The organism is Azohydromonas lata NBRC 102462, from assembly GCF_001571085.1.
Classification (GTDB): Bacteria; Pseudomonadota; Gammaproteobacteria; order Burkholderiales; family Burkholderiaceae_C; genus Azohydromonas; species Azohydromonas lata.
In genome coordinates, this window is record NZ_BCTC01000051.1 from 1 (window position 1) to 45,826 (window position 45,826).

Annotated in this window: 46 protein-coding genes and 2 pseudogenes; 32 read left to right on the forward strand and 16 right to left on the reverse strand. The window is 65.9% G+C overall.

Annotated features, from left to right (window positions below; genetic code table 11):
- The 5 genes from ALA01S_RS17675 to can all read left to right on the forward strand — a co-directional run.
- Positions 1–202 (forward strand): NAD(P)(+) transhydrogenase (Re/Si-specific) subunit beta (locus ALA01S_RS17675; RefSeq protein ID WP_174548633.1); only part of this gene is annotated, 202 nt, incomplete at its 5' end.
- A 154-nt stretch (positions 203–356) separates the two neighbouring features.
- Positions 357–1,541, forward strand: coding sequence for an acetyl-CoA C-acyltransferase family protein (locus ALA01S_RS17680; protein WP_066338879.1), 1,185 nt, complete (start codon positions 357–359; stop codon positions 1,539–1,541).
- 415 nt (positions 1,542–1,956) lie between these two features.
- Positions 1,957–2,649, forward strand: a complete 693-nt coding sequence (folE, locus tag ALA01S_RS17685) for a GTP cyclohydrolase I (RefSeq protein WP_066338882.1) — start codon at positions 1,957–1,959, stop codon at positions 2,647–2,649.
- Between the two features lie 1,724 nt (positions 2,650–4,373).
- Positions 4,374–7,910 carry an indolepyruvate ferredoxin oxidoreductase family protein gene (locus ALA01S_RS17690; protein WP_066338885.1) on the forward strand — a complete coding sequence of 1,179 codons (3,537 nt, stop codon included), beginning with the start codon at positions 4,374–4,376 and terminating at the stop codon, positions 7,908–7,910.
- Between the two features lie 33 nt (positions 7,911–7,943).
- The gene (gene can, locus ALA01S_RS17695; RefSeq protein ID WP_066338887.1) at positions 7,944–8,642 is read left to right on the forward strand and encodes a carbonate dehydratase; all 699 of its coding nucleotides are present in this window, start codon (positions 7,944–7,946) and stop codon (positions 8,640–8,642) included.
- Positions 8,643–8,665: 23 nt separating this feature from the next.
- Here the strand turns inward: can and ALA01S_RS17700 are convergent, their stop codons facing one another.
- The 3 genes from ALA01S_RS17700 to ALA01S_RS17710 form a co-directional block, all read right to left on the reverse strand.
- Complete coding sequence (locus ALA01S_RS17700; protein ID WP_066338889.1) at positions 8,666–9,628, reverse strand: porin; 963 nt, start codon at positions 9,626–9,628, stop codon at positions 8,666–8,668.
- Positions 9,629–9,821: 193 nt separating this feature from the next.
- A complete protein-coding gene (locus tag ALA01S_RS17705; protein ID WP_169517114.1) occupies positions 9,822–10,775 on the reverse strand; it encodes a Bug family tripartite tricarboxylate transporter substrate binding protein in 954 nt (317 codons plus the stop codon).
- A gap of 191 nt (positions 10,776–10,966) precedes the next feature.
- A complete protein-coding gene (locus tag ALA01S_RS17710; protein ID WP_066338895.1) occupies positions 10,967–12,190 on the reverse strand; it encodes an MFS transporter in 1,224 nt (407 codons plus the stop codon).
- A gap of 1,035 nt (positions 12,191–13,225) precedes the next feature.
- On the opposite strand from ALA01S_RS17710, the gene ALA01S_RS17715 reads away from it, so the two are divergent.
- Entirely contained in the window at positions 13,226–14,077 is an 852-nt protein-coding gene (locus tag ALA01S_RS17715) for a 3-hydroxybutyryl-CoA dehydrogenase (protein WP_066338897.1), read from the forward strand.
- Positions 14,078–14,752: 675 nt separating this feature from the next.
- Here ALA01S_RS17715 and ALA01S_RS17720 read toward each other — a convergent pair.
- Together ALA01S_RS17720 and ALA01S_RS33170 are read right to left on the reverse strand one after the other, a co-directional pair.
- Positions 14,753–15,028, reverse strand: coding sequence for a ferredoxin family protein (locus ALA01S_RS17720; RefSeq protein WP_066338900.1), 276 nt, complete (start codon positions 15,026–15,028; stop codon positions 14,753–14,755).
- A complete protein-coding gene (locus ALA01S_RS33170; RefSeq protein WP_157119093.1) occupies positions 15,025–15,357 on the reverse strand; it encodes a hypothetical protein in 333 nt (110 codons plus the stop codon). The genes ALA01S_RS17720 and ALA01S_RS33170 overlap by 4 nt, the downstream gene beginning before the upstream one ends.
- Positions 15,358–15,533: 176 nt before the next feature.
- Between ALA01S_RS33170 and ALA01S_RS17725 the strand changes: the two genes are divergently transcribed.
- Positions 15,534–15,980 carry a hypothetical protein gene (locus tag ALA01S_RS17725; RefSeq protein ID WP_066338902.1) on the forward strand — a complete coding sequence of 149 codons (447 nt, stop codon included), beginning with the start codon at positions 15,534–15,536 and terminating at the stop codon, positions 15,978–15,980.
- An 82-nt stretch (positions 15,981–16,062) separates the two neighbouring features.
- On the opposite strand, the gene ALA01S_RS17730 is transcribed toward ALA01S_RS17725, so the two are convergent.
- A complete protein-coding gene (locus ALA01S_RS17730) occupies positions 16,063–16,464 on the reverse strand; it encodes a 2Fe-2S iron-sulfur cluster-binding protein (protein WP_307189679.1) in 402 nt (133 codons plus the stop codon).
- Positions 16,433–17,104: a hypothetical protein gene (locus tag ALA01S_RS17735; RefSeq protein WP_066338903.1), complete on the reverse strand. Its 672-nt coding sequence runs from the start codon at positions 17,102–17,104 to the stop codon at positions 16,433–16,435. The genes ALA01S_RS17730 and ALA01S_RS17735 overlap by 32 nt, the downstream gene beginning before the upstream one ends.
- 476 nt (positions 17,105–17,580) lie before the next feature.
- On the opposite strand from ALA01S_RS17735, the pseudogene corA reads away from it, so the two are divergent.
- A pseudogene (gene corA, locus ALA01S_RS17740) lies at positions 17,581–18,548 on the forward strand (magnesium/cobalt transporter CorA).
- Between the two features lie 157 nt (positions 18,549–18,705).
- On the opposite strand, the gene ALA01S_RS35235 reads toward corA, so the two are convergent.
- Positions 18,706–18,906 (reverse strand): 3-hydroxybutyrate oligomer hydrolase family protein, encoded by a 201-nt coding sequence (locus ALA01S_RS35235; RefSeq protein ID WP_169805951.1) that lies wholly within the window; start codon positions 18,904–18,906, stop codon positions 18,706–18,708.
- A 435-nt stretch (positions 18,907–19,341) separates the two neighbouring features.
- Positions 19,342–19,992: a helix-turn-helix domain-containing protein gene (locus ALA01S_RS17750; RefSeq protein WP_084267682.1), complete on the reverse strand. Its 651-nt coding sequence runs from the start codon at positions 19,990–19,992 to the stop codon at positions 19,342–19,344.
- Positions 19,993–20,299: 307 nt separating this feature from the next.
- Here ALA01S_RS17750 and ALA01S_RS17755 point away from each other — a divergent pair, with 307 nt between their 5' ends.
- The 21 genes from ALA01S_RS17755 to ALA01S_RS17850 all read left to right on the forward strand — a co-directional run bounded on the left by ALA01S_RS17755 (position 20,300) and on the right by ALA01S_RS17850 (position 39,551).
- Positions 20,300–20,677 carry a hypothetical protein gene (locus tag ALA01S_RS17755; protein ID WP_157119095.1) on the forward strand — a complete coding sequence of 126 codons (378 nt, stop codon included), beginning with the start codon at positions 20,300–20,302 and terminating at the stop codon, positions 20,675–20,677.
- 18 nt (positions 20,678–20,695) lie between these two features.
- Positions 20,696–21,172 (forward strand): lytic transglycosylase domain-containing protein, encoded by a 477-nt coding sequence (locus ALA01S_RS17760; protein WP_066338910.1) that lies wholly within the window; start codon positions 20,696–20,698, stop codon positions 21,170–21,172.
- On the forward strand, positions 21,172–21,477 hold the full coding sequence (locus tag ALA01S_RS17765; RefSeq protein WP_066338914.1) for a TrbC/VirB2 family protein: 306 nt from the start codon (positions 21,172–21,174) through the stop codon (positions 21,475–21,477). The genes ALA01S_RS17760 and ALA01S_RS17765 overlap by 1 nt, the downstream gene beginning before the upstream one ends.
- A 15-nt stretch (positions 21,478–21,492) precedes the next feature.
- Positions 21,493–21,828, forward strand: a complete 336-nt coding sequence (locus ALA01S_RS17770) for a VirB3 family type IV secretion system protein (protein ID WP_066338915.1) — start codon at positions 21,493–21,495, stop codon at positions 21,826–21,828.
- 198 nt (positions 21,829–22,026) lie between these two features.
- Entirely contained in the window at positions 22,027–24,510 is a 2,484-nt protein-coding gene (locus ALA01S_RS17775) for a VirB4 family type IV secretion/conjugal transfer ATPase (RefSeq protein WP_066338919.1), read from the forward strand.
- Between the two features lie 360 nt (positions 24,511–24,870).
- Positions 24,871–25,908: a TrbL/VirB6 family protein gene (locus ALA01S_RS31975; RefSeq protein WP_084267683.1), complete on the forward strand. Its 1,038-nt coding sequence runs from the start codon at positions 24,871–24,873 to the stop codon at positions 25,906–25,908.
- Between the two features lie 17 nt (positions 25,909–25,925).
- Positions 25,926–26,645: a type IV secretion system protein gene (locus ALA01S_RS17785; RefSeq protein ID WP_157119096.1), complete on the forward strand. Its 720-nt coding sequence runs from the start codon at positions 25,926–25,928 to the stop codon at positions 26,643–26,645.
- 1 nt (position 26,646) lies between these two features.
- Entirely contained in the window at positions 26,647–27,402 is a 756-nt protein-coding gene (locus ALA01S_RS17790) for a VirB8 family type IV secretion system protein (RefSeq protein WP_066338923.1), read from the forward strand.
- A complete protein-coding gene (locus ALA01S_RS17795) occupies positions 27,399–28,322 on the forward strand; it encodes a TrbG/VirB9 family P-type conjugative transfer protein (protein WP_066338925.1) in 924 nt (307 codons plus the stop codon). Before ALA01S_RS17790 ends, ALA01S_RS17795 begins: the two co-directional genes overlap by 4 nt.
- The gene (locus ALA01S_RS17800; protein ID WP_066338932.1) at positions 28,319–29,758 is read left to right on the forward strand and encodes a TraB/TrbI/VirB10 family type IV secretion system protein; all 1,440 of its coding nucleotides are present in this window, start codon (positions 28,319–28,321) and stop codon (positions 29,756–29,758) included. Before ALA01S_RS17795 ends, ALA01S_RS17800 begins: the two co-directional genes overlap by 4 nt.
- 15 nt (positions 29,759–29,773) lie before the next feature.
- Entirely contained in the window at positions 29,774–30,829 is a 1,056-nt protein-coding gene (gene virB11 / locus ALA01S_RS17805) for a P-type DNA transfer ATPase VirB11 (protein WP_066338934.1), read from the forward strand.
- Positions 30,826–33,162: a type IV secretory system conjugative DNA transfer family protein gene (locus ALA01S_RS17810; RefSeq protein ID WP_066338937.1), complete on the forward strand. Its 2,337-nt coding sequence runs from the start codon at positions 30,826–30,828 to the stop codon at positions 33,160–33,162. Before virB11 ends, ALA01S_RS17810 begins: the two co-directional genes overlap by 4 nt.
- Positions 33,119–33,613: an OmpA family protein gene (locus ALA01S_RS17815; RefSeq protein ID WP_066338939.1), complete on the forward strand. Its 495-nt coding sequence runs from the start codon at positions 33,119–33,121 to the stop codon at positions 33,611–33,613. The genes ALA01S_RS17810 and ALA01S_RS17815 overlap by 44 nt, the downstream gene beginning before the upstream one ends.
- Positions 33,614–33,620: 7 nt before the next feature.
- On the forward strand, positions 33,621–33,797 hold the full coding sequence (locus tag ALA01S_RS33185; protein WP_157119097.1) for a hypothetical protein: 177 nt from the start codon (positions 33,621–33,623) through the stop codon (positions 33,795–33,797).
- Positions 33,787–36,807, forward strand: a complete 3,021-nt coding sequence (locus ALA01S_RS17820; RefSeq protein WP_066338941.1) for an LPD7 domain-containing protein — start codon at positions 33,787–33,789, stop codon at positions 36,805–36,807. The genes ALA01S_RS33185 and ALA01S_RS17820 overlap by 11 nt, the downstream gene beginning before the upstream one ends.
- Before the next feature lie 8 nt (positions 36,808–36,815).
- Entirely contained in the window at positions 36,816–37,115 is a 300-nt protein-coding gene (locus tag ALA01S_RS17825) for a hypothetical protein (RefSeq protein WP_157119098.1), read from the forward strand.
- A 2-nt stretch (positions 37,116–37,117) separates the two neighbouring features.
- On the forward strand, positions 37,118–37,945 hold the full coding sequence (locus tag ALA01S_RS17830; RefSeq protein WP_066338947.1) for a hypothetical protein: 828 nt from the start codon (positions 37,118–37,120) through the stop codon (positions 37,943–37,945).
- Positions 37,946–38,037: 92 nt separating this feature from the next.
- On the forward strand, positions 38,038–38,271 hold the full coding sequence (locus tag ALA01S_RS17835) for a hypothetical protein (protein WP_157119099.1): 234 nt from the start codon (positions 38,038–38,040) through the stop codon (positions 38,269–38,271).
- A gap of 20 nt (positions 38,272–38,291) precedes the next feature.
- On the forward strand, positions 38,292–38,606 hold the full coding sequence (locus ALA01S_RS17840) for a hypothetical protein (protein ID WP_066338955.1): 315 nt from the start codon (positions 38,292–38,294) through the stop codon (positions 38,604–38,606).
- A 197-nt stretch (positions 38,607–38,803) separates the two neighbouring features.
- Complete coding sequence (locus tag ALA01S_RS17845; RefSeq protein ID WP_066338963.1) at positions 38,804–39,217, forward strand: hypothetical protein; 414 nt, start codon at positions 38,804–38,806, stop codon at positions 39,215–39,217.
- A gap of 70 nt (positions 39,218–39,287) precedes the next feature.
- Entirely contained in the window at positions 39,288–39,551 is a 264-nt protein-coding gene (locus ALA01S_RS17850) for a hypothetical protein (RefSeq protein WP_157119100.1), read from the forward strand.
- 6 nt (positions 39,552–39,557) lie between these two features.
- Here ALA01S_RS17850 and ALA01S_RS33190 read toward each other — a convergent pair whose 3' ends face one another.
- Positions 39,558–39,737, reverse strand: a complete 180-nt coding sequence (locus ALA01S_RS33190; protein ID WP_157119101.1) for a hypothetical protein — start codon at positions 39,735–39,737, stop codon at positions 39,558–39,560.
- Positions 39,738–39,751: 14 nt separating this feature from the next.
- A pseudogene (locus tag ALA01S_RS31980) lies at positions 39,752–40,114 on the reverse strand (integrase core domain-containing protein); the annotation flags it as partial.
- 53 nt (positions 40,115–40,167) lie between these two features.
- Between ALA01S_RS31980 and ALA01S_RS31985 the strand changes: the two are divergent.
- Both ALA01S_RS31985 and ALA01S_RS17860 read left to right on the forward strand, forming a co-directional pair.
- Positions 40,168–40,407: a DUF5372 family protein gene (locus ALA01S_RS31985; protein ID WP_084267686.1), complete on the forward strand. Its 240-nt coding sequence runs from the start codon at positions 40,168–40,170 to the stop codon at positions 40,405–40,407.
- Between the two features lie 203 nt (positions 40,408–40,610).
- A complete protein-coding gene (locus tag ALA01S_RS17860; RefSeq protein ID WP_066338971.1) occupies positions 40,611–41,081 on the forward strand; it encodes a helix-turn-helix domain-containing protein in 471 nt (156 codons plus the stop codon).
- A gap of 15 nt (positions 41,082–41,096) precedes the next feature.
- On the opposite strand, the gene ALA01S_RS17865 is transcribed toward ALA01S_RS17860, so the two are convergent.
- The 5 genes from ALA01S_RS17865 to ALA01S_RS33195 form a co-directional block, all read right to left on the reverse strand.
- Positions 41,097–41,303: a hypothetical protein gene (locus tag ALA01S_RS17865; RefSeq protein WP_066338974.1), complete on the reverse strand. Its 207-nt coding sequence runs from the start codon at positions 41,301–41,303 to the stop codon at positions 41,097–41,099.
- Complete coding sequence (locus ALA01S_RS17870) at positions 41,300–42,097, reverse strand: ExeA family protein (protein ID WP_066338980.1); 798 nt, start codon at positions 42,095–42,097, stop codon at positions 41,300–41,302. The genes ALA01S_RS17865 and ALA01S_RS17870 overlap by 4 nt, the downstream gene beginning before the upstream one ends.
- Positions 42,097–43,443, reverse strand: a complete 1,347-nt coding sequence (locus ALA01S_RS17875) for a DDE-type integrase/transposase/recombinase (protein WP_066338981.1) — start codon at positions 43,441–43,443, stop codon at positions 42,097–42,099. The genes ALA01S_RS17870 and ALA01S_RS17875 overlap by 1 nt, the downstream gene beginning before the upstream one ends.
- Before the next feature lie 32 nt (positions 43,444–43,475).
- Positions 43,476–44,099 (reverse strand): hypothetical protein, encoded by a 624-nt coding sequence (locus ALA01S_RS17880; RefSeq protein WP_169805952.1) that lies wholly within the window; start codon positions 44,097–44,099, stop codon positions 43,476–43,478.
- 246 nt (positions 44,100–44,345) lie between these two features.
- Positions 44,346–44,552, reverse strand: a complete 207-nt coding sequence (locus ALA01S_RS33195) for a hypothetical protein (RefSeq protein WP_157119102.1) — start codon at positions 44,550–44,552, stop codon at positions 44,346–44,348.
- Positions 44,553–44,883: 331 nt separating this feature from the next.
- Between ALA01S_RS33195 and ALA01S_RS17890 the strand changes: the two genes are divergently transcribed.
- On the forward strand, positions 44,884–45,826 hold a 943-nt coding region (locus ALA01S_RS17890), incomplete at its 3' end, for a recombinase family protein (RefSeq protein WP_169805953.1).

Sequence of the window (45,826 nt, forward strand, 5' to 3'; positions counted from 1 at the left end):
GGCGGCACTCCAGAAGGGCAGCCCCATCCACGGCATGCCGATCCTGGAGGCCTACAAGGCCAAGACCGTGATCGTGAACAAGCGCTCGATGGCCGCGGGCTACGCCGGCCTGGACAACGAGCTGTTCTACATGGACAAGACCATGATGGTGTTCGGCGACGCCAAGAAGGTCGTGGAGGACATGGTCAAGGCCGTGGAGTGACCGGAAAGCGGTTCCGCTCAGACGCAAATCCTGCTCCCCCGGACGTACACCGGGTATCCCGGCGCCTGCCGCTTGACGGCGTCGACGACGATTCGCCCGCAAGCTGCAGGCAACCCAAGCAGTTCACAACAGCCACTTCAGCACAGGGAATCTCATGATGAACAAGGAAATCTTCGTTGTCGGCGCGGCTCGTACCGCGATCGGCACATTTGGCGGCTCGCTCAAGGACGTGCCGCTGAGCCAACTGGCCACCACGGTCGTGCGTGAAGCCTTGCGGCGCAGCGGTGTCGAGCCAGACCGCGTGGGGCATGTCGCCATGGGCAACGTGATCCCGACCGAGCCGCGCGACGCCTACCTCTCCCGGGTCGCCGCTCTCGATGCTGGACTTCCTCAGGAAGTGCCTGCCTTCAATGTCAACCGCCTGTGCGGCTCCGGCCTGCAGGCCATCGTGTCGGCGGCGCAAACCCTCCTGCTGGGCGATGCGCAGGTTGCCATCGGTGCTGGCGCGGAGTCGATGAGCCGGGGAGCGTATCTGTTGCCCGCCGCCCGCTGGGGCGCCCGCATGGGTGACACCCAGATCCAGGATTACATGCTGGGCGTGCTGCAGGACCCCTTCCACAAGATTCACATGGGCATCACGGCCGAAAACGTTGCCGTGCGTGAAGGCATCTCGCGCGAGGCTCAGGACACCCTGGCCGTGCAGAGCCATCAGCGGGCCGCTCAGGCGCTTGCAGAGGGGCGCTTCAAGGAGCAGATCGTTCCGGTGGAGGTCGCCACGCGCAAGGGCACCGTGGTGTTCGACACTGACGAGCACGTGCGTGCCGACACGTCGCTCGAACAGCTGGCCAAGATGAAACCGGCTTTCGCCAAGGACGGCACGGTGACCGCCGGCAATGCCTCAGGCTTGAACGACGGTGCTGCCGCCGTGGTGCTCGCCACGGAGGACGCCGTGAAGTCCGGCGGTCTGCAGCCGATGGCGCGACTGGTGTCCTATGCACATGCGGGTGTCGACCCCAAGCTGATGGGCTTGGGGCCCGTTCCAGCAACCCGTCTGGCGCTGGAGCGAGCAGGCTTGGCCCTCCAGGATATGGACGTTGTCGAAGCCAACGAGGCCTTTGCGGCGCAGGCCTGTGCCGTGGCACAGGCCCTCGGCTTCGATCCGGCCAAGGTCAACCCAAACGGTTCGGGTATCTCGCTGGGTCACCCCATCGGAGCCACCGGGGCCATCATCACCATCAAGGCCCTTCATGAACTGCAACGCCGCGGCGGGCGTTACGCGCTGGTGACGATGTGCATCGGTGGCGGCCAGGGCATTGCGGCCATTTTTGAAAGAGTCTGACATGCAGCCGCAGCCGTCTTTCTTTGCCCAGGGCACGGCCCTTGAACCGCAGTGAGGCGGCCACGGGTCCATGAACTGAGGCACGTCGCACTGTTGCTTCAATGCGCTGCCGGCCGCCTTGTGGACATGTCCCACACGCTGCACGCCGGAGTTGCAGAGCAGTTCACAAGCGTGGTCGGTAACCCGCCGGTATCGTGGCAAGAGAGGGGCCGATCACGCGCATGACAGACGTGTGCTGGCGCAACTGGCACACCACACCAGAAAATTCCTGGCGGACACCATGATTTCTTTGACCACAGCAGCTGATGAAGTCGACCGCCTGGCAGGAAACGGCGGCCAAACGCGTGAGAAGGCGCCCGGGCCCTGCCATACTGACGAGGCCGTCGCAAAGCTCACCGGGCATCAAGGGCGCCAAATGCCTTTCGATGAGGGCATCCCGGTGTCGGTCAGGATCCGAGAGCGGATCCGGGCCGCGGGTAAGCGTTATCACGCCAACGACAACATTGCGGCGTTCATCGAACCTGGCGAGCTCGAGCAGTTGCTCGACGAAGTCCAGGAAAAGATGAGTGGTGTGCTTGAAAGCCTCGTCATCGATACCGAGAGCGATCACAACACCAGGGAGACGGCACGGCGGGTCGCCAAGATGTACGTGCACGAGATTTTCCGGGGCCGCTATGCCGCGCAACCGCCGGTCACCGAGTTCCCGAACGCGGAGGGACTCAATGAATTGATGATCGTCGGGCCCATCACGGTGCGCAGCGCGTGCTCGCACCACCTGTGCCCGATCATCGGCAAGCTGTGGATCGGGCTGATGCCGAACCAGGACTCGAACCTGATTGGCCTGTCCAAGTATGTTCGATTAGCCGACTGGATCATGAGCCGGCCCCAGATCCAGGAGGAAGCCGTTACCCAGGTGGCCAACCTGCTACAGGAGAAGACCCGTCCAGACGGGCTTGCCATCGTCATGGAGGCGGATCATTTCTGCATGCATTGGCGTGGCGTGAAGGATATGGACTCCACCATGATCAACAGCGTCATGCGCGGCGCTTTTCTGACCGATCCGACATTGCGGCGTGAATTCCTGTCCCTGCTTGAAAAAAGACGTTGACCGAACAACCTATACGACCAATTGGTGGTCCAAGCCCGAAAATGAAGCGACCGTATCTCGCACTGCAGGCGGTGCCTACCATAGAGCTGCGACGCAGGAACTTGGTAGCCGCTTCTAACGCGCTTCCCGGTCCTTGACGTTGGCCGCGTGACCGCCTGTTGCCCAATCGATGCGCGACTGCAGCAGGAAGTTCGACAGCCGCTCCAGCAGCGAGCGACGCAGCGGCACGGCCGCTCGGTCTCCTGCTGGGCGAGAGACCTTGAGCCAGGACAACTTGCTACGCCGGCCAAAACTCTGAGACGGCAGGGACGGGGGCAAGGCGATCGAAGACATGAGGTTCTCCCGAGACACGACCTCCTGTACGGCATCGCGTCAGTAGTGGAAACCCCATGATAGGGTTTTCACCTATCGAATGCAATGCCGTCCTGTCCGTGTTGTCGGACCAGTGCCTGAGGGCACCGACTTCATCCCGTGGGCGCAATTACTTTGCCTACACCTGACGGATGTCGCCACAAAACAAGTCCATGTTTCAGAAGGCGGGCAAAGCCGATCCGAGACGCATGCGGCGTGGGCTGCAACGCTGCCAGGGAAGCGTTGACCGATGTCCTGAGGATGTAGGGACCGTTGCGGGCGGGCAGTGCATTCGGGGAGTGCGCAAGCAGCCGACTGCTCATCGCGTACGCCGGTCCCCCGCTCAAACTTGTGCACGCTCCGCGATAGATGTAGGCCTACAGATAGCCCCACCCATTCGAAGACATGCAAGGAAAGGCTGGGCGTCGAGCAAAGCGGTCTGAACGCCTTGCCGGACCATGGGTGATGTCCTGGCGCCGAGCCGGGGCAAGCTGTGCACGACCCGCCATGGCTTAGGCCGCACGACGACTCGGTTGCGCGCTGGCATTGGCCCCGTGGCATAGGGCTTTTGCGTCCTCTTTCTCCTGGCGCGAGAGGACGATTGTGCGTTGACACCGACCGTGTGCGGTGTAGTTCCCGGTCTGCCTGGGCATCCCGGGCACCGAGACACAACGACCGATGTGCGACCGCTGCAAGTCCGGCATAGCGACATCGCTGACGTGTGTCGCACGAGCAGCCGTCCGGCGTTGGCGTCATACCCCACAGCGGCCGACTGCTTGCAGCTTGCAACTCGACGGGCACGGCGTCTGGTTGCCGCCGAGGCGCACTTGCTGCCTATGACACCCACGCTATCTCTGGCAGTCACTCGCGGACGCACCGATGTGGCAGCGATGCAGAACGGCGTGAAACAAGGTGATGTGACCCGGCAGCCAACCATGAGCAAAACCAATGTGACGCCACAGGAATCTACTGATGACTATGGCTGTTGAATTGAACACAATCGACGCAAATGTCACGAAACCACGGTACACCAGTTGACATGCGGAAGGGCCTGCCGCATCGACTGCGGCAGGAGACATGACTCACAGCCTCCATGGAGCAGCGACATGGCCTCTCGGCGCCAGTGCCTTCAATTGGCATACAGGTACTGCGGCAGACGCCGCTGTGACTTCATCGAATCGATGCTGTCGAGAGTCGACATCCATGGAGCCGCGCACATGCGCAGGCTGGCACTGCGTTGAATTCCCTGCCTGTCGTGCCGTGTCCGATTGCCATGCCAGGCACCGCTGTGCAGGCCAGTGGATTTACTGCGGACGCGGCCGAACCAGGTCCTCTCCGATGCCCCAGGCATCGACAACGATCGACAAAAATTGATGGACAAGCCCGAGCTCCTAGCCCCTGTCACGCTCGAAGACAAGTACACCCTGCCCAGGGGCCGCGTCTACATGACCGGCACCCAGGCCCTGGTGCGGCTGCTGATGGCGCAAAAAGCCCGCGATGCCGCAGCCGGCCTGACTACCGCTGGCTTCGTCTCGGGCTATCGTGGCTCACCGCTGGGTGCGGTGGACCAGGAGCTGTGGAAGGCCAAGAAACACCTTGCCCAGCACGACATCAAGTTCGTCCCCGGCCTCAACGAGGAACTGGCTGCCACTGCCGTGTGGGGCACGCAGATGGTCAACCTCGACCCCAACGCCAAGGTCGATGGCGTGTTCTCGCTGTGGTACGGCAAGGGCCCCGGGGTGGACCGCAGCGGCGACGTCTTCAAGCACGGCAACATCGCCGGCTGCTCCCAACACGGCGGCGTGCTGCTCGTTGCGGGTGACGACCATTCCTGCAAGTCGTCGAGCCTGCCGCACCAGAGCGAGCACGCCTTCATTGCCGCCATGATCCCTGTGCTCAACCCGTCGGGCGTGCGCGAGTTCATCGAGTTCGGCCTGCACGGCTGGGCCATGTCGCGCTACTCGGGCTGCTGGGTGGGCTTCAAGTCCATCAGCGACACCATCGAGTCGTCCTCCTCCTTTGAGATCGATCCGATGGCCGTGGAGATCAAGGTTCCCGACACCTACCCGATCCCCAGCGACGGCTTCCACATCCGCTGGCCCGATCCGCCTCTGGAGCAGGAGAACCGGCTGCAGCGCGAGCGCCTCTATGCGCTGCTGGAGTACGTGCGCCTGAACCGGCTCAACCGCCAGGACTGGGCGGCGCCCAACGCGAAGCTGGGCATCGTCACCACCGGCAAGAGCTACCTCGACGTGCGCGAGGCGCTGGCCATGATGGGCATCGACGAAGGCAGCGCGCAGCGGCTTGGCATCCGGCTGCTCAAGATCGGCGTGTCCTGGCCGCTGGAGCCCGAGTGCATCCGCGAGTTCGCCGAAGGGCTGGACGAGATCCTGGTGGTCGAGGAGAAGCGCCAGATCATCGAGTACCAGCTCAAGGAGCAGCTCTACAACGCCCCGATCGCCTCGCGTCCCCGCGTGGTCGGCAAGTACGACGAGACGGGCGAATGGGTCAAGGTGCCGCACGACGGCATCCTGCTGTCCCCCAACGGCGAACTCACGCCGGCGGCAATCGCCAACGTGATCGCCGCGCGCATCGCCAAGGTATTCGGCAGCGACTCGCTGTCCGGGAAGGCGCGTGGCTACCTGGTTCCCTGTCTGGCTGCAGACGGATTTACCCGCCCGGAGCCAGGGTCGCAGCAGCGTCTGCCGTACTTCTGCTCGGGCTGTCCGCACAACACCAGTACCAAGGTGCCGGAAGGTTCGCGCGCCGTGGCCGGCATCGGCTGCCACTACATGGCGCAATGGATGGACCGCCGCACCGAAACCTTCACGCAGATGGGCGGCGAGGGCGTGAGCTGGATCGGCCAGGCGCCGTTCACCTCTACGCCCCACATCTTCGCCAACCTGGGTGATGGCACCTACATGCACTCGGGGTCGCTCGCGATCCGCGCGGCCAAGGCCGCGGGCGTGAACATCACCTACAAGATCCTGGTCAACGACGCGGTGGCCATGACCGGCGGCCAGCCCGTGGAGGGCTCGCCCACCGTGCCGCAGATCCTGCAGCAGCTCGCCGCCGAGGGCGTGGAGCACCTGCACCTCGTCTCCGACGAGCCCGAGCTCTACCAGCGCATGGGCGGACTGCCCGCGGGCGTGGCCGTCAGCCACCGCGACGGCATGGACGAGCTGCAGCGAGACTTGCGCGAGAAGCAGGGCGTCTCCGTGATCGTCTACGCCCAGACCTGCGCCGCCGAGAAGCGGCGCCGGCGCAAGAAGAAGCAGCTGGTCGATCCGCCCAAGCGCGTCGTCATCAACGAGGAGGTGTGCGAGGGCTGCGGCGACTGCGGCGTGCAGTCCAACTGCGTCTCCATCCTGCCGCTGGAAACTCCGCTGGGCCGCAAGCGTCAGATCGACCAGAGCTCTTGCAACAAGGACTACTCTTGCGTGAAGGGTTTTTGCCCGAGCTTCGTCACGGTCGAGGGCGGCGCACTGCGCAAGCCTGCGAAGTCCAAGGCATCGCCGCCGGAGAACCTGACGGCACCCGTGCTGCCCGCGCTCGATGCGCCGTGCAACGTGGTGGTGACAGGCGTGGGCGGGACGGGCGTGGTGACCGTCGGCGCGCTCATGGGCATGGCCGCGCACCTGGAAGGCAAGGGCGTGCTGGTGCTGGACATGGCAGGCCTGGCACAAAAAGGGGGTGCCGTGATGTCCCATGTGCGTCTGGCCGCCACGCCTGCCGGGCTGCATGCCGCGCGGGTCGCCGCGAAGCAGGCCGACGTGGTGCTGGGCTGCGACCTGATGGTGGGCGCAGGCAAGGATGCGATCAGCACCATGGATGCCACGCGCACGCGTGCCGTGATGAATACCGACGTGGCGCCCACCGGTGCCTTCACGCAGGATCCGGACTGGCAAACCTCGCCCGACGCGATGCTGCAGCGCGTGCGTGATGCAGCACAGTCGGTCGAAGCCCTCAACGCCACGGCGATGGCCACCGCGCTGATGGGCGACGCCGTGGCGACCAACGTGTTCGTTCTGGGCTATGCCTGGCAGAAGGGCTGGATTCCGCTGCAGGAGTCGTCCCTCATGCGTGCCATCGAGCTCAACGGCGCTGCGGTGCCGATGAACAAGGCAGCGTTCGCTTGGGGCAGGCAGGCTGCACTGGATTTGGGACTCGTGCAGCAGGCCGCCGGGCTGGACAGGCCCACCGCGGTGGTGACGATGCCCACGCGCACCCCCGGGCTGGAAGCACTGATCGAGGACCGCACGAGGCGCCTTGTCGCCTACCAGAGCGCAGCCTATGCCAGGCGCTATGAGAGCTTCGTGCGCCAGATCGCGGCGGCCGAGAAACAGCGCACCGGCACGGACCGCCTGGCGCGCGAGGTGGCGGTGAGCCTGTACAAGCTCATGGCGTACAAGGACGAGTACGAGGTAGCGCGGCTGTACGTCGAGACCGGGTTCTTCGATCGTGTCGCTTCCCAGTTCGAGGGGAATTACAAGCTGCGCTTTCACCTGGCACCGCCGCTGTTCTCCAAGCGTGATGCGCAGGGCCACCTGATCAAGCAAGCCTATGGGCCGTGGATCGCCACCGCCTACAAGGTCCTTGCCAAGGCCAAGCGCCTGCGTGGCACGCCGCTGGACGTCTTCGGCTACACCGCCGAGCGCCGTGGCGAGCGCGCAGCCATCGGCAAGTTCGAGCTGCTGATGTGCCAGGTCGTCGGCCTGCTCACGAAGGAACGCTTGCCTACGGCGCTGGCATTGGCTCGTCTGCCCCAAGGGGTTCGCGGCTATGGCCATGTGAAGGAGCACAACGCCGAGGCAGCCCATGCACGGCAGCGCCAGCTGCTGGCCGAGTTCTACGCCACTGTTCCGGCGCCCACATCGTCCCCTGCGCAGGCAGCGCGCGCGGCAGCTTGACCGCAATGCGCACAACTTTCACAAGGCTTTCCCATGACGCATCTTTCCACCCTTGGCCCAGGCGTCACGCAACCGTGTGAGGCACCGATATGCAGCCTCGACGCCATCTTTGCCAACAACCGGGCCTGGGCGCGCCAGTGCGTGCAGGCCGACCCGGACTTCTTCACGCGGCTGGCTCGCCAGCAAACACCACGCTACCTGTGGATCGGCTGTTCTGACAGCCGGGTACCGGCCAACGAAATCGTGGGTCTTGCACCCGGCGAGGTTTTCGTGCACCGCAACATTGCCAACGTGGTGGTGCATTCGGACCTGAACTGCCTATCGGTACTGCAGTACGCGGTGGAAACCCTCAAGGTCGAACACGTCATGGTGGTAGGCCATTACGGTTGCGGTGGCGTGCAGGCCGTGGCCGAGAAGCGCTCCGCGGGCTTGGCCGACAACTGGCTGCGCCATATCGAGGACGTCGCCTTCAAGCACGAGTTGCGCCTGGGAGCGGCGTTGGATGACGAGACACGCAGCAAGCGCCTGGTCGAGCTCAACGTCATCGAGCAAGTGGCCAACGTGTGCCGCACCACCATCTTGCGCCGGGCTTGGTACCGCGGTCAGCGCATCGAGGTCCACGGCCTCGTCTATGGCCTGGCCGACGGGCTGCTGCGTCGCGTGGGTGTCAGCGTCGGCAGTGGACAAGCATGGGACGAGTGCTATCACGCATCACTGCAGAGCCTGGGCTGAAAGGGGCAAGGCACCAGGCCGCTTCAGAAGTTGTGCTGCACCCCTACGTCAAATCCGTTGCGGTCTGCCGTAGCATCGCGGTCCCGCGCGATGTTCAGGTAGACGAAGGTGCGCTTGGAGAAGTTGTAGTTGTAGCCCAGGGCCATCTTGCGGCTGATCGGGAGGCTGGCGCTGGTGTTTCTCAGGTCACCGTAAACGACCTTCAGGCGTCCCCCACCGACGGGCATGTGAGCACCCACAACCCAGCTGCGGCGCTCTTCCTGGGTGTTCGTCTCACCCTGACCGTAACCGGCGGACAGCGTCACCGGACCGAGCACCGCGCGCATTGCAGCGAAGTGCCAAACGTCATGCACGCCGCCCGGGTTCTCGTAGCTGTAGCCCAGGAAAAGCGGTCCTGCTTGGTACCAGGCGCTGGCACCCACGGGATGCTCGGCGGTTAGCGGCCCTGGCAGGGTAGCCGAGTTCGGATTCGTGTCGCGTGCCCATTGCGCCACGAAGCCCAACGGTCCGGACTCGACCTTGTAGCTGATGGCGCCATCGTTGCGCACCGTGCCGATGTTGCCATTGCCAAACGCAACCATTGACGAAACGCCAGTGTGGATGAACGGGTCGGGTGCCATCTGCACCTCGACGTAGCCAGCGATGTAGTCGCGCCCCATCGTTACGGTACCCCAGGGGCCCTTCAACCCGAGAATCGATTGTCCTTGGAAGAACCGCGCCGTGGTCAGCTCGCCAGTGTCGGACTTGAAGCGATTCTCCAGCCAGTAGAACGCGCTCAGGCCATTGCCCAGGTTCTCCGAGCCCCGCAGTCCGAAGCGGCTTTGTGCGCCTTCGCCAAGCCCCTTGTCGCCCTTGGCCGTCTTCGTGCCGATCTTGTCGACATAGCCGGAATCGATCTTTCCGAACAGGACCAAGGACGACTGCGCGGACGCCAGGCCCGTGCCTGCGGCCAACATGACAGTGGACAGGACGTGTTTGATAGGCATGCAACTCCCCGAAAAAATGAAGGTCTTCTCATCGGATGGCGCCGGCGATGCTGAACAGCCGCGGCATTGCGGATGGGACCGCAGTGCAGGTCAACGCGAATGGCAACGGCGTAGGCGCATGCGGCCTCAATGCCCGACCCGAAGACGGCGGGCACTGCGGAGCCGGCTGGCCGTCAGCGGCCGCGAGCGCGCGTCACTCGGGCTGGATGCCCGCGTCGCGGACGATCTGGCCCCACGAGGCGCTTTCGTCAGCTTGAAACTTCGCGAATCGGCCGGGCGGCAAGAAAAAAGGAACGGTGCCCAGCTTGGCGTAGGCAGCCGTAGCCTCGGCGCTGCGCGAGGCCTTTTCCAGGAGCTCGCCGAGTCGTCGCACCACGTCGGCCGGTGCCTTCGCTGGCAGGTACGCCCCCAGCCAGAAGCTGATGTCCATGCGCTTGACGCCAGCTTCTTCGAAGGTCGGCAGGTCTGGAGCGAACGGGCTGCGTGCCGTATCGGTCACGCCGATGGCCACCAGCTTGCCTGAACGCACGTGTGGCATCCCGGACAGGTCCGTGAATGCCATGTCGACCTGGCCGCTGATCAGGTCCGGCATCGCCGCGTTGCCGCTGCGGTACGGGATGCCGACGATGTCCAGGCCGGCCGACTTGCGCAACACCTCTGCCGGCAGTCGGCTGGTGATGCTCGTGTAGGCAAACGTGTACTTGCCCGGCTGTTTGCGCAGCAGTTCGATGAAATCGCTGATGCGGCGCACCGGCAGCTTTTCCGGGTTGACGTACAGGATCATCGGGCCCTTGGCAACGGTATTGACCGGCGTGAAGTCCGCCACCGGGTCGTAGCTCAGTTTCTTGAATACATGCGGGTTGCCGGTGAAGGCAACGTTGCCCGTGACCAGGATCGTGTACCCGTCCGCGGACGCTTTCGCTACGGTCTGCGCTGCCAGCATCGAGCTGGCCCCAGGCTTGTTCTCCACGATTGCCTGGACACCTGAGGTCCTGGCAACCTCGGCGGCCAGTGCGCGCACCAACACATCAGGTGCTGCACCTGCAGTGAAGGGCGTGACGAACGTCAGCATCCGGTCAGGGTAGCCCGCAGCTGCCACGGACGTCGAGAGCGCTGCAGATGCCAGCCCTGCAACAAGCAGGGCCACGGGACGCAACTTTCTAAACATTTTCATTGTTGTTTTCTCAACTTTGTGGCGCTTTTATGATGAAAGCGTGTGGGAAAGGTCGAACTCGTGAAAACCCTCATGGCGATAGCTGTGCGCGTTTCATCGATACGTCGGGTGGCCTTGCAACACGAGCCTGGCTAACACGGCCTTTGGTCGCATGAGCATTCAAGTCACGCAGCGGGCCGGTTGGCTGTCTGCGCTGGTGGGAGGCTTCGTTCGTGCAGATGCCTGCGGTGCATCCGAAGCACGCAGATCAGGCCAAGCGATGACAACATGGCTGCAACCAGGAACACCGATGGAAAGCCAAGGCCGGTAGCTACCAATCCCATCAGTGGGCCTGCCATCCCGACTGCAAGATCGAAGAACAGGGAAAGCGTACTCAGCGCTGAAGTTCGACTGGCTTCCGGAGTGCGTGCCAATGTCTCTACGCCCAGTCCCGGATAGACCCAGGAGACACCAAGACCGGTCAGCATGGCTCCCAGAACCGCTACCGCGGGCACAGGAGCCAGCCAGATCAGCAGCAGGCCGACGGTCTGGATGGCCATGCAGGCAGACACCACCCGATAGCCTCCGAAGCGCGGGACCACGTTGGGCGTCGAGAGTCGGGCCACGATGAAAGCGATGCCGAAACCCGTAAGGCAGTAGGCTGCATTGGCCCAACCCAGGCGGTCGAAGTACAGGGCGACGAACGCCGTGAGACTGCCGAATCCCACTGAACTGCACGCCAAGGCAAGGCCGTTCGGAAGGACGGAGAAAAAGATATTGCCAAACGGCAGCCGCTTTCCCGGTACCAGCGGAGCAGCCTGCTTGGTCAGCGCGTAGCCCAGTGCGGTGAGGCCCAGCACGGCCAAGGAAAGGCCAATCCCCGCCATACCGAAGTGCTGGTGCACGAGCACACCGACGGGCGCACCGACGGCCGTACCTCCATAGGAGGCAATTCCGTTCCAGGACATTACACGCGTGGCCTGCGAGGTGCCATGCAGGCCGATGGCCCATGTGCAGCACGGCGTGGAAATCAGAGCTGCGGACGCACCCTGGACCGCCCGCGCAGCAAGCAGCAGGCAAAGGCTCAGTGCCGGAGCATTGCTCAGCAACACCGCCAAGCCGGTAAGCCCTCCGGTCACGACCAGCCCCGTCAGGCCGCACAGCACTGCAGTCTTGGCCCCGAACCGGTCCGCAACGTTTCCAGCCAGTGGCCTGGACAGCAACGACACGATGTACTGTGTGCCGATCACAACGCCGACAAGCACGGAGCTGAAGCCCAACTCCCTGAGCACGTAGCCCGGCAGCACGGCAAGCGGGAGTCCGTTGCATACGTACGATGCAAAGTTGAAGCAGACCAGCGCAACGATGGCCACAGCGATCGGACGAGACGTACGCGGTGATTCGCTCATGCACTCTTCAAGGATGCTGGAAATAAGAGCGGACCGAATCCTGCCGCGCTTTGCCATTGGTGATCGTCAGTGTCAGTGGAGGGCCGGCCAATGGCGGCGGTGTGCGCATTGCTGCCGGGCACAAGTTGACTTCGCGCCCACGGTAGATGAGCCTGCGCCCAACATGTCCATGCATGCCGAGACACATGCCGCGCAGCATGCCAAGCCCGCCTGCTCACCAGGAACGTTGGCAGCGTCCATGATAATATAAGACAGTATTGGAAAAAGTGTCTATTAAAGCAAGCCTCTTTCTCGCGTTCTCCATGGCTGAGTGGCCCGCCTTCCATCACGGGCAGCCAACCTGTAGCAGGCGGTCAGATGGCTTGGCGCCCGTCGTTTCCAGCATGTATTGCCCGCTGGAGTGGGCGGCCCCAAGAGGGCCCGCGTTCGCTGCCCACGATCGAGCTTGGTAGCCATGTCGCTTGGCTTGCAGGCGGAGCCTGTACTGCAGTTGTTCCCAGGGCCATCGGCATCATCCACGTCCGTGAAGCATCGCAGCGGTCAGTCCGGACACCGCGCGCGCAGGCCCTGTGGTCCCAAGCGGCTGCTTGCCGGTTCGGCCTGTACTGCTCGGGCGAGTCCGCATCGGCCTTCTCGACCAGCCGGGGTAACGCTCGCGAGCCCGTTTTCAAGCCTCTTCGTCGATGGCCCCACGCACAGGCCATCGCACTGGGCGGAGGGAACTCGCGGCTTGTCGGCCGCGCGACGTGGCTGCCAGATCGATGGCAGTACGTTGGGTCAAGTGGTGCCGACGCTGGCTTGCTGCCATGATGAGGTAGCGCTGATTACCGCGTACGGGAACTGCCATAACCTGCACACCGACGCCTGCAACGAGTGGTTTATCGAGATCGGTCGATAGCGGCTGTGAGCAAGCCATGGCAAGGCGGGGAGCTTGAGCCAGGGCATCTTCGTGACCGTGGCGCACTGTTCACCTTACGCATGAAGTGCCGCCAATACATGCAGTTCTCAATTTTTAAAGTAGACGAAAGGAACAACATGAAGCTCGAACGCATCGGTGTCATTGGCGCGGGCACCATGGGCAACGGCATCGCGCAGGTGTGCGCCGTGGCCGGGCTGCAGGTGGTGATGGTGGACATTTCGGACGAGGCGGTGCAGCGCGGCGTGAAGACGCTCGCCGGCAGCCTGGACCGCCTGGTGAAGAAGGAAAAGCTCACGGCCGCGCAGAAGGATGAGGCGCTGGCCCGCGTGCAGGGCAGCACCGACTACGCCGCGCTCAAGGACGCGCAGATCGTCATCGAGGCCGCCACCGAGAACCCCGACCTGAAGCTGCGCATCCTGCGCCAGGTCGAGGCCATCGTCGGCGCCGACGCCGTGATCGCTTCCAACACCTCGTCGATCTCGATCACGCAGCTGGCCGCGGTGCTGGACAAGCCCGAGCGCTGCATCGGCATGCACTTCTTCAACCCGGTGCCGCTGATGGGGCTGCTGGAGCTGATCCGCGGCCTGCAGACCTCCGACGAGACGCACGCGCTGGCCGCGGCCTTCGCGCAGGCGGTGGGCAAGACGCCGGTGACGGTGAAGAACAGCCCCGGTTTCGTGGTCAACCGCATCCTGTGCCCGATGATCAACGAGGCCATCTTCGTGCTGCAGGAGGGCTTGGCCACGGCCGAGGACATCGACGCGGGCATGAAGCTGGGCTGCAACCACCCCATCGGCCCGCTGGCGCTGGCCGACCTGATCGGGCTGGACACCATGCTCAGCATCATGGAGGTGTTCCACGAGGGCTTCGGCGACCCGAAGTACCGTCCCGCGCTGCTGCTGCGCGAGATGGTCCAGGCCGGCCGCTTGGGTCGAAAGAGCGGACGCGGCTTCTATAGCTACGACTGAAGGCGTAGCCCGACCGCGCACGGGTGAAGCGCGTGGTCATGCCATTTCCATGGCACTGCCGAGACACGATGCCCGCGAGTGGTGCTCTACAGGCTCCGCCGTGCCTCGCTCCACGCCGTCCGCCGCTGCCCGCAGCCGCCGTTGAAGCTGCTGCGGTACACACTGTCAGTCAGGGAACGGAAATGACAATGCATGCTGAAGGAAACTGATCACGACAAGGTTCGCTTACGTCAAATTAAAAAGTTGCTAAATCAACTTAAGTTGACATAACAGCCATTGACGCAGGACGAATCCATTGAGCCATTCGCACCGCGGCGCCGATGCTTGACTGATCGGAGTACCGAGAATCTGGCCTCAAGCTGACAGCTGGATGGCAGCCCTTACGATCCGGCCGGGACAGGATTTCCCCAGGCCGTGCGACAGCGCATCGGATCCAATCCGCAGCAACGTCGCACAGCGCTCGACTGCTGATCCGAACACAAGCACGCTGAGCCCGAACTGCAGCTCGAGCCGGCCACGGCTTGCGCCGTCAAACAGAGACAGTGCACTGCGCAGCCATCGCGGGCGAGACTACGGTCGCCAGTGCGCACACCTGCTGCGGCCCGTGGCCTGCGCCGAGCGCTGCCGCCTGCAGCATCAACAGCTGCCTGGAGTGCTGGCTTCCTTGGGCGCTCATCACGTTCTGGCCAGTGGCCGAGTGGGCCGAGGCCAGCCGGCCCTGTGAGCCCGCTGCAGGGTTTGCGCAACGAAGTCCTGTTGCGGCGCATCGAGCTCGACGTCGGCGCGAATGGCATCCACCGGGCACTCCGGCACGCACATGGCGCAGTCGATGCATTCGCTGGGCTCGATGGCCAGCACGTCGGGCCCCTCTAGGAAGCAGCCCATGGGGCACGGCGCCACGCAGGCGGTGTCCTTGCAGCCTACACAGGCCTCGGTGACGGCGAAAGTCATGGCAGCCAGTGCGCGAGAAGCGCCAGCAGTACCAGCACCGGCGCCATGCCCACGGCGAACAGTAGTAGAAATCGTCCAGCCCAGCAGTAGGCGAACCCCGCCGCAAGTATTGCCATCCCGAGCGTGCGCAGGTCCGCGAGCGTGTTGCTGAAACCGCCCATCCACCGCCAGGACACCGTTGTCACGAGCGCCGCTATGGCCAGTGCCAGGGCAACCCGGAAACCTGGAGAACACGCGGTCTGGGCATCCGGTTGGCCTTGCACGACGGCTGCTTTCGGTAGCACTGGGAAGGTTCGGATTATTTCAGAAAGGCGCTGCAGTGCGTCCATCCTGCGCATGCATCCCCTGCCGCAGCTGCAGTGCTGGCACGGCCGTACAAGCTGGCGCAGTTTGGCCACTCACCTGTCATGCCGGCGGGTTCAGGGCGCAAGGCGGCATCTTGTGCGCGCGTCCTGACGAACGGACCAGCTGAAATGCCTGCGGGTCCTGTGACACGCTCAAAAGCATGCCAGACACTTTCGATCCCCGGCCGCCGCAGGAGTTGCGTGCCTTCTATGACTGGTTTGCGGCACGGTATTGCGCGCCCGGCGTGCGTTTGTCGGGTTTTCGACTGAGGTGGATCGCCTACCGCAGCGAGGAGCTGGATCGGGGCATCGGGCGCGCAGTGCTGGACCTGGCCTGGGGCGAGGAGAACGTTACCAGGCAGGTCCAGTTCGTCGCGCGGGCCCTTGAGGAGGTTCAAGGGGCGTGCGCGCTGACGTTTGTGGAGGTCGGGCTCGGGAGGGTGATGCGGGGCAGCGCCGATGGGCCGCTGGCACCGGTGGTGCTGAAAATCTCGATGTGGCACTCGAACCACCCGTGCGGGCTCCTGGGCCGCATCGAGCTTGATGCCCAAGGCCGGCCCACGGGCTCGGCACACGCGCCGCTGCCGCTGCTGTGCATGGCCGGCTGAGCTCGCGGGTTGACGCCGCCTCTGGGAGCTTCACGTTGGACGCCAGGCCGCGGCGGTGTGGCCGCGCCTGTACGCACGAGATTCAGCCCCTGAGGTCCATCCATGGCTGCACCAGCACCACGTCGGTCTCCGCCTGCGCCACGCAGGGCAAGGTGAAGCCCGCGGCCTGTTCTTCGGGCGAAAGCTTGGGCCACTCGATGCGGTAGCGCACCCGACCCTCAACAACCCGGGCGACGCACTCGCGGCGGTTGCCGATGCGGCAACCGCTGCGCAGCCGGATGCCCTGCGCCAGCGCTGCCTCCAGCAGCGTCTGGCCTTCTCCACGACGATGCTGCTGCCAAGCGGTTCGATGCGCAGCGCCCTGCCCATGTTGCGGCCCGTTCGGGTACCGGCGTACAGCCCGGCATTGGGTCCCAGGTGCGAGGGCTGTTGGCCCGGCTTGTGCCGGGGACTCAGTGCGCCGGCGCGCTGTCGATGATCTCAACGAGGTCCCAGGCCGGGACGGCTTCAGGCGGGGGCTGGTCCGTCACCGCGACGCCGATGCTGTGCACGCGCGTCATCAAGCGCAGCTCGCCGATGCCCATGTCCAGGATGAACCGGGTCACCAAGGCACCGGGGATGTCTTTCGGATCGAACTCGCACACGGCCGAGCTCGGCACGAAGCTGGTCAGGTCGAAGGTGCCAGGCACTGCTGTGCTGGGCTCGGCCATGAAGCATACCTTCTGAGCCTGGACTTTCGTGCCGATGACGTTCACCCAGGTCAGATTGCGTGCCATCTCCTTGGGCAGCGGCGGCTCGAAGGCGCAGATCTGGATGCGCGGCGGCATCGCCGGCGCTGCGGCCACGAGCTCCCGCACTGCCTCGATGCCTTCGGGATCGTTGTCGCAACCGATGACGATGCGCAGGACGGCGCTGTCGCTGGCCGGCACCGGATCCGCCTCGACTATCAGCAGCGGATCAATGTCGGTGGCGGCGTCGCGCAGCGTCTGCAGGAGCTGCTCGGCTTCCTCACACCCATCATCGGTGGTCGACGCGTCCAGCAACGCGCACAGCGCAGCTTGGCCGTCCAGTACCGTTTTCCAAAAGTCGCGAGCCCTGTCCTGGTTCATGGCCTGTTGCCGCATGGGAATGAGTCGGGGCAGCCGGTTGCCTGCCTACAGACGACATGATGCCTGCTGTGGCGTGGCTCTCAAGGCATACCCATGGCATTCGATCCCCGGCCGCTGCCAAGGGCATGGCGTGGCATCTTGCGACCGGTTCTCGGCGCGGTTTCACGCGCCCGACGGCGGCCTCCAGGCAGGTACGGTGCATTTCCCGGGGAGTTGCAACAGGGCGTGCGGGGCCCGGGCCATGGCGAGGACACGTAGTAGCTGCGCGTGTACATGGTGCAGCTGCGCAAGAAGAGCGGGCACGATCCGGCCCGGGTCACATCACCCGGTGACGGAAACCGGCATCGGCTAAGGGTTCGAGCCCTGAGCCGCGGACATCGTCCGGGTACCGGGAAGGACCTCGTGCCGCGACAGCGGGCGCGGGAGGACCATGCCTGCACGGGGTTCCAGCGGTATGGAGCCCCACAGGTCCATTTGTCCCCTGCCCTGCCCTGCTCATCAACTGCGTCGCCTACCAGGAAGGCAAGAAGCTCTCCGACATACCGGTCCAGGACATCAGCCAATACGTCAAGAAGCCCGACTGTTTCGTCTGGGTGGCGCTGCGCGATGCCAGCGACGCCGAGCTCGCCACGATGCAACAGGAATTTGCACTGCACGATCTGGCCGTGGAGGATGCCAGCCGCGGCCACCAGCGTCCCAAGGTTGAGGAGTACGGCGACACGCTGTTCGTCGTCGTGCACATGCTGGAGCTCGATGCGCAAGACCAGCTCCATGTGGGCGAGGTGGACGTCTTTGTCGGGCCCAACTTCGTGCTCACGGTGCGCAACCGCAGCCACCACAGCCTCCTGGGCGTGCGGGCGCGAGCAGAGCGCGAACCGCACCTGCTGCGCCATGGCGCGGGTTTCGTGCTCTACGCCGTGATGGACGCGGTCGTGGATCGCTACTTCCCCGTCATCGAGTCGCTGGAGACGGAGCTTGAGGCCATCGAGGCCGCCATCTTCGAGGCCGGTGCAGGACGCCGCAACGTGCAGCAGCTCTACGCGCTCAAGCAGCGCATCACGACCGTCAAGCACGCCGTCACGCCACTGCTGGAGTCCACCGCCAAGCTCTGGAGCGGACGCGTGCCGGCGGTGTGCGAGGGCAACCGCGAGTACTTCCGCGACATCTACGACCACCTGCAGCGCATCAACGCCAGCCTGGAGTCCCTGCGCGAGACCATCGGCACGGCCATCCAGGTGAACCTGTCCATGGTCACCATCGAGGAGTCGGAAATCACCAAGCGCCTGGCCGCCTGGGCCGGCATCTTTGCCGCCGCCACGGCCTTCGCCGGCGTCTGGGGCATGAACTTCGAGCACATGCCGACCTGAGGTGGACATACGGCTATCCGGTGGCGCTGGGCGCCATCGTGCTCACCTGCGTGCTGCTGTACCGCCGTTTCAGGCGTGTGGGCTGGCTGTGAAAGGCACCGCGTGGCCCGCACCACCTGCGACGGCGGCAGCGAGGCACCCGTCGTGACGTGCGCCTGCATCAGGTCCAGCGCGCGCAGGCTGTAGACGTGCAGCGGACCGGCATGTGCAGATACAGGACCACGGGCGTGTCGAAGCGGGTGCCATCCATCACATCGAAATGGCGCATGCGGCTGACCGGCTCGCGCGCGGCGCTGAAGGCGTGTACGGACGCGAGATTTGATTCACCGGCAGCAGCGCATCAGTGTCAGCGTGCAGGATCACGGTGGGCTTGCCGCGCAGGTCGCCGGCCATATGCAGCTCGCCCATGCCCGCCAGCGCGCGCCGGCCCAGCGCCATCCCGGTGGCCACGGGTGTGGCCGTGCCGACAGCGGTGCGCGGCCCCGCCGTCCGGGCCGGCGGTGAGCAGCGTGAGGGTTGAAAGCTGGCACGCTGCGGACGTGGCTGGTCAACAGGCCGCGAATCTGTCTCCATCGACGGGCTGGTACCCTTAAGGAGCTCAGGCCTGCGACTTCCTCAATCGCGCAAATGCACTATCCGCCGCTGCATTGCGACGGGCAAGACGCGGCTGACGCAGTCCGTCAGGCAGGGCAATACGGGATAGTCCTAGCAAGGCCGAAACCACGGCCTGGCGGGAAAAACCCATTGCTACCGAATGGCCCAAGGTCCACGATCAATGGCATCAGACGGCACAGCATCGCCGGCTTCTTTCCCCAGGGGAAGATATCTGGTCAACAGCCGACTGCGGTCCGCACGCCCGCTTTCAGCCGATGCGGGCGCCTATACCTAACGGTTTTTGTCGTCGAGAGGCTCCTGCGTTGACGTTGGCTCGGAGGCAGGAGTAGAAGAGCTGAAAACAATCTTGCGCACTTCCCGAGCCGGCAGAGCAATGTCAGCGCTGGGCAGGATCAGCCAGGTGTCAAACCCGCCAATGGCAACCAGTTGATCCGTGAACGGCGGGGCCAGTTGCTTTCCGAGCACGGCCGTGCACTTCACTTTCAAGCTGCCTACCATCAGCACAGCCGGCTCCGCCGGCTGTGCCAGCAATGGCTCGAGCACTTGCGCTGCCGTCTCTCCGAAGTGGCTGGCGATCTTCTCGATCTCGTCCAGTCGCCACGGATGCTTGCCCCATGCCCGGCGATAGCCAGCCATGTATTCCATGCCAAGGACCTCGCCGACGAGGCGGCCGAACTTGCGGCTGCTCACGTCGTGGCGCTGCATCAGCTCGCGGACACAACGCGCCCAGGATTCGGTTGAGTCCTCAACAAAACAAGGCTGCTCCTTCTTTTTTGTAATCATTGATGGTGCAACTGTTACCGAGTGCTTGTTCTGTGCATTGAAGACGGCTCCTCTTGCTTCGGGACGATTCACTTTGCGCTCCCCGGGCGGCAGCCTGCAGCGCGCAGTGGTGCGAATGGTAGTGGTGCGCTTGTGCATGCAGTCCGCTTTTTTTGCTGTCAGAATATTTCGTTACACAGGCTGTATGCCGGCGTCTTGCTAGTCGGTGAGCGCTGGCACTAATATCTCCAACAAAGAAGTTCTGAGGGAAATAAAGCCTGTTTCCTGACTTTCGGGGACAGTGCTCACGCGTAAAGACAGCTTGTTGTAGGAGCTGGCAATGGCGCTATCCCTCAAGTGGATTGCCGCGGCTGCAGTTGGGGTCCTCGTGCTCCCAGTCGCAGCAGCAGATGGATGCAAAGTCATCCTCTGCTTGGCGGGGCCGTGGCGTTCGATCCCCGAATGCGTGCCTGATGTGCGCCGAGCGTTGCGCCACGGCATCCCGCACTGCGACCAAGCCACCGACGGCAACAACACCACGTATCACAGCTGGGCATCTGCCACGGACTGCCCGCCACAGTACACGGTCTGGGAGTACGACCCCTACGGCAACCGCACAGCCGTGGGCTGCAATGCCGCAGGCGTGGTCAACGTCATCCAAGCCGGCGTGCCGTACGTGCGCGTGTGGTGGTTCCCCGACGGCGAGACAACCAGTACCTGGTACAGCGCCGCGGCCCGACTGCAGTACGGCTCGTTCATGGACGCCCGCTACGACTCGGACTACTTCGCCTGGCAGGCGACACAGCCGCCGCCGGGCACCGTTCCTTCCGGCAGCGATCAGTAGCAACCCGTCGGGGCGTCCATGGACCTGCTCGCATACATCGAGCGCTGCGCGCCGGATGTCGATCGGCTGACCATGCAAGCCATCGTGCGAGTCGAGTCCGGCGGCCACCCCTGGGTCATCAATATCAACCGCGGCTACCAACTTGTGCGCCAGCCGCGCAGCCAAGCCGAGGCCGCCGTCACGGCCCGCCACCTCGTGAGACTGGGCTACGACATCGACGCCGGCCACGGCCAGATCAACTCGTCGAACTGGTCCAGGCTGGGTCTCAGTGCCGACAACGTCTTTGACCGCTGCACCAACCTGCGTGCGGCCCAGGCGGTCCTGGTGGACTGCTTCAAGCGGGCACCGTCAAGGAATCCTCAAATGGCGCTCAGGGAAGCCCTCTCGTGTTTCAACACCGGCAGTTTCACTGGCGGTTTTCACAATGGCTATGTCACTCGAGTTTTGCGGGCTGCCGCAGCCATTCGGTCTTCAACCTCCCCAAGGAGTGAATGATGAAAGTTGCGGACAAAACCGGAAGCGTGTCCCTGCGGCAAATCATCACATGGGTGCAGCTTGCCGTTTTGATAGGTGCACCGGCACTGGCCTGTGCCCAGGGCATCACGCTCCCGGACGAGCCAAAGAACCTGCTGGCGCAGATCGCCGGCTACGTCATCGCGTGCGCCGGCGCGTTCGTCACCATCTGCTTCGGCCTGTTTGGCGGCAAGTTCGCTTCTGGTCGGGCTCACTGGACCGAGGGCATTCCAGCGGCCGTGGGCGGCGCAATCATGGTTGCCGCCGGCTTGTTCATCGCGGCCTGAGCCTGGCGCAACAGCATGCTGGAACCAATCTACAAGGCCGCTACGAGGCCGGCCCTGAAGTTCGGTGTCCCGCTCAAGGCGGGATTCTGGACCATCTTCGCTGCCATCCAGGTAGGCATGTGGGGCGCGCTTGTGCTGCACAACGGCTGGATCGCGTTCTTCGCCATCCTGGGAGGGTCGGCGTTGCTGGGATGGATGCGATTCGCGACCCACAAAGATGACCAACGCATCGACCAGATGCTTGCCGCTTTCTGGCTGGGATGGCTGCACTTGCGCAGCTCGCGGATCTTCAAGTGCCGCAGCTACGGCCCCCTTGTCAATGCTGGACAGTCTGATGACTACGTCAACTGAGCCGCCTGCATTGCAGGCCAGCAATCGCGGTCCGCGTCCGAGAATTCTGTTGTGGGATGCGGACCGCAGCAACGAGGTCTTCGCACGCGCTGGAGGGCGTTACCGGCGCCTTGTCACAGGAGAGCCCGTCGGCGCCGGCTCCGCGTCTGCGCTGCAAGCCGGCACGCCCGGACCACGGTCACAGCGGAGAGACGAGTAATGTGGTTCAAGTTCCCCTGGCTGTCGCCGTGGCTCACACGGTTTGTGCCGCCGGCGTCCGTCGCCGCGGCCCGCATGCTGCCCCTGGGGCACATCCTGAGGGCCGACACCATCAAGACCCGAAGAGGCACGTACCTGCGGGCCTGGCGGCTGGAAGGCGTGTCTTGGGAATCAATCAGCCCCGACAAGATTGCCGAGTATCACGAAGCCATCTGCGCGTTCCTCTCCAGCCTGGCTGGTGGCCACTGGTGCGTGAGCCGCTACCTTGATCAGCGGTACACCTGCGGACGGCTCACGCCGATCCCGGGAAACTCGTTCGGGGCCAAGATCGACAAGTCACTGGCCAAGCTGGAACAGACGAAGCCGTATCTGGAAACCTGCCTCATCACCGTGCTGGAGTACATCCCGCAGCGCGTGCTCGACGGGCTGGGCGACCCGCGAACGCTGGAGCAGGTCGGACAAGACGACGCCCAGGGAACGAGCGCGCTCGACGAGCACGGCCTGGTGCTTGAACGCGCGCTGCGCCAGTTCCTGCCCGCTGTGCTCGGCGAGTACGAGATCAAGGGCCGGCGCTATTCTCATTTTGCGGAAGCCCTGGCGTACTTCGCCACTGGCTTGCGCGTGCGTGTTCGCGCCGACGCCGGGCCGCTGTTTCTCGCGCTGTCTGGCGCCGGCCGCATTTCCTGCAAGCGCGGTGCAGTCGAGATTGCTGGTCCGCTTGGCAAGCGCTGGGCAGTGATGCTCAGTATCAATGAATTCAAGGATGCGTACCCAGGCATCCTGAACTCCCTGATGTTCGAGCGCGTGGAGTTCTTGCAGACGCAGGTCTGGTGGCCGATGCTGCGCCGCGACAGCATCGAAGCGCTGCAGCGGCAGCAAAACTACCTCCGGGCCACTGAAGATGTGAGCGTCGAACAGGGCCGCGCGCTGCTGCAGGCCATGGAAGCCGTGCAGGACGGCATCATCAACATGGGCCACTACGGCTATGTGATCTCTGTGTTCGGCGCGACGCTGGAAGACGCCGAAGCCAACGCCAGCCGCATCGCCGCAGCGGTGATGCAGACCAGCGGCATCCAGCTGGCCCGCGTCGACCTGCTGGCCGACAACGCGTGGTACTTCCAGGTGCCGGGCAATTTCAGCAAGCGCCCGCGTATTGCCGAGCTGTCGTCCCGCGCGGTGGCCGCGCTCTCGCCCGACCACGACACGCTGCACGGCAAGCGCTGGGGACACGCCTGGGGGGAAGCGTGGATGCAGAACCGCACCACGAGCAACCGCAAGTATCCCTGGAGCCCGCACGCCTCGCATCCCAGGCGCAACGTGTCAGGCCGGCCAGTGACCGGCAACATCAGCATCACGGGCATGACCGGCGGCGGCAAGTCGCTGCTGCTGAACCTGATCGATGCGCAGTCCGAGCGCTACGACCCGCGGCCGCGCATCCTGTTGTGGGACATGGACCGCAGCAACGAGATCTTTGCGCGGGCCAGCGGATTCGACTACCGCAGGATCCGCAACGGTGAGGCCACGGGAATCAATCCTTTCCAGCGACCCCGCAACAAGGCTATCCGCCCCCGACACCTGCTGCGCTGGAAGGCCATCGTCCAGGAGTGCCTGGTTTCCCAGTCGGGAACGCCGTTGACCGACGCCGAGGACAACTGGCTCGGTACGGCGATCAAGGCGGTGGCCAACCTGCCGTGGCAAAAGCGCAGCCTCAGCGCGGTGCGCCAGATGCTGCCGACCAAAGGCCTGCACGGGGAAGGATCGAGCCTGTACGACCGGCTGGCGCCGTGGTGCCGCGGCGGAGAGCTGGGCTGGGTCCTCGATGGCGACGATCACCTGCCGGACGCCAGCGAAGCGGACCGCATCGCATTCGATTTCACCGAGTTCCTGGACAACAAGCGCGTCTGCGGCCCGCTCGTTGCTGCGCTGACCGACTTCGCGCAGGAAATGATTGACGGGCGCCGAATCATCGTGGTGTGTGAAGAGGCCTGGAAACCGCTGGACAACGAGCGGCTGGCGAGCATGTTCGAGAAGTTCCAGCTCACCGTGCGCAAGCTGCACGGCCTGTGCATCAACGTGACGCAGCAGCCGACGGCGTTCATGAACTCGCGGGCCGGCCAGACGATGGTGAACCAGGCTGCCACGTTCATTGCCTTGGCCGATGAGCAGGCAACCTATGAGGTCTACGGCCGGATGGGCTACTCGACCGAGGACGTGGACATCATCCGCACGCTGCGCGAAGGGGGCGTGTACCGCTTTCTTCTGCGCCAGCCCAGCGTGGGCCCGTCCATCGTGCTGGAGCACGATCTGACGGGCATTGAGCCTATCGACGGCGTGGACCCTATCGTCATCTTGTCCGGCGAGGCCGAGCACGTCGAGATGCTGGACGAGATTCGCAGCCGCGTGGGCGACGACCCCAAGGACTGGATGCCCCTGCTGGGCCAGGCCGTGCGGGATCTGAAGGCGCGCCAAACGGGCGCACGTTGATTGGAGGTGCGCAATGAAAAGGGCTATTGCCGTGATGGTGGCGCTCACCTGTACCTTGGTCAATGCAGAGGTTCCGTTGCCTCCGAAACCAGAGATCCCCGCTCAGCCTTTGCCTGACCCTTGGGCCAAGGGAACGCGATGGACTGCGTATGTGATTCGTACAAACAACGGCTTGGTGGAGTGCCGCAATCCCTATATCGACGCGATGTGCCGCCCGTATGTGCGTGGTCAGGATCGGCGGCCGCGTGCGTTTGTCCGATTCGAGGGGAACCGCTGGCTTAAATGCCCAGACGCAGTGAGTCTTGAGAAATGCGTCGGTATCCGGGACCTTCCTAATACACGCGTGCAGGATTAACCACCATGGGCGACGTACCAGTCTTCCTGTGGCTTGGCCAAGCCGTTGATGGGCTTGCTCTGGGCTACATCACAAACATCACATCCAAACTGGCCGGCTGGTTAACTGGCATCGCTGCTGCCGGCATGACCTTGTGGCTGGCGCTTACTGGGAGCGCGACTGCAAGCGGCCTGGTTGCGAACCCTGTGGGAACGCTGACATCACAATCCTTCAAGAAGGTGTGGGTTCTGGTGTTCGCGTGCAACGCGGCATTCTTTGCTAGTAGTGTTGTCAACGTTTCGGACGCGATGGCCAATGGCTTCACTGGTCTTTTCGCACCAGGCGATACGCCATTGGATGGTGCAGGCGGTGCCAGCCCCACAGTATGGAGCGTGCTTGCGGACTTCGATGCTCGGGCTTGGGGCCTCGTAATCAACATTTCCAAGGTCAATGCGCTCACGCTGTCACTGCCAATCTACCTGCTAGCTTTGGCATTGATTGCTGTTGGCAACTTGGCACTGGAGTGCATCGCCTTATACGTCTGCCTCGTTGCAAAGATCCATCGCACGTTCGTTCTTGCAATTGGGCCGCTGTTCATCCTGACCCTCCTACATAAAGAAAGCTCCGGTTTCTTCAAGGGCTGGCTGCACATGCTCGCCTCGACCGTCGTTTTGCTCTGGATGGTGTTCTTCGCACTCGGCTTTTCGATGTATGTCAGCGGAACCATCGCATCGGGGGTAACTGATGGCATGGAAGCCGACAACCTCATCAAGCTAGCCGGCTCCTACTGCGTGATCATGGTCGGCTTGGCATTTGTACTGCTCAATGCGCCGGCGTGGTCAGCCGCAATTACCGGCGGCGCCCCGATGCAACTCGGCACCAGCGTCATGCAGTCGGCCGCCAATACATACCTGCTCGCCCGAGGTGGCGCCAGTGGCGGTTCCATGCCCAACCTGCCCAACTCCGCGAGCAATCACGTGCCGTACGCGTTGGGCCACATGGCCGGCAGTGCCGCTCACACGGCTTATCAGCGCATGGCGGCCTGGGGCCGTAGCCGCTCGTGATTCAGCTGGAGATCGCCATGAAGTCGTCAACGTCTACCGTTGCTGCCGTGAGCCTGTCGTTCGCCGCGCTCATGGCAACCCCTTCGGCCCACGCCCAGATACCCGTGACCATAACTTCGGACCTTCCGGGAAGCATCCATTGGGCTCAGCAGCTCATCGACAACGGCAAGTCGCTCCTGTACCAGCTTGACCAGCTCGACCGCATGGACCGGGATTTCGGGGCCGTGACAGGCAACCGCGGCATGGCCGGCTTGCTGCGCGACAGCCGCTACGACAACTACGTGCCGCTCAACGCCCTGGAGCAACTGGCCGATGTGGCGGCACGCGGCTTCGCAGGCCTGACGCCCGAAGCCCGGGCGCTGATGCCGCCGGGTATGCTCGACCGGTGCTCCAGCCTTGCAGCGCAGCCGCGCTCCGTCTGCGAGACCGAGATCGCCCGCCCGTACGCCAATGCGCAGCTGCTGCGCCAGTCGCTGGCTGCCCAGAGCGGCCGGCTAGGGCAGATCCAGAAGCTCATGGATGCAATCTCGGCCGCCACGGATCCGGCCGCCATCGCGCAGCTCGACGCGCGGCTGCAGGGCGAGCATCTGGCGCTCACGCACGAGAACAACCGCATCACGGCGCTCAAGGCGGCCGTCGAGAACGACCAGCGCATCGCGCAGGCCAACCAGCACGCCACCACCCTGGAAATGCTCGACCGGCCGGGCGGCCTGCGCATTCGCTCGGAGGAGCCGTGACATGGCGGCCAAGCAAGCAACCGACGACCTGCCCGAGGTGGGCCTGACCCAGCAGCAGCAGGCCGCGCTCATCGAGCACATCCAGGGCCGCATGGACCGCACGTGCCGCCGCACGACGTGGATGGCCACCGGCTCGATGCTGTTCTGTGGGGCGGCCGTGGTGGTGGCCTACCTGTGCTTCAGGCCCATCCCGGTGCCGTTCGAGATCACCGACGGCGTGGTGAACGTGCACACCACGCTGGACACCGACCGCATGACGCAGCAGGAGGCATTGGACCGCGCGGACCTCAAGCGCTACGTCGAGGCCCGCTACCGCTACCTGTGGTGGTTTGCGGAAGAGGACCGCCAGCTGGTCAGCCGCCTGAGCACGGAGGAGGTGTTCGCCACGTATGACCGCCAGCTGCGCGGCGACCAGGCGCGCGGCGAGGAAGGGCTGATCCGCAAGTATGGCGACAAGCTGCGCCGCAAGGTGAAGGTGGCCCAGCCGCGGCTGCTCGGGCCCAACGGCGCCGGCCTGCGCGTGGCCGAGGTGGCGATCACAGTGACCGACACCTGGCTCGATGGCCGCGCTGCCAGCGAGCAACCGAAATCCGAGCGGTTCATGGTCCGCATCAAGTACACGCGCGAGCTCAGGATGCGGCTGCGCCAGGATGAGCGCGACGACAACCCCTTCGGGTTCCTGGTCCGTGCCGAGCAGTCCGACCTGGACTACGGCGACGCCGCCCCGGCGGGCAAGGTTGCAAGGACCGTACCGTGAAAGCCGCCACGCTTGCTCTGCTCGCCGCGGCAGCGCAGGCCGCGACGGCTGCGCCGATCTCGGAGGTGGTGTACGACCCGAAGCAGGTCATCCGCATTCCGGTCGCCAGGGGTGTCCCGACCCATGTCCTGCTGGAGCCGGGCGAGACGATCACGACGGACCTGGCGGCCGGGCTCGCCTCGGTATGCCGCAGCGCGGCCAAGAACAGTGTCAGCCCTACCCCCCAGGGCGGCGCGGATGCGCTGCCAATGGACGCATGGGACCTGTGCGGGCCCAAAGGCCAGGGCTCGATCTTCGTCAAGCCCGTGGGCCCCGCGACGCTGCCCAACCCGGTCGCGTTCCAGACCAACCGCAGGAACTACGCCCTGCAGTTCGACGTGGTGGCGAACCCGGCGCAGGCCTCGCGCCGCGTCGAGATCCGCTCGGCACCGGCCGGGCAAGCCGGCGGGCCTGACCAGGACATGCGGCGGCGCTTGGCGGCCGCGCAGGAACTGCTGCCCACCGAGCAGGAAATCATCGAGCAGCGGCTGTCGCTGCGGCCGGTCGTCGCCAACGGCGACTACTCCAAGGCCTGGGGCCAGGGCTCCGAGGACATCGTGCCCGCCGCCGTGTGGGACGACGGTGCCTCGACGTATCTGGAGTACCCCGGCCACATGCCGGTGCCCGCGGTGTTCGAGGTCTTGCCTGGAGGCAAGGAGCAGCAGGTCAACCCGCGCTTCGACCCCCGCTTCAACCTGCTGGTGGTGGATCGCGTGGCGCGCGGCCTGATGCTGCGCCGGGGCGACACGCAGGTGGTGTCCATCACCAACCAGGCGTTCGACGTGCAGGGCCGCGGCGCGCCCAAGGGCAGCGTGGCCGAGGGCGTGCAGCGCATCGTGCGCGACAAGCGCACCGGCGGTTTTCGGGAGGACCAGCGATGAGCACAGCACAGGCCACTGTCAACACCGTGGAGCCGGCCGAACCCGCGGGTGCCGTCGACATCCCCCGCGTCGCCGACCTGGCGCAGCAGCGCTGGTCGCGCCGCAAGACGACACTCACCCTGAGCCTGCTGGGTGCGGCGACGCTGGCAGCCGGCGCCGGCGTGTGGTGGATGAAGGCCTATGGCCTGCAGTCGCTGCTGCCGCTGCCCAAGGCCGAGCAGGAAGCGCCCAAGCCGGCATCGAGCACTTCCCGCGGCAAGCCGGCGCGGATGCCGGCCCCTGGACCAGCACAAGCGGCTGCGTCCCCTGCCCCAGCGCCGGCACCGGCGCCAGCAGCTTCCAAACCCACCGTGCCCGCGCCAGACGAGGACATCGAGCCCATCTGCATCAAGGGCCAGCCCTGCAACCAGCGCGCGGGTGGACAGCGAGGCGGCGGCTCGGGTGGCCAGGCCCGGCCGCGCCAGGTGCGCGACCCGAGGGACGCGCCGATGATGATCATCTCGGGCCTGGGCCACATGCTGGTGCGGGTGGCTGACAGCGGGCCGGGCTATCTGCAAAGCGATACCGCCGCCGAGCGCGCCCGGCTCATGGAGCGGCTGGCGAACAACCAGCGGCAGCTCGACCGGGCCATGCAGCAGATCGAGGCGGCACAGAGCGCACCCGCCCTGCAGCAGCCGGGGGCCGTCCCGGCTGCACCCGCAGCGCCTGCACCTGGGCAGCCCCATGCGCCGGTGGTGGCGCCGGGCACCGCGGCTGCAAATGCCGGTGCTGGTGCTGGTGCTGGTGCTGCCGGGCAACCCCGCCCGTTCGAAGCGATGGTGGAGGCGCAGCAGCTGCCCGACGACAGCCTGGTGATGCCGCCGCGCAGCATCGAGTGCAGCATGCTCATGAAGGTGGCCACGGCGATGCCGGGCGATTTCCGCTGCATGGTCACGCGCGACGTGCGCGGCGCCGATGGGCAGATCACGCTCATCGACCGCGGCTCGGTCGTCTACGGCCGCTACAACGCATCGAACGTGCGCATCGGCACGACGGCCATTGCGCTCGATGAGCTCTGGGTGCTGACGCCTGCGCCCTACAGCGTGCGCGTGCGCCTGGATGCGCTGGCCGCCGGGCCGCTGGGCGAAGGCGGCGTGCAGGGCCACGTCGACAACCGCTGGGGCCAGCGTCTGGGCCCGGCGCTGTTCCTGAGCGTGTTCAGCGACGCGGCCCGGGCGCTGATCCAGGGCCGGGACGACAACCAGGGCAACACGGTCGTCATCGGCACGGGTGCGCTCAACACGGGCGACCGCCTGGCGCAAGAGGCGCTGCGCCAGACCATGAACATCCCCTCCATCCTGACCAAGAACCAGGGCGACACGGTGTTCATCGAGACGCTGTCTCCGATCTCGTTCCAGAAGGTCTACCAGCTGCGGGCGACGCGCGCCGCACGCTGAACGGGAGCGCATGCCATGGATGCAGACGATTTCACGTTCGGCCAGGCCGAGGACTACGCGCTGATGGTGCGCCACCTGCTGGAGCCGCTGCAGCCGTGGCTGGACCAGGACGATGTGCTGGAGATCTGCGTGAACAGACCCGGCGAGGTCTGGGTCGAGCGGCACCAAGGATGGGACGCGCCGCATGCCGTGCCGGTGCTCACCTTCGACCGCTGCGTGCAGCTGGCCATTGCCGTTGCAACATCCACCAGCCAGATCGTGGGCAGCGCGCATCCCCTGTTGGGCGCCGTGCTGCCCGACGGCGAGCGCGTGCAGTTTGCGCTGCCCCCGGCGGTGCCGCGCGACACGGTGTCCGTCACGATCCGGCGCCCGTCGAGCCGGCTGCTCACGCTCGACGACCTGGCCGCCGGCGGCCTGTTCCAGCGCGTGGTGCCGCCGTCGAACGACCTGCAGCCGCACGAGAAGGACCTGCGGCAGCTGCTCAAGCGCGGCCTGGTGCCGGAGTTCCTGAAGCTTGCCATGGCCACCAGGCAGAACATGCTGGTGGGTGGGCACACCGGCTGCGGCAAGACCACCATCCTCAAGGCCCTGGCCGAGCTCATCCCGCTGCATGAGCGGCTGTTCACGGTCGAGAGCGCGGCCGAGCTGCTGACGCCCCACCACAAGAACGCCGTGCACCTGTTCTGGAGCGACGGCGGCCAGAGCGTGGCCGACGTGACGCCGCACGATCTGCTGATGGCTGCACTGCGCGGCCGGCCGGACCGTGTGCTGCTGGCCGAGACGCGCGGGCCCGAGGCGTACTACATGATCCGCTTCGGCATGTCGGGCCACCCCGGGAGCATGACGACGCTGCACAGCAAGACGCCGCGCATGGCCTTCGACCAGCTGTCGATGATGGTGCAGGAGTCGCCGCAGGGGCGCGGCATCCCGGACGCCAAGGTCGAGCAGCTGCTCAGGAGCAACATCGACATCGTGCTCCAGTTCGGCAACGACGGCAGCGGCCGCTTCGTGCAGGAGATCTGGTACGACCCCGAGGGCAAGCGAGACATGGCGCCGGAGACGCAGCCATGAAGCTGCCACGCCCCAGGCTGCCGAAGTCGTGGCGCTTTCCGACGTGGCTCACGCCCCGGCGTGTGGCCATGGCTGCCGCGCTCGCCGGCGCGACGCTCGCGCTGGGCGCCGGCGGCACCTGGGCCAGCGGCGCCACGTTCAACGCCCTCAACCTGAGCAACCCGGGCCGTGCGCAGCTCGGCAGCATCTGGCGGTACTGGGACAAGTACGGCAGCGACGACGGCATGCGCAAGAAGCTCGTGGGCGCCATGGCGCTGGGCTACGGCATGGCTTTTGGCCTGCCGCTTATCGCCTGGGCCTATGCCAGGCAGGGCCGGCCGCTGTACGGTGCCGCGCGCTTCGCCACCACCGGCGAGATGGAGGCCTACGGGCTGTTCAAGGGCGACGGCATCATCATCGGCAAGCTCGGTGGCCGCTACATCAGCTACCCCGGCGAGGAGTTCGTGCTGGTGAGCGCGCCGACGCGCTCGAAGAAGACCCAGGGCGTGGTGCTTGCCAACGCCATCGAGTGGCGCGAGTCGATGCTCGTCATCGACATGAAGGACCTGGAGATCTTCGAGGCCTCGGCCGGATGGCAGGCCAGGATGGGCAAGAAGGTGGGCGTGTGGTCGCCCTACGACGATGGCAGGCGCACCGGGCAGCACAACTTCCTGGCCTACATCCGCCCCGACGCGGCGCACGTGGTCGGGGACCTGTTCGAGCTGGCCTACTGGTGGTTCCCGGACGCGCCGGACGGCCAGGGCAGCAGCGCCAACTTCTTCCAGACGCAGTGCCGCAACCTCATCGTCGGGCTGGGGCTTTACCTGCTGGAAACGCCCGAGACGGAGATGCCGCGCACCATGGGCCAGGTGCTGAGGCTGGCCAGCGGCGGTGGCGAACACGGACTGCGCGAGCACATCGAAGCGCTCATCACCACGCGGCACAAGGCCGGCAGGCGCCTGTCGGCCTCCTGCGAGCGCTTCCTGGGCCGGGTGCTGGCCTGCGGCGATTCGCCGGAAACCTTCGTCAGCATCTTCAGCACCTTCACCGGCGCGCTGTCGATGTTCGACGACCCGCTGGTGGACTGCGCCACCAGCGGCTGCAGCTTCGACGTGTCGCGCCTGATGTACGAGCCCATGGCGCTGTACGCGCACGTGCCGTTCGGCAAGCTGGAGCAGTCGCGCATCTTGCTCAACGCGTTCCTGTCGCAGGTCGTGAGCCTCAACAGCCGGCGGCTGCCGAAGAACGACCCGCTGCCGCGCATCAAGTGCCTGGGGATCTTCGACGAGCTCACGGTGGCCGGGCGCATCAACGTCTACGCCGAAGGCATCGGCTTCCTGGCGGCCTACGGCTGGCGGTTCCTCAGCGTCTGCCAGACGCAGGCGCAGCTGGCCATCCCCTACGGCGACAAGGGCGCCGAGATCATTGCCGACAACCACGGCTGCCAGATCATCTTCGCGCCCCGGCGCGAGACGACGGCTGAAGCGTACGCCAAGGACCTGGGCACGCTCGACGAGCGCGTGCGCTCGCACAGCCGCAACACCGGCGGCCAGGGCACGAGCACGGGCGAGAACGTCACGATCCAGCGCCGCAACCTGCTCACGCCCGACGAGATCCGCTACCTGGACGAGGACAAGCTGATAGCGCTGTTCCGGGGCCTGCGGCCGGTACTGGCGGACAAGGCCCTGGTCTACGCGGACCCGCTGCTCAAGGACCGCGTCATCGCGCCGCCCGGGATCCCGGCGCTCAACCTGGGTGCCCACATCGCCCGCGTCGAGATGCGCTGGCGCGCGCTCAAACCCGGCGAGGGCGAGACCGAGCTGATTCCCGTGGAGGAGCTGCACGGCGTGAAGGTGCCGCTGCGCCCGCCCGGCGGCGTCGTGCCGCCGGAGGGCGTGGACGCGTTCATCGACGACTTCTTCGATGGCGGGCTTGGCGATGCGCCCTCGGCTGTCGCCCTGGTGGACGAGGCAGGAGAGAACTGGGTGGAGGAAGGCGACGAGCCGCCGCCGCTGGCCGTGGTGCGCCAGGCACCCGCGAGCCCGGCGGCAGCGGCGACGCTGCAGGAGCCCGCAGGCCTGTACCGGGAGCTTGACATTGGCGTTCTGGATCATCCGAGCGAAGGAGTAGCTGATGAAGAACCGACTGATACTGCCAGCGGCGCTGGCAGCGACGCTGGCGCTGGTGGGGTGCGGGACGCCGCCGAAGGCGCCGATGCCGGACGAGCGCACGCGCAGCCCGGCAAACGATCCGGCCAGGCTGGAAATGCTGGACGCGGCCGGAAAGATCCAGCGGGCAACGGCGGATCTGGTGGCCGCGGCGCGCGCGTCGGCGGCCGAGCGGCTGGCCGCTGAGGACGCTGTCCCGATGCGGCCGGCGGCGCTGCGCCCGGTCCGCGGCGGGCTCTCAGCCACAGCCGCCGGCGGCAACGTCGTCTACACGTACCGCTTCGCCCTGGGCAGCACAAGGCTGGAGCTGGCGCCGGCGGCCGCGGCGCAGCTGGTGGCCGCGGCCAGGCAGGCGCAGCTGGTGGTGCTGCGCGGGCGTACCGACTCGGCCCGGGACGACGTGGCCAACGCCCGCGCGGCCCAGGGCCGTGCGGAAGCCGCGCAGCTGCTGCTCATCAAGGGCGGCGTGCCCATGGATCGCATCCGGCTCACGTACCAGGGGGCGGGCGACTTCGTGGCGCCCAACTCGACGCCCGACGGCCGCTGGCTCAACCGCCGCGTCGAGATCGAGCTGTACCCGGTGCGGCCGCAGGCTGTCGAGCCACCCGAGCCGCCGGCCCTCGTCGCCGCGCAGTGAGGCCGCCATGCACGGCGAGGCCTATGAGGAGTGGCTGGCGTACCAGGCGCTGATGCAGCGCCTGTGCCCAGGCCACGACGCAGCCCGGGCACTGACGCTGGAAGAGTGCATTTGCATGTACATCGACGATGTCTTCGACGCGCTTGAAGAGCAGCTCCTGCACGGAGGCGGCCATGGTGGATGACAAGCTGCCGGCCAACCGCTACGAGCTGAGGATGCCTGGCGCGGACACCAGGATCTTCACCAGCGCCGACAAGGTCGCCGCGGCGTTCCACGCGGCCGACGCCGACAAGATGCCCAGCGTGCACAGGTTCGTCCGCGGGCAGCCGGAGACCGTGGTGGCGCGCACGTCGCCGCGCCTTGCGCAGGAATACGCCGGCGCGACGCTGGAGCGGATCTTCAAGCGCAAGGCCGTGGACCCGGTGCCGATTGAAGGCGAGCGGTTTCGCGACGCCTACTACGCCGCGGTCGATGCCTCGCTGCGCATGCGGCTGGAGTCCGTGGAGGACTGGAACAAGGTCCAGCCCAGGACGGCGGACGGCGTATGGAAGCTCGAGCGGGCCACCTACGACGACCTGGAAGCGCTGGCGTTTGCGCGGCCCGAGCGGGCGCGGCAGGCCTGGATGGACCACGTGGGCACCCGTTTCGACGCGCCGACCCTGGTTGATTACGAAACGGGGCAGGTGGTCACGCTGGCCGATACCGCCAGCCTCGCGTCGGCGCGCAGGCTGCACGAGTACCGCTTCGGGATCGCTTTGGACGCCCAGCAGGCGCCACGGCAGCCGCAGCCGAAGGAGCAGCAGCCGCCTGCAGCGGCCCAGGCCGCCAGCGAACCGACGCCGTCGCAGGACAACGGTCAGCGCGTTGTGCCCCTTTCCTCGGAGCCCGCAGGAACAGTGGGTGTCGAACAGCCGCCGGCCACTCCGCCGCGCATGCAAGTCGGCCCGAACCGGCATCACTGGCTGAACGAGAACGCCCAGTGGCACCGGGACGTCGCTGACCGTCGCGGGCTGACCGCGGGCATCGAGGCGGAGTTTGCGCAGGGCAAGACGGCAAAGCAGGTCATCAAGGCGATGGGCAAGGAACTGGAGTTCCTGCCCATTGAGGATCGGCCCAATTTCATCGTTGGCGTGCGCGCCACCTTGGGAATCCCGTCACAAGCCACCTCTGACGGGCAGCAGGAGTTCCAGGCCTGGAAGGCTGAGTACGACAAGCGCTTGGCATCTCAATCCGCCACCCCCACTCAACCGCAGCAAGAGGGACCGGTCATGAACCTGATGCGCCTTCAGATCGACGGTGTAGATGTTGGACGCCTCGCATTCGAGAAGCACTCGACGGAAACCGGCGTGTTTGTCGATCTCACTGCGCTGGATCGCAGCGACAAGCCGGTGGCGCAGTTCACGGGCGTCAACAAGGACGAGCTGAACAGCATCCTCGGTCCCACGGTGGGGCATGAAGTCGCCAAGTTCAACGGCGGCAAGGGCGAGTTCAGGGGCGAACAACTGGACGTTCCTGCGGCCGAGGTTGCCAAGGCAGTCAAGGCCGCGCCGGCGCAGCAAGGCCCGCAGGCAGCTGCCGAGCAGCGTCCAGCACAAAAGCAGGAGCCGTCCAGCGTGGCCAGGAGCCGTGCGCCCAGGAAGGGGCAAGGCATGGCCGAGCAACAGCAAGGCGCTACGACGGCCTCCAGCGCGCAGCCGACGCCGTCCAACAGCGTCGAGCCGGCCAACGGCCTGGCGTATGCCATCGACGGCACCGCGGTCGAGTCCGTGAAGTTCAACCGTCGCGGCCAGGGCACCGATCAGGTGGTGGACCTGCGCGGCTTCAACGGCAAGGAACCGATCATCGAGGCCAAGGGCGTGCCGCTGGCCGAGCTCGGCCGTGTTGTGGGCGAGGCCGCTGCGCAGCACATCGCCGCTGCAAAGGGACGCACCGGGACCTTGAAAGGCGAAGCTGCACCTGGGGTGGGCGAGGTGCCAACTCTGGCTGCGACCGCGGCCGCACGGGCGGGCAAGGCGACACCGCAGCAGGCGCCGGTGGCTGCGAAGCAGCCCAAGGCCGATGCGCCAGCGGCCGGTGCTGCTGTTTCTGCCGCGGGCCCCAGTGACACGGTGACGGTGGAGGTGATGCGCCGCGGCCAGCGCGAGACGATCAGCCTGCAGGCCGGCAGCAGCCGTGAGCTGGGCCTGACGATGCGGCCGCTGCAGGGCGACGAGGCGCGCGCCGCCGGCCTGGCGGGTGGACTCCTGGTCGGCGGCGTCTCGGGGGCAGCCAACCGCGCGGGCGTGCTGCCCGGCGACGTGCTCGTGGCGGTCAACGGCACCCCGGTGAGCAGCATCGACCAAGTGCGCGCGGCCGCGGCCAACCCGGCGCCTGCGCCGTCCAGCACGCCGGCGCAGCAGGCCTCGGCGCCCTCCTCCGGACCGGCGCAGCAGCCGGCCGCCGTGGCGCCGCCCATTGAGGAGCCTCCCGCGGTCAAGGCGCGCCGCGAGGCTGAGCGCCTGGCGATCGAAGCCCTCAAGGCGTCGCTGGCGGAGCGGTTCATCGTCCGTGCGGGCCACGCGGCCGACTCCACTGAATACCGCTTCCGTGGCGAGCCGGGGGTGCTCGCGTTCGTGGACCGGGGCTCGAAGCTGGCCACGGACCGTAACGAAGCCGACGTGGCGCGCGGCATCGTGGACCTCGCGCAAGCCAAGGGCTGGAAGGCACTCGCGCTCGCGGGCACGGAGGACTTCCGACGCAACGTGTGGCGCGAGGCTGCGGCCCGCGGCCTGCCCTCGTCGGGCTACACCCCGACCAAGGCGGATCAGGAATGGGTAGCCGCCCGTCAAGGCGCGCAGCAGTCAAACACGGTGGCAAGGACCGACGCCCAGCAGCCAGCACAGCAGCAGGCGCCGCGGCCCGCGCAGCCCGCAGCGGCCGTCAGCCCGGCTGGTGCCACATCGCAGCAGGGACCGACGAAAACTCAAGTCATGAATGCCATGCGCGCCGGCCTTCGCGATCTCAACATGGACAAGGCATCGAGCGACCGCATCATGGAGCGGCTGTCGGTGCGCCTGGACGGCTTGCTGGCCCAGGGCAAGCCGCTGCCCAACATCGCCCGGTATGACCGGGCCGCGATGAGCCGTATGCCCGAGTTCGCCGCCCGTCAGTCACAGCAGCAAGGCCAGGCGCAGGCGCGCGCCCGTGCCCGGTGAGGTGCAACATGAATACACGCTTCAAACTGGTATTCGTGCGCGTGGCCGCCACGATGGCGGTGGCCGCTGCGGTGTCCGTCCCATGCGCCGCACAGCACGGTGTGTCCCATGGGCCGGCAGACCCCTTGGCGCTGCACTCTCCCGAGCAGTGGCAACAGCTGCTGGACCAAGCCAAGGAAATCAACCAGCGGCTGGCTGAGGTCGAACGCCAGGTAGTTGAGCATTGCATTCAGCTCAACAGGTCTGGCCAACGGATTCCCGAGGTATGCCTGCAGCGGCTGCAATCCTCGTCAAAGGAGCAGCGGTGACCATGCCAACCGATGACAAGTCATTGCCCAGCGTGCGCGATCTGCTGACGCAACTGCGCGCCGGTGAGATGGTGTGCGGCCACGGCCACACGCTCGCTCTGGCCGCGGGGATGGGGCCGTTCGTACTGCACTGCACGAATGCGGGCGGTGTGAGCTACTACGGCAGCCTCACGCGGCGGTACGTGGAGTGGTGGCGCTCAAGGTTGATCGCGGGCCAGAGCATCGGCGAGACGACGCCGTACATTGCCGTTGCAGAGCCTGACGCGCAGTCCATTGACGAGGTGGTCGACCGCTTCTTCGACGCCTTCGGGAATGACGTCGGTGCCGGTGCTCAGATGGACGCCGAGCCGGCGCCGGAAGTCCTGGGTCCCTGGGCGTGCCAGGTCATTGCGGCGCAGCTTGTGAAGCTCCTGGACGACGAGCGATTCAGCATCTGGGAGGTGGACAGCCTGGGGCACGCCTTCAGGTCCATATTTCCCAAGATCGGCCGCACGTGGCATCGGCCCCGGGACCATGCCGACTACGCTGCCCTGCAGGTGCTGCACTACGACACCTATCAAACGATGGACCGCGACGTCGCCGAGGGCCTGCCTGACGCCGTGCTGCGGGTCCTGGACCTGGACTACCCGCTGCTGCACGAACTGCTGGGCGACCGTGCCGAGATGGTCATTGCACGCTTTGCGCGAGGCATCGTGCCGCCAGCACCTGTGCCGGTCGTTGAGGTTGACCTGCTGATGCCGAAAGTCGCGCCCGAATCGTTCACGCGGCCGGTGTCCGGCTGGCGGCGCTTTTTCCGCGTGGGCTCAACGCCTGCCAGCCGGGCTGGCTGAAGGCCATGGCCTGCGGGAACACCAACGCAGACCAAGTGGCGCGCCTGGTGCCCGCTCAGTGCAGCAGAGTGCCGGCGTCGAAAGCGCAGCTCATGGACGCCATGAAGTCCGCGCTCAAGGGCATGAGCCTTGACGCGAATTCGGCGCAGCGCGTCCGCTCGCGGCTGTCCAAGGAGTTGGATGGGATGCTGGCCAGGGGCCGGACGTTGCTCTCGCTCGGTCGGATCGACACGGCCACGGTGAATCAGCTGCCGTGCACGGTGCGGCAGGTCCAGCAAGGGCAGTCTCGGCAGGTTGGCCAGCCCCGGACGGGCCGCGGCCGTTGACGCAGCACAGGAGGTGCGGCATGGCACTCGATTCCGATTCCTGGCCGGACAAGTGGGGGCGCGCCTTCGAAAACGCCGCCATGTACGGCGACGCGCTGCTGTTTCCGGCGCTGCTGGCAATACCGGCCCTGCTGCACCGCACCGAGGGCCTGATGTCGGGCATGGCGCTGGCGGTTGCGCTGCTGTGGGCCAAGCGCCGCGTGCGGCGCGTCAGGCAAGCCAAGGCCGGGATCCGGCTCTACCGCTACGGCACCTGGCGCTTCCTGAAATTCATCTTCTGGGTGCTGGCCATCGGCCTGGTGCTCATGCTGAAAGCGAAGCTGGACGGGCATTAAACAACATACGCGACCCACCACCCCAACCCCAAAAACCCCCTCCCCTGTCCCGCCCTGACTTCTCCTTCATCCACCTTGAACAAGGGCGGGCCCAAACAGGGAGCCGAGGTACGCGGGATAGGGGTCCGGTATGTGGCGTGGTTTGTTCGCAGCTGTTTTTGATTCTCAACTGCCGCTTTGGCGGCCAGGAGGCTGACATGAATACGCGCAGCAGCAATGCCGACCCCGTGCTCTTTCTGATCGTCGCTGTCGTGGTGGCCGCCGCGTTCGGCATCTACCAGCTCGCGTCGACGCTGGGACTGGACTTCAAGACCATGCTCGGCGTCCTGCTCCTGTCTGCGACGGTAGTGGCCCTTGCAGGGCTTTGCGTGTATTTCGGGCGCGATGCCGAGTTCGTGCACATCAGTGAAACCTGGCCGCTGCTGCTGGCGCTGGAATACATGGCCTGGTGGCCGGCGATGAATGTGTGGGCCGCAGGTCCGCTCTCGGCATACATGCCTGACTTTTATCCGGTAGTTTGGTGGAATGCCTGGTACACCCGCGCAGGTGTCTTGGCGGTTTGCATCGGGGCTTGGTTCCTCCTGCGGCATCGGCGCACGTCCTACTACTGAATTCAGCTTTTCTCACGTGGGGCGCCTGCGCCTGCACAGACCTCTTTCCTGCTTCTACAAGGGATCAATGATGGAACCCTCAACCCGCAAAGGCATCGCCCTGTTCATCTGCGATGAGCTGCTCACTCTCGCATTTCAAGTGGCTGCCTGCTTCTTGTTCTACAAGATCAGCAGCGGGTGGATTGTCAGCCAGCTACTGGAAAACGGTGGCGTTGCACCCTCTCAAACCGTCCTGACCTTGCTGGCTCTCATGGCTTTCGGTATCTGGATCTCCCTGGGGATCGGCTCCTGTTTGGCCTCGCTGATGATGCCAGTCTCTCATGAGCGGCGTTAAAGGCAGTCACCCATGAAAAGACTGTTCCCTTTCAACGAGGCGCTCAATGCCGCGCATGACGATGTGCTGGCCGTCATGGCCGGCGATATCAGTCTCCCGGTAGGAGCACTTTACATTGGTGATGGCAAGTCCGGCCCCGCCGTGTTCTACACAGAGCAAAGCGGGAACACTGGCGCGCGTCAACATAGTTGTCGCCTGACCTATGCAGCCAGCGGCTGTTTATTCCGGACCGGCACGTGTGCGGCTACGACGGCATCGCGCTCAGGGTTGAGGGTCACGGCGGCGACTGGAGTCCAGTTGCGAGTGCCACGTGACCAGCGACGTGGATGGAGATCTCGGGCTTCGCTGTAGAGCACGTGACGGGCGGCCAAGATGCTCGTGTCCTGGCCCGCATGGCGTTGTGCCGGACTGACGTATTGGATCCCGCTGTGCCGATGCTCATGGTTGTACCAATGAACGAAGCGTGCGGCCCAACTGCGGGCGTCGGCCAAGTCCGCGAAGCCTTTGCTGGGGAACTCCGGGCGGTACTTGGCGGTGCGGAACAGGGACTCGACGTAGGCGTTAGAGCGAGCAGTCAACTGCACCTCTTGGGCCCATCGAGCGACGACTTTTTCGGGTGACCCATCCGTACCATCCGCTCTTCGGTCAGCAGTTCGACTTGGTCATGCGTGGCCAGAACTGGCACGAGGACAGCGCATTCTTTCGGGGCCGTGAAGGCCGGTTGCGCTCTATTCCTGCGAACTGGACGGATCTCGTCGCAGAAGATCCGTTCAATGTCGTCGCCGCCGGCCGGGCTGCGCTTCGGACTCAGGAACTGCTCGATCTGGCGCGCCTCGTCAGTGCACTTCAGCCCTGAGATGGGCGCCGGCGTGTAAGGTTGAATATGTGTGGGCTGTAAGGCCGATTATGTCTTTGCCGAATAATATTTAGCAGCAAGCCGTTGCCGTATGCGTTGAACTTTGAGGGTCTTGAAGCAGAGCTGTAAATCTCCTTGAATTCCAAGCGCCACGCTACATAATTACTTTTACAGCAACAGTACCGCCAACTTCCGAGGTAACCATGGACGCTGACCAGGGCAAGCACGACAAGAACGTGATCCTGCACCAGCACGCCACGCTCAACCCTCGACCCGACGGCGTCATGCATCCGCTGTTCAAGGGCAGCGAGTTCTTCGACCCCAACGATCTGCTGCAGGTGAAGTACGAGATGCTGCGGCTCGTTCATATCGACAAGCGCCCCATCAGCGAAGCCGCCAAGACCTGTGGCCTCTCGCGCCCGGCCTTTTACCAGGCGCAGGAGTCGTTCCGGCAAGGCGGTCTGGCCGGTTTGATTGCCCACAAGCCTGGACCGCATGGCGCGCACAAGCTGTTGTCTCCCGGGCTTTTCCACCTTGTCTTTCCCACGCAGTTTTGTGACGCGGGACGCGCGACTTCCCGCATTGGGCCCCCAGGTGAAGCAGTGTGGGACGGTGGCGTAATGCGGATGGGCAACGAAGACGGCCCGGGGATGCCGGGCCGTGTTGCTTGGTGAGAGAGCCGAACTGGATCAGAACGGCAGGCCGTCGTCCGGGGGCGGCGTGGGGTCGAAGGGCAAGTCGTTGTGGCGCTGACGGCGCTGCCAGCGTTCGATCTGCGGCGCGTAGTGATGGCGCACGCACGCCAGCAGCTGCTCCAGGATGTCGAGCAGTTGCACCGCGGCCTGGTCGGAGATCCTGGGCAGCAGCATGGGCACGAGGACGGTGCGGCGCTTCATTGCACTTCCTCAACGGCGCGGTGGACGTGCTCGGGGTCGATCTGCCGCGCCTTGGCCAGCGCGGCGGCCGACAGCGCGTAGTGGGCGATGCGGTTGACCTTGCGCGGCAGGCCGTGGGTGGCCTGGTACAGCGCCTCGACGGCGCCAGGCTCGAACAGCGGCAAGCTGGTGCCGGCCAGCTGCAGCCGGTGGTCGAGGTAGGCGCCGAGCTCGTCGCGGGCCAGGCCGCCGAGGTGGTAGCGCACGACGATGCGCTGGGCCAGCGACTCGTGCACGGCCATGGCCAGGCGCCGGCGCAGCTCGGTCAAGCCCACCAGCAGCAGGCACAGCCGCGGCGCGGCGTCCATCTCGTAGTTGGTCAGCAGCCGCAGGTCTTCGAGTACGTCGTTGCGCAGGTGTTGGGCCTCGTCCACGACCAGCACGGGATGGATGTGGCATTCGACGGCCAGGCGGCAGACCTCGGTATGGATGGCACGGTAGGCGGCGGCGCGGTTGCGCTCCACCGGCAGCCCGAGCTGCCAGGCGATGGCCTTGTACATGTCCATCACGTTCCCGGTGGACAGCGGCACGTAGAACAGCCGGTGCAGCCCCGGGTGCAGCGTGGCGGCGAGCCGGCGGCACGCCGTGGTCTTGCCCGAGCCGACCTCGCCGGTGATCAAGCCGATACCGCGCAGCTCCACCAGGTGGGTCAGCCGTACCTGCGCCTCGCACACGGCGCTGGAGGCGAACAGTTCGTCGGGCTCGAGCGCACGCTCGAAGGGGTAGTGCGTCAGACCGAAGTGGGTCAGGTACATCACCGCTCCTTGTCGTTGGGGCCGCGCAGGTGGCGCAGAGCCAGGCCCGTGGGGCGAGGCGCCGAGGCCGGCGCGTCGGGCTCCAGGACCTGGGTGGGACGGCGCCGGCGCACGAAGCAGTTGGCGTAGGCGTCGAGTGCCCGGGCGCGCTCGACGAAGCGCCCGTCGTGCCAGACGTCGATGCCGCGCGAGGCGGCGGTGGCCGGGTCGTAGCGCAGCGTCACGGTCTGGCCCACGAGCGTGGCATCGAGCTCGAAGAGCCGGCCATCGAGGCTGACGGTGTGGTCGCGCTGCACGCGGCGCTTGGCCTCGAAGAGGAACAGCTCGTCGAGGTCGAGCCTGGGATCGAGCAGGCGCGGCGGCTGCTCGCTCTGGGCCCAGCGCTCCATGGGCGTAAGCCCGTCCAGGCCCCGGTGTGGGCTGTGGTGGTACTCGCCCTCCACCCAGGCCCACAGTCGGCGGTTGAGGGCTTCGAGGCTGGCGGTATCGGCCTCGGTCAGGGTGGGCAGCAGCTGGGCCCGTACCGTGCGGAACCAACGTTCCTGCTTGCCCTTACCCTGGGGTTGGTAGGGCCGGGCATGGATCAGCGCCACGCCCAGCCGGGCGCACACCAGGGCCAGCTGCTGCGAGCGGTAGTTGGCGCCGTTGTCCACGTACAGGCGCTGCGGGGTGCCGCGGCGCAGCAGGGCCTGCTTGAAGACGGGCAGGAACGCCTGGGTGTTCTCGGACAGGGCGAAGGCGCAGTACGGCACCACGCGCGTGGCGTCGTCGAGGAACGCGATCAGGTAGGTCTTGCGCCGCACGCGCGATCCCGTCAGCGTGACGCTGGGGCCGTGCATCACGTCACTCATCCACAGCTGCCCCGGGTGCGCGAAGGCGAAGCGCCGGCGGTCCTGGTCGCCGCAGTCCTGGGCGGCGCTGCCGCGCTCCATCAGCCCGGCGCGCTGCAGCAGCCGGTGCACGGTCGAGGCCGCGGGGCCGGCCGACTCCGTCGGCGTCGGCCCCAGGGCGGCGATCAGTTGCGCGATCGACAGGTAGGGCTGCTCTTCCTTGAGGCTCAGCAGCGCGTCGGCCGTGGCCTGCGACAGCGCGCGCGAGCGTCCCCGGTCGCTGCGGTCCTTGGGGAACAGCGCGTCGAAGCCGCCGCGCCGGTAGTCCTTGAGCCAGTGGCGCAGCGTCTCGGCCGCCACCCGGGTGCGGCTGCTGCCGGGGATGACGTACTCCAGCGCAGCCTTCTCCCGCAGCCGCGGGTACAGGCCACGGCTGCCCAGGGGCATGTGCAGCAAGTCGGCGATGAGCCCGTAGCGGAACAGGGCCACGGCCTGGGCGTGTGCGGGATCGGTCACGAAGCGCTCCTCCTGGTGGAAGAGTTCCGACCCTAGGCAGCCGCGGGCGGCGGGTCAGGCCCCATGTGTTGTTGGAGGCCGCCGATACCGTCACCGCCACCGCGGCGGCGGTGGCGCAATCCGAGCGGAGTGGCCAGCGCCGGCAGCTCGCGCGCCAACAGCGCGCGCAGCCGCTCCAGGGCGTTGGGCTCCTGCAGGCGCTGGCGCACGGCCGTGACCGTGGCCGCGCAGCCCTGCAGCAGCGCCGGCAACATCGTCACGGCCAGCGGCAGCAGCGCGCGCACCACCGTCAGCCGCCGGCGCACCCAGCGCAGCGCGCCGGGCAGCCCGATCGGGTCGGGGCGCAGTTGGTGGGCACAGGCCTCCAGGCTGCAGGCGTCTTGCGCCGCGGCTGCCACCTGCTCGATCTCGGCCAGCGTGCCGGGGAAGCGGGCTGCCAGGTGGTCAGGCAGCAGGCTGAACGTGCAGTGGCCTTGCGGGCAGTACCAGCGTGCGATGCGGGTGCCCGCCGGGCGCTTGCGCGCGTAGCTGCCGTGCCGGGCCAGCCCACAGCCTCCGCGTGGGTGCAGCGGACAGCGTGGAAGGATTGCCCGACGCCAGAGCTCTCGGGTAACGTACTCGGCGCCGGCAAGCCCCGTGTCGAATCGAAGCTGCACCGGCATCGGGCCCGCGGGGTTGCCGCCCTGCGGGTCCTCCTCATGGCAATGACCAGGCTCCCAGGCTAAACGCCAGGCACAACGCGGCGCAGCCGCGGCCGTCATCTCGGGGGAGCCTGCGCGCCAGCGCAGCCCCGGCGCGCATGTCTCCCACCGTCATCCTCGTCGCCACGCCAGGGAAGCCGACCTGCAGGTCGGCTTCCCTGGCGTGAGCCTCACGCGCCTTCCCTCATTGCCTCACCGCGGTCACGCGCTGGCTGGTGAAGCATTGCGGAGAGAACCGGGCGGTGAAATGCAAATCAAAGTGGGAGACAACACAAGCTCACGCCGCTGGTACTGGACTTCATCATCGAGGCGCGTGCTGCCGACCCCGGCATGCGTGGACAACGCTTGGCCGAGCTTGTCCACCAGCGGCTGGGTGTGCAGGTTCACCCGCGCAGCATCGAGCGACAACTGCGGCTGCTACGCACAAGAAAGCGACGCTGAAGCCCCCGTCGGCGGCGCCGGCATCGTGCGACGGCGGGCTCGTTGAGCGCTACGAGGAACTACGGCGCCAGTTCCTTGAGCATTACCGTGGCCAAGCCCATGGCTTGACGCTGTTCATGCGGCGCGGCATGCGCGCGTGGATGCTGGCATGGAGCCAATGCCAATGTGTAGCGCCGTCATCACGGCTGCCGTCGGCATCGATGACGTCAAGCCAGGAGACATGCCCCGTGCAGTTGCACGCGCAAGTGACGTCGCTGTTGGCCGACATGATCTTGCTCGCACGCCAGGAGGTCCTCGCATGATGACCGACCACCATCAGAAGGTGCACGCCAGTCACCTCAAGCGCAATGCCTACCTGTACGTGCGCCAGTCGACGCTGCGTCAGGTGTTCGAGAACGCGGAGAGCACCAAGCGCCAGTACGACCTACGCCAGCGCGCGGTGGCGCTGGGCTGGGCCCAGGAGCAGGTCATCGTGATCGACAGCGACCTGGGCCAGTCAGGCGCCTCGTCGGACCGCGAAGGCTTCCAGCGCCTGGTGGCCGAGGTTGGCATGGGGCATGCCGGCATCGTGCTGGGCTTGGAGGTCTCGCGCCTGGCACGCAACTCCATGGACTGGCATCGGCTGCTGGAGATCTGCGCGCTCACCGGTACGCTGATCTGCAACGAGGACGGCGTGTACGACCCGGCCCACTTCAACGACCGGCTGCTGCTCGGGCTCAAGGGCACCATGAGCGAGGCGGAGCTGCACGTGCTCAAGTGCCGGCTGCAGGGCGGCATCATCAACAAGGCCCGGCGTGGCGAGCTGGAGATGCCTCTTCCTGTTGGACTGGTGTACGACGGTGCTGGCCGCGTGGTACTTGATCCGGATCGTCAGATCCAGGACACCGTGCGGCTGGTGTTCGACACCTTCCGGGAGACGGGCTCGGCATACGCCGTCGTGCGCCGCATGCGCGGTGAGGAGCTGTTGTTCCCTCAACGGCTCCGTCGTGGCATCGGCAAGGGCGACCTGCTGTGGGGACCGATCACCCACTCGCGCGTGCTGCAGCTCCTGCACAACCCGCGATATGCCGGAGCGTTCGCCTACGGGCGCACCCGCACCAGGTACAACGCCCAGTTCAAGATGCGGCAGATGGGCGTGCCGCAGGCAGAGTGGCAGGTGCTGATCCAAGATGCACACCCGGGCTATATCTCCTGGGAGGAGTTCGAACGCCACCAGGCCACGCTGCGGGGCAATGTGCTCG

What these genes read in the sequence shown, in the direction of transcription:
- ALA01S_RS31975 (WP_084267683.1), top strand. Translation starts at nt 24,871, where the DNA reads ATGGGCGACGTACCAGTCTTCCTGTGGCTTGGCCAAGCCGTTGATGGG.
- ALA01S_RS17770 (WP_066338915.1), top strand. Translation starts at nt 21,493, where the DNA reads ATGCTGGAACCAATCTACAAGGCCGCTACGAGGCCGGCCCTGAAGTTC.
- ALA01S_RS17845 (WP_066338963.1), top strand. Translation starts at nt 38,804, where the DNA reads ATGAATACGCGCAGCAGCAATGCCGACCCCGTGCTCTTTCTGATCGTC.
- folE (WP_066338882.1), top strand. Translation starts at nt 1,957, where the DNA reads ATGCCTTTCGATGAGGGCATCCCGGTGTCGGTCAGGATCCGAGAGCGG.
- ALA01S_RS17760 (WP_066338910.1), top strand. Translation starts at nt 20,696, where the DNA reads ATGGACCTGCTCGCATACATCGAGCGCTGCGCGCCGGATGTCGATCGG.
- ALA01S_RS17810 (WP_066338937.1), top strand. Translation starts at nt 30,826, where the DNA reads ATGAAGCTGCCACGCCCCAGGCTGCCGAAGTCGTGGCGCTTTCCGACG.
- ALA01S_RS17715 (WP_066338897.1), top strand. Translation starts at nt 13,226, where the DNA reads ATGAAGCTCGAACGCATCGGTGTCATTGGCGCGGGCACCATGGGCAAC.
- ALA01S_RS17830 (WP_066338947.1), top strand. Translation starts at nt 37,118, where the DNA reads ATGCCAACCGATGACAAGTCATTGCCCAGCGTGCGCGATCTGCTGACG.
- ALA01S_RS17865 (WP_066338974.1), bottom strand. Translation starts at nt 41,303, where the DNA reads ATGAAGCGCCGCACCGTCCTCGTGCCCATGCTGCTGCCCAGGATCTCC.
- ALA01S_RS33170 (WP_157119093.1), bottom strand. Translation starts at nt 15,357, where the DNA reads ATGGACGCACTGCAGCGCCTTTCTGAAATAATCCGAACCTTCCCAGTG.
- ALA01S_RS17720 (WP_066338900.1), bottom strand. Translation starts at nt 15,028, where the DNA reads ATGACTTTCGCCGTCACCGAGGCCTGTGTAGGCTGCAAGGACACCGCC.
- ALA01S_RS17765 (WP_066338914.1), top strand. Translation starts at nt 21,172, where the DNA reads ATGAAAGTTGCGGACAAAACCGGAAGCGTGTCCCTGCGGCAAATCATC.
- virB11 (WP_066338934.1), top strand. Translation starts at nt 29,774, where the DNA reads ATGGATGCAGACGATTTCACGTTCGGCCAGGCCGAGGACTACGCGCTG.
- ALA01S_RS17850 (WP_157119100.1), top strand. Translation starts at nt 39,288, where the DNA reads ATGGAACCCTCAACCCGCAAAGGCATCGCCCTGTTCATCTGCGATGAG.
- ALA01S_RS17790 (WP_066338923.1), top strand. Translation starts at nt 26,647, where the DNA reads ATGGCGGCCAAGCAAGCAACCGACGACCTGCCCGAGGTGGGCCTGACC.
- can (WP_066338887.1), top strand. Translation starts at nt 7,944, where the DNA reads ATGACGCATCTTTCCACCCTTGGCCCAGGCGTCACGCAACCGTGTGAG.
- ALA01S_RS17775 (WP_066338919.1), top strand. Translation starts at nt 22,027, where the DNA reads ATGTGGTTCAAGTTCCCCTGGCTGTCGCCGTGGCTCACACGGTTTGTG.
- ALA01S_RS17735 (WP_066338903.1), bottom strand. Translation starts at nt 17,104, where the DNA reads ATGCGGCAACAGGCCATGAACCAGGACAGGGCTCGCGACTTTTGGAAA.
- ALA01S_RS17840 (WP_066338955.1), top strand. Translation starts at nt 38,292, where the DNA reads ATGGCACTCGATTCCGATTCCTGGCCGGACAAGTGGGGGCGCGCCTTC.
- ALA01S_RS17860 (WP_066338971.1), top strand. Translation starts at nt 40,611, where the DNA reads ATGGACGCTGACCAGGGCAAGCACGACAAGAACGTGATCCTGCACCAG.
- ALA01S_RS17800 (WP_066338932.1), top strand. Translation starts at nt 28,319, where the DNA reads ATGAGCACAGCACAGGCCACTGTCAACACCGTGGAGCCGGCCGAACCC.
- ALA01S_RS33185 (WP_157119097.1), top strand. Translation starts at nt 33,621, where the DNA reads ATGCACGGCGAGGCCTATGAGGAGTGGCTGGCGTACCAGGCGCTGATG.
- ALA01S_RS17870 (WP_066338980.1), bottom strand. Translation starts at nt 42,097, where the DNA reads ATGTACCTGACCCACTTCGGTCTGACGCACTACCCCTTCGAGCGTGCG.
- ALA01S_RS17835 (WP_157119099.1), top strand. Translation starts at nt 38,038, where the DNA reads ATGGACGCCATGAAGTCCGCGCTCAAGGGCATGAGCCTTGACGCGAAT.
- ALA01S_RS17820 (WP_066338941.1), top strand. Translation starts at nt 33,787, where the DNA reads ATGGTGGATGACAAGCTGCCGGCCAACCGCTACGAGCTGAGGATGCCT.
- ALA01S_RS33190 (WP_157119101.1), bottom strand. Translation starts at nt 39,737, where the DNA reads ATGTTGACGCGCGCCAGTGTTCCCGCTTTGCTCTGTGTAGAACACGGC.
- ALA01S_RS17785 (WP_157119096.1), top strand. Translation starts at nt 25,926, where the DNA reads ATGAAGTCGTCAACGTCTACCGTTGCTGCCGTGAGCCTGTCGTTCGCC.
- ALA01S_RS17725 (WP_066338902.1), top strand. Translation starts at nt 15,534, where the DNA reads ATGCCAGACACTTTCGATCCCCGGCCGCCGCAGGAGTTGCGTGCCTTC.
- ALA01S_RS17710 (WP_066338895.1), bottom strand. Translation starts at nt 12,190, where the DNA reads ATGAGCGAATCACCGCGTACGTCTCGTCCGATCGCTGTGGCCATCGTT.
- ALA01S_RS17680 (WP_066338879.1), top strand. Translation starts at nt 357, where the DNA reads ATGATGAACAAGGAAATCTTCGTTGTCGGCGCGGCTCGTACCGCGATC.
- ALA01S_RS17700 (WP_066338889.1), bottom strand. Translation starts at nt 9,628, where the DNA reads ATGCCTATCAAACACGTCCTGTCCACTGTCATGTTGGCCGCAGGCACG.
- ALA01S_RS17750 (WP_084267682.1), bottom strand. Translation starts at nt 19,992, where the DNA reads ATGCACAAGCGCACCACTACCATTCGCACCACTGCGCGCTGCAGGCTG.
- ALA01S_RS17825 (WP_157119098.1), top strand. Translation starts at nt 36,816, where the DNA reads ATGAATACACGCTTCAAACTGGTATTCGTGCGCGTGGCCGCCACGATG.
- ALA01S_RS17690 (WP_066338885.1), top strand. Translation starts at nt 4,374, where the DNA reads ATGGACAAGCCCGAGCTCCTAGCCCCTGTCACGCTCGAAGACAAGTAC.